The organism is Pedobacter jeongneungensis (assembly GCF_000633455.1).
GTDB lineage: Bacteria > Bacteroidota > Bacteroidia > Sphingobacteriales > Sphingobacteriaceae > Pedobacter > Pedobacter jeongneungensis_A.
In genome coordinates, this window is the sequence record NZ_AYMG01000021.1 from 1 (window position 1) to 57,671 (window position 57,671).

Sequence of the window (57,671 nt, forward strand, 5' to 3'; positions counted from 1 at the left end):
AAAACAAATCTAAAGGACGACTTTTTTATAGGAACCTGTCTAAACACTACAGCAAAATATGCCAAAAGCATTAATTTTTGTTACAATTTCTTTCAATAAAAAAATTAAAATTAACTTTCGACGTTTAATACAAAAATAAATAAATGAATAAGAGTAGAATTTTCGGAACGCTTTTAAGTTTGGCGCTCGTAAGTGCAGTGCCAACTTTAGTTAATGCACAAAAAGCCAATTGGCAAAATCTTGATCTTAAAAGTGACAGTACATTCGGTATCAGTACCGAAAAAGCATATAAAGAACTTTTAAAGGGTAAAAAATCGGTTAAAGTAATCGTTGCTGTTAACGATGGCGGTGTTGAAGCTACACATGAAGACTTAAAACGCATTATGTGGGTAAATACCAAAGAGATTGCCGGTAATGGTAAAGACGATGATAAAAATGGTTATATCGATGATATTAACGGCTGGAACTTTATTGGCGGGCCAAAAGAATCGGTCAACTTTGAAACATTAGAATTAACACGTTTGGTACGCCGCGATCAGGAACGTTTTGCCAGTACTACAGATGCAAACGTTGCAGAAAAGGATAAAAAAGATTTTGAAACTTTTAAAGCAGAACGCGCAGATTTAGAAAAACAATTGGCAGAAGCTAAAGAAAATTTAGCTGGTATTACCGGTTTTAAAAATGCTTTAGATGCAGTGGTAAAAAAAATCGGAAAAGAAAATCCAACGGTAGAGGATTTCAAAAACTTCAAACCTTCTACCCCAATTGAAGGCAGGATACAAAATGTGTTGAGTCAGCAGCTGGAAAAAGGAAGTTTTAAAGATTTTTACGAAGATCAGATTGTTGAAGGCTTAGATTATTATACCCGTCAGGCCAATTATAATTTAAACCTTGATTATGATCCCCGCTCGATTGTTGGAGATGATCCAAACAATGTAACCGAAAAATTTTATGGCAATAACGATGTAGCTGGTCCGGATGCAATGCACGGAACACACGTTGCTGGTATTATTGCTGCTGACAGAACCAACAAACTGGGTATTTTAGGTGTGGCAGATAATGTTGCCATTATGGGTGTGCGTTGTACTCCAAATGGTGATGAAAGGGATAAAGATGTTGCTAACGCCATTCGCTATGCAGTTGATAATGGCGCAAAAGTAATCAACATGAGTTTTGGTAAGGCTTACAGCTGGAACAAGGCCATTGTTAACGAAGCCATGAAATATGCAGCATCTAAAGATGTATTGATTGTACAGGCAGCAGGTAACGAAAACAAAAATATTGATGTAGAAAACAATTTCCCTAACCATAAAGATTTAGATGCAAAAACCATTGCTTCATGGATTACAGTTGGTGCTTCGGGACCTAAAGATGATGAAACGCTTAAAGCAAGTTTCTCTAACTTTGGTAAAGAGCAGGTAGATGTTTTTGCTCCTGGTGTACAAATTTACTCTACTGTACCAGGTTCTAAATATAAAAATTTAGATGGCACCAGTATGGCCTCTCCTGTTGTAGCTGGTTTAGCCGGATTAATCCGTTCATATTATCCAAAATTAACCGCTGCCCAGGTAAAAGAAATTATAGTTAAATCGGTTACAAAGGTTAATCACAATGTAGAATATGCTAAAAGTGAAGAACCAGGTGCTGAAAAAGTTTCTGTTCCTTTCTCTGATCTTTGTATCAGTGGTGGCGTTGTAAATACTTACAATGCATTAAAATTAGCAGCAACTTATTAGGCTAATTGCATTAAGGTTCCCGCCTGTGCGGGAATGACGACTATTCTGAGGGAATTTGTCACTGCATAAAAAAGCGAACCATAAGGTTCGCTTTTTTATTTTATATCATTCTGAAAAGTATTTTTTCCTATTTCGCCTGCACTAAAATATCAGGATAATCAGAAATAATTCCATCCACATTTAATGCTTTTAATTTTTGGATATCAGCTAAAGTATTGGCTGTCCATGGGATGATTTTTACGCCATCTGCATGTGCCTTTTTAACGAATTCATCATTCACCATTTGCCATACCGGACTTAAAATAAACGGTTTGTATCCCAAATCGGCAATATTTTCTTCGTAAGTTTTTTTATTGGCTACCAAAAAAGAAGTTTTTATTTTTGGATACTTTTCGTGAATAATCTGAATCGTACGTTTATCGAAAGATTGGATCACGACAAAATCAGCGATCTTTTTTTTGATAATTACCTCCATCAAAAGCCTGACAAATTCTTCCGGTTTAGGATTGGTAACGCCATCACCGCTTTCGCTGCACTTTGTTTCGATGTTATAAAAAAACTGTTTGCGTTTATTGGTTTTGATATCACGCTGAACGGCATCGATCAGATCAGCAAGTAAGGGCAAATGCGTTTTTTCCTTTTTTTGCTGAGGAAAAAGATCGTAATATTTAGTTCCTAAATCAAACTGTTCAATTTCGTTGTAATTCATACCAAAAATGGGGTATTTTTTGGCATCCGTCGCCGGAATTTCTTTTCCATCAGGCGTAAGCATAAAAGCCGGGCTCAGGTAATCATCATGCGTTACCACTACTTTGCCATCTTTGGAAATGTGCGTATCCATTTCCAGTGTAGTAATGCCATCAATCTTCATCGCATTTAACATGGCTTGAATGGTATTTTCAGGCATTAAACCTCGCCCGCCACGGTGTGCCTCAGCACTAAATGCCGGGAATTTAACTTCCTGGCCATTCGATTTTACCGCAAATGCAGATAAAAGAATCAAAATTGTTGTTTTTTTAAGTTTCATATCTAGAAGGGTTCTATAGTGAGGTCGGATGTTGCCATCCGACCCTGTTAATTAGTCGACAAGATAGAAGTAACACCTGTTACCAACTAACGCGATTAATTAAATCTATATTAAATTTCTAATAATTGCCATTTATTCTATTAACTGTCAGATGGTAACATCTGACAGCACGTTAAGCATCTACTTCTGCTTCAAATTTTTCTCCGAAACGATCAGTAGCAATTACTTTTACTTTTTTAACGCCTGGTTCAAAATGTGCCAAAAATAAATGATCTGTAGAGATGGGTTCAACAAATGGTCTTGGGTTTGGCAATTTATCTCCTTTATATAATTTAACTGATAAAGGATCAAATCCATCTTGCTGTGCTAAAGTGCCCATCGCTTTTCCATCTAAAAAATATTCAACTTTCCATTCAGGGTCATAATTCCAAACATTGGCGATCAATCTTTTCTGATTCGTTAAGGTATCCACATAAATGCTTAACTGTTTTTTGCGGTCTTCGCCTGTCGATTTATAATACCATTTTAAATCTGTTCCGTTTACTTCATAAACGCCATAACCGCGTGGTGTTCCATCGCCACAGATTGGCCCTGTCCACCAGCCACCACAAACGGTACCGTGGTTATGCTCGTAAATGCCGTTTTTAATCACGTTTTTGTTAAAATGCGTATGACCTGACATAATATGCACGTTTTTGAAATCCTTTAATACGGCATAAAAATCATCATTGTTTTTTACTGAATTATGTACGGGAATATGCAAGCAAATAATTAACAAAGCATCTTTCGGCACCAATTGTAAATCTTTGACCAACCACTCCAATTGCGTTGGGGTAATGTAACCATCGTAGGTTCTTTCTACGCCTAAATAGCGAACATCATCTAAAACCACATAGTGGGCTTTGCCCCTATTGAATGAATAATATGTTGGGCCGTAATGCGCCTGAAAGGTACGATCGGAAGTATCATCGCCACCCTGCCTGTAATCCTGATCGTGATTTCCTAAAGCCTGGAAAAATGGAATTCCTATATTGGCAATGGCCTCGTCGTAAGCTGGAAAAAGATCGAAGTTATCCCAAACCAAGTCGCCTACACCGATACCATGCACCAAGGTTTTCCCCATGCTTTTTACCACTTCACGGGTGTCGGGCACAGAGGTTTCCATCATCTGCTGTACATCTTTTTTGTTTTTAACCTGCGGATCAGCCCAGATTATAAAATTATGTTTGTTATCGTTCTGTTTTAAAGGTTTCAGGTCGAAATTTAATTTACCGGCGGTATCTGGTTTATAATAATGGCGCGCGATGCTGCTTTCGGTTTTAAATTCGTAACCAGAAGGTGTACTGATCCAAACGAAACGTGCAAGTTCATGCAGTTTTATTTGATAATTTCCGGTTTTATCAGTTTGTACTACGCTGTAACCATCAGAAATGACAACACCAGCTACAGCTTTACCCTTACTGGTTACGGTTCCATTCACTACTCCATCTACGGAGAATAATGATGAAGGAAAGGATTTTAAGCTAACAAATAAGGTTGTGGTTAATAAAGTTGATTTTTGTATAAATGATCTTCTGTTCATGGTTTTTATTAATACCCGGTTATAGGGTTTAAATTGCTATTATAACAAGAAGACCAGTTTGTACTGATCTTCTTGTTTGAACTGATATTCTTAATGTTTTTTTATTTATCGATCAAGGTTGTAACACCTCCTGTTTCTATATCGCTGAGTACCGAGGTATTGCTTAATACAATGCTGGTCATGGTTCTCACCGATTCCCATCCACCTTTGGTTGCTTTGTAAATACCGCCTAACTTTGCAAAACTTACAGCTGTTGGAAAACCTGCAAAACGCTTAGAAATATCATTGGTTCCTTTTCCATAATATTCTTGTGGAACTTTTCCGGCATAGGTAGCAAATTTGTCGGTAATGGTAACCCTCAATCCATATTCAGGTGGCCCGGCAGTATAAAAACTTCCACCAGCCCCGCCATAAAAAATCACATCTAATGGTATTGTGCTTGGCGTAACATTTGTTCCTTCAAAGATGGCGATACCCGCAACATTGCCACTGTTGGCCAACAGGTTACCCGTTACATCACCCACACCGTTTGCACCTGGCACTTTCGTATAATCCACAGGTGATATCCATTTTGAGGCTGCAATAACTGTTGATGCAGAACCATTAATCCGCTGTCCGGCACCACCAACATAGAAAAACTCTCCTTTTTTAACTGATCCCGAGGTAAGATTAAATTTATAGGTCCTCAGTGCACCAGTGTTCCAGCCTAATGTAGGAAAAGCAGTTGCACCTGCATTATTGTTGGTATAAACTGAAAATGGTGTGGCTGCGAAATCAATATCCTTAGTGGCCAAAAACTGGATGTATTCATAATTTCCATCTGTACTGCTCGGATCAACTAAAAATCCGGAGATGATGGCAGGCGAAAGTTTAGGCATCGGAACGTAGAAAAAGTCATCTGCTGTCCGCATTCTGTATTCAATCTTTTTGGAGTTTCCGCTACCGGTAACATACACTATGCCTGTAAAATTACCCGATGGCTGTATCGCCGTATTGGTAAAGGTAGCATTGGCACTGGTACGCAGGGTTGCCACACCAAAACCATCGTTCAATATCTTATCGCCCGAATATACGGTACCACTTGTAGGTTCCGGATCGTACACTGCATTGTTGATGGCTACCAATGTACTTTCATAGCGATCCGGGTTGGCTAAAATGGTGTTTGTATTTGCTGCCTGCAATTTAATGGTTCTTCCTGAGGCTACTTTGGTTATGGCCGAACTTGTTAAACCAGTGATTTGTAAAATCCCATCAACCCTTTTTAACACGCCTCCATCAAGTTTGATGTGCAACGAATCGCCGGGTACAAAATTTGAAGCAGCTGTGCCGATATTGAATGAAATTCCCCTTAGCGAATCTGCTGTACCATTGATACGGCTATTCTGCAAAGCAATCAGTCCCGCAACCGAATTGCCCGATCTAAAATCAGATACCACTACTCCCCTGATGCTGGTAGCACCACCTATAGACTCTGGATTGAGCGGAAGATCTGCATTTTTATAGTACCTTCTTAAATCGAAGTTGGAAATGAAACCACTTTCCGAAAATTTATAGCGATAGTCGTCTTCCCGTTTACAGCTGGCATAAATTGCTACAACAACTGTTAACAAAAGAAAATATTTTAATTTATTTTTCATCATTAATCGTATTTAAGGTTTTTGCCACCACATTAGTGTATTCACGTCATCTGGTCCTTGTGCGGCCAGCACATTTTTATAATTTGTTGGATTTGTTGATTGGGCAAGTATTGGATAATATAAACGCACCGGCATTTTTCCACCATTTAATAAACTAAATCCTTTTGGAAGCAAGGGGTGACCAGTTCTTCTGTACTCAAACCACTGTTGAAAATCGACCAAAAACAAGGCATAATATTTCTGCAGATGGATTTGCTCCATTTTGCTGTTTGCGCCAACTACTTTACTATCCAAAGGCAAAGCATTGTTCCATGCAAAATCACCTTTAAAAGCGTAATCTCTTACGGCGGCATCATTACCATTTGGATACAAACTTGGGATCCAATAGTTAATCCCGTCTGCTATACCTTTATAGTAATAATTCTCGCCAGTTCCATTGATCCATCCTTTGGCAGCTGCTTCGGCCAAGATGAAATCAACTTCGGCAACATCCATGATCACCCCTGTTGAAGCATCAGTTTGCAAACTTGCCGGATTACCCGATTGTGCGTCAGAATAAAAATATGCCTGTTTTATTGGCGCTCCACTTCCGATCGGATAAGCACTCTGTACACCAACATATCCCGCTGGCCCTGCAGCAATGCCCCATCTGTTTATTCCATTCTTCCCATAGGCTGGGTTTATCCTTGGATCGTTCCAGCTGGTAAGGTTATTGATAAAAAAGTCGACAATGGCTGAGGCCCTGAAATCAGCTGGCCTAACGTTTACCATAAATGGCGAAGAATATACGGCCGTACTGCTGTTTGTACCGTTCCAGAGAATTTTAGCGGTATGGGTATTATCCATCATAATAGGATATTTGGCGGGATTGGTATCCACAATCTCTTTAATTTTGGCTATTGCCTGCACGCTTACCTCTGCCTTACCAGCAATACGTAATAACAACCTTAAATACAATGAATTTCCAAATCTGCGCCATTTATCAATATCGCCATTATAAACCGGATCGCTATTGGCTACAATTTTCTTTCCGGCAGTAAGAAGCGTATTGGCTTCTTCCAGCTTGCTCAGCAGCGACATGTAAATGTCTTTCTGCTTATCAAAAGCGGGTTCAAGAACACCAAATTTGCCCTGGTTTGCCTGTGTATAAGGTACATCGCCATAGGTATCAGTAAGCAGTTGCATGGTCCATGCTTCTGCAATTTTTGAGATCGCCTGATAAGAAGTATTAACCGAATCTGGTCCGCTGGCGATGGTATTGATATCCTTGATATTGGTAAGTTCCGAATACCACGAATTCCACATGGCATCAGATAACTGCCGCCTGATATCGTATCTGTAAATCCTACCTTCCAGCACTTCATCAAGCGTAGAAACGGTAACTTGCATCAACTCGTTATTAATGCTCCTGTTACGGATCAGGTTTGCCGCCAGAACATTTGTTAAAGTAGGTGCCAGCAATTTATCAGCTGTTACTTTGGGTACACCTATCGGATCGGTATTAATTTTATCGAAATCTTTCTTACAGGAGAAAAAAGAGGTCCCCAGTACCAGTAAGAAAGCATAACCTGTAATATTTTTAATCTTTTTCATTTTCTTATTAGTTTATGCCCACTACTAAACGTGCTCCAAAAGTTCTGGTTGATGGCAGCTGCCCTACTTCAAAACCTGTTACAATATCGCTACCGGATAATGTACCAAACTCAGGATCGAAAGCTGGCCATGGCGACCAGGTGTAGAGGTTACGTCCGTACACACCGATGGTGATGCGGCTCAATCCTAAACTGGAAACCAATCTCTTCGAGAAGGTATAATTGATGTTGGCCTCTCTGAATTTCAGGTAATCGGTTCTGAAAGTACTTCCTTCTGCATTGGTAGAACCATACATGGCTTCGTAAAACGCGCCGATATCGGTAGCAACGGTTGTATTTGGACTGTAAGTAACACCATCAGGGTTCAACATTACACCCTCTCCAATCAAACCTCCATATCTTCCGGGCAAGGTTAGTTTTAGTTTACCCAAACCTGCCATCCTCGCAAATGTTAACGAGTGAGCTACAGCACCCAATTGTGCATCAAATAACACATTGGCGGCAAACCCTTTATAAGTTACACCTGTACCAAAGCTGAATCTGAATTTAGGCATGGTATTTCCGAGGTATTTCAACTGGGTTTGATCGGGAATGGCTTTACCTGTATTATCGAATATCACCTGCCCATCAGGCGAACGTTTCAATCCAAAACCGTACATATCGCCCAAACTACCTCCAACATTCGCTACTATTTGTGTACCTCCAAGCGGTCCGGTACGCAATATCACCGAGCTATCGGCAAGTTCTTTAATGGTATTTCTATTTGCCGAAAAAGTTCCGTTAACGGTCCACTTGAATGAACGGGTTTGTAGAGGTATTGCATTTACCGACATCTCCAAACCTTTGTTATCTACACGGCCGGCATTGAAAACTGCAATGGAATAACCTGTAGCCCTATCAATGGAACGGCTCAGGATCTGATTTTTAGTATTTCCGGTGTATGCTGCAAAATCGAAATTCAATCTGTTTTTAAATAATTTCAATTCTGCACCTACCTCAACTGTGGTTGTAGAAAGTGGCTTTAAGTTAACGTTCGGCAAAATGCTTGGGTTGGTCATTGCACCACCCGGATAAATCCCGTTTGAAGCCAAAGTATAGTTATACGCGGTGCGGTATGGTGTTGTACCACCGCTACCCACCTGGGCAATTGATCCGCGCAATTTAAAATAACTGATCGCCGAAGGCATTTTCCAAACATCAGAAGCAATAAAAGATAAACTCGCAGATGGATAGAAAAAGCCAACATTATCGGTACGGAGTGGTGAGGCTAAAGTACTGTTCCAATCCTGCCTTCCTGTTAAATCCAGATACAGGTAACTTTTTAGCGATAGCGACATGGTACCGTACAAACTATTAATGTTATAGCGGGCAGTATCTGGCACAGAAATAAGCGGGTTCTGATTGTTATCCAGGCTGTAATATCCCGGAATAACCAATCCATCGGCACGCAGTTCTGATTTGTAGTAACGGTTTCTTAACTGGCTACCTCCCACCGATGCCGAAAGTTTTAAATCTCTTGATAAATCCTTATTATACCTTAATAAGAAATCGGCATTAACTTCGTACGAATTTATATTCTGAACGCGAAAAGATCCCTGTGCAAATTTTGCGCCGGCGGCATCCCAAGGGCGACTTGTTTCGCGGATATCGTGATTATAATCAATGGATGAACGTACCAGCAAAGTTAAATCGTTGGTAAACTTATAAGTAGCCTGAATATTCCCAAGAATACCGTTTCTTCTTTGTCCGTTCAGGTATTGTTCGGAAATGGCATAAGGGCCTTCGGGAAAACTGGAAGTTAAGTCGATAAATTTCCGTTGCTCCTGTCCGGCCACCCAATAATTTTTAAACCAATCCAGATTCATATTTGGATGTGCAAACATAAACCAGTACATCAACGATTGATTACCATAACCTGTGGCAGGTAAGTTATCACTGTGCCTGTTATTATAACTGGCTTTAAAAACAATGCTCAGTTTTTTGGTTACATTGCTATTGCCTGATAAAGCAACCGATGTACGTTCTAAACTTGTATTCGGAACAATCCAGTCGTTATTACCGTGGCTTGCCGTAAAACGTAAACCCACTTTTCCGGCATTGCCATCTAAACTTACCGAATTGGTGGTTTCGACCCCTGTTTTGAAAAATGCATCAAGTGCATTTGGGTATGCCACCCAGGGTGTGCGTACAGTTCCTCCTTTTTGTGTAGTTGGATCATATTGAAAAAACATACTCGTACCATCAAACCTTGGTCCGTAAGTAGAACTGGTTGCATGTGTATCTGCACCATCAGCATTTGTTCCGAAACTGTAATAACTGGCACCGCCAACACCTGCACCATACTCTTGCTGAATATCCGGCCCTCTGTTAATCTGCTCAAAAGCTGTATTGGAAGTATAGGTGATGTTGAATTTTCTCTTTTTGCTACCGGCCGATTTAGTGGTTATTACTATGGCTCCGTTGGCACCACGCTGACCGTAAAGGGCTGATGCAGCCGGGCCTTTCAATACCGTAACATTCTCAATATCCTCCGAATTTAAGTCGTTAAGCGCACTTCCGAAGTCGGTTGGCAAAATATCGCCTGATGTACCATAAACACCACCACCCGTTCCGGCTGTACGTTTTGCGCTGCTACTGGCCACAACTCCATCAATAACTATCAGTGCTTCATTATCGCCGGTTAAATTATTTTCTCCACGGAGGATGATTTTGTTTGATCCGGCCAAACCACTGTTACGCACCAGGTTCAAACCTGCAACTTTTCCTGATAATGCATCTGTCCAGTTGGTTGCAACTGCGTTGGTAAATGCAGAACTATCTAAAGATGTAATGGCATAGCCCAAAGCTCGTTCCGAACGTTTGATCCCTAAAGCCGTAACCACAACATCATCCAACGAGTTATCAGATGATTTAAGTTTAATGGTTCCTACTTTGGTTATGTTATTGTTGGTTACTGTTAAATTCTGAACCCTGTTAGTTTGGTAAGTAATAAAGCTCGCCTCAACAGTGTATGTTCCGGGCATTACAGAAATGCTAAAATTACCCTCATTATCGGTTTGTGTAACGCGGCTGAGCTCAACAACTTTAATCGTAGCTGCCGGGATCGGCTGGTTATTTTCATCCACCACCTTACCACTAAGCTTACCAACATTTGTATTTTTTGCTGTAATCAGGATGTTACCCGCCCCACCTGACTTATAAGTAAGTGGCAAGCCTTTTAAAAGCAAATCGAGCACTTCATTTACCGACCTTAGTCCGCGCGAAACATATACCCTTTTCTGATCGTCAAGTTGATTGTTATTATAGGCAATATGATTGCCGCTAAGCTTTTCTAAAGTTTCAAAAGCTTTTTTTAATGTCATACCATCAGCTTCAAATAAAATTTTCTTGTCGCTTTGGGCGTGGGCAAATGGTGAGAAAGAGAGCATATTCAACATGATTATGGCGATAATCACCATAATTTTTGAGGGATACTGACAGACGTTTTCCATCCATCGGGTATTAATTTTCATATCTTTACTAAGTTTTACTTTGTCAAATGAGTTTAAACAGTTTTCAGGGCTTGAAATGTGTCCAGCATTTCGAGCCATTTTTCGGTTTTAGTAATTTTATATCATATCTATCTTTATAGTTTATCGTTAATAAATGATTACTTTATTTTCATAGATTTTGTATTTTGAGTCCGATAGCTTAGCAATTACGTCTATAATCTGCTTTGCCGAACATTTGTCAAATTTTGCGGTAAGCTTTACCTCTTTTAAAGCTTCGGTTTTAATTTCAATATCGAGGTCATACTCACGGGCAATTACCTCTGCTATTTCTTTTAAGGGTTTATCGTAAAAAAAGATTTTGTACTCCCTCCAGCTATCAAAATCGATCGCAATTACCTGCTTTTTTGCAAATTGTCCGTTGTTTTTGTTAATGGTAAGCTGTTCGTTAGGCAAGAGGAAGTGAACAGGAGTAGTTTTACCTTTATTTTTAAATAACACCCCTACTTTTCCTGTTTGAACGGTGATGGTGATGTCTTTTAATGATGGATAAGCATTGATATTAAATGAAGTACCCAGAACGGTAGTACTTATTTTCCCGGTGTACACTACAAAAGGCTGTTTGCTCCGGTGCTGCACATCAAAAAAAGCTTCGCCATCTAAATAAACAATCCGTTTGCTGGTGGTATTAAAATTAAGTGCGTAACGGATTTTAGTATCACCATTCAGATAGATATTAGAACCATCAGGCATGGTAACCAATCTTTTTTGTCCGCGTGGATTGTAAATTTCATTGTAAGCCACAACTTCTGCCTTTTTTGGCTGAAAGGTATTAAAATAAAACACTGGTAATAATGCGATAACCACTATCGCGGCAGCTATAGTAAAATACTTACGGTAATTGATCTTCTTTACAATTGGTGATTGCTCAGCACTATTTTCAATATGCTGCTGAATAGCCAACCAGCTTTTCTGTTGATTTACGGGTTTGTTTAGCCAATAATCTGCGGCCTCAAAGGCCTGTAAAGTTTCTCTGAAAATCTGCTGATTCTGCTGGCTGCTTCCAACCCACATCAGTAAATCAGTTAAATCTTCACTGCTAATGGTTTTCTTGCTGTAATTTTCTATTAATCTGTAATAACGTTCGTCCATTTAGTAATGCTGTTCTGGATGTAAGACAGATTAATCGACGCCGATACGTAGCGAAAAAGATCAAGTTATTGTTAACAAATCGTTAAGCATAAAGAACTACTTCTCATCTAAAGGATTGTTTCATCAGGGAAAAATATAAATGCTTTTGATTTGGAAATGAGAGGTCAGTGTTTCAGCCCCGCCATTTGCTCCATCCCGATTGAAAAAATCGGGATCCGCTGCTGTCGGGTTTAGGTACAACAGCCTGTTACAAAATCAAATCGTCCTGATTTCCCGGTGCAAATGAATTAGGTCTCTGAGCACCTGCCTGGGTTAAATAAACCCGATCCGATAGCTATCGGATGCCGGGAAGATCTTCCGATCCTTCATCGGAACTCGTACCAAAAAGCGGGACTGAAAAACCCTATGGAATACCTGAACCTGCCTTTTCCAAAAACTAATGCAAATAATATTTAGATAAATAATCTTTTTAGGACGTTTGGGATTCAATCGTGTGCACTTTACAGGAAAAAGGAAATAGATTTAGATCTCCGATCGGTCAGTTGTGAGCGATCTAAAATTTTTCACGGCCTGATATAGCAAGGTTTCTACGGTTCTAACCGAAATACCCAATAAATCGGCAATGATACTTTTTTCCAGCAAATCGATGCGACTCATTAGCAAAACTTCCCGCTGCCGATCAGGTAACAGATTAATCAAACCCATAATTTCGGAATAGGATTCCCTGCTGGTCAGTTGTTCGTGAGGATTTAAATAAGTATCCGGGTAATCGAGTGTATCTTCGCGATCGTTAATACTTAAAATATGAAGCTTTACACGCTGAATTTCATTAAAAGCTAAATTCTTTGCAGCAGTAAACAGGTATTTCTTGATTGATTTGATCTGAAGCTCATTCCGTTTATCCCAAAGCTTCATAAACAGATCAGCTATGAGTTCTTCCGCTTTATTGTAATCCTTGATGTAAATTGAGGTAAATTTACACAAGGCAGGGTAATACCTGTTAAAAAGGGTTTCGAGTGCAAGGCTGTCTTGGTTTACCAATAAAGACATTAAATCTTCATCACTTTTGCTTAAATATACATCCTTCATCTTGTCAGCAAAAGTAGCCTGCCAACGTTACCATAATATTAAGCAAACTTTGCCTTTAGGTTACCTATGTATTAATTGTGTTGGATTGATAGTTAAGAAAGTACTTATTATACAGACTATTCAATGAAAAATTACGTTCGAGAATAATCAATCCTACAACAGGGAATATCAAAAGTTCGATAATGTTAAAACTATAGAAGAAATAACCAAATACCAATATCAACCTGAAACATTCAAGGTAATAAATCCACTTACGCTGCTCTAACAAGGCACCGATATTGATGAGGGTAACCAGGATAAAAATCGCTATAGCTACTTTATGTACTAAAGTTAGCGATTCGTAAAACATGGTGGTACCGGTAAGCATCGCCACCACCATAATCAGCTGGATATTTAAATAGATTTTAAATTTAGGTTTTGGTTTAGCTTCGTACTGTATCTTATTTTGATAATAACGTTCCTCTAAAATTGGCCGAATATTCTGGTCCATTAAAGCCGGACTGCCAAAAACAGCATTCCATTTTGCTTTAAACCCATCTGCACGCCTGTAGGCCTCCCCGATTTCCAGATAATAATGAAAATGCTGCCATAAAAAGCTATAGCTTTTTATGGGGTGTGTTAATCCATATTTTGGAGCCTCTTCTTCTTTTTGGAAAGTGCCAAACAATTTATCCCAGAAAACAAAAACATCGCCATAGTTTTTATCTAGGTATTTCTCATCTGACGCATGGTGAACGCCATGTAAAGATGGGGTAATGAATATGTTTTCAAGCCAGCCTAAATTGCCGATTAACTGTGTATGCGTAAAAAACGAATAAGCTCCGTGCGCCAAAAGTATGGTAATAATCATATTGGGATGAAAACCAACCAATGGCAGGATGCACCAGAATACATTACGGAATATGGCCTGTATGGTGGTAATCCGGGCGGCTGCCGATAAATTAAACTCTTCGCTCTGGTGATGAACAATATGTGCCGCCCATAAAAAATTAATCTCATGCCCTAACCTGTGATACCAGTACCAAACCAGGTCGGTAGAGAGTAACAAAAGTACCCATACATACCATTTGGTGGAAATATCAAAAATGGCATAGTTTGCATAAACCCATTTGTATACCTGATAAAAACTGGCAGCGATAAACAAGTTCAACAACCTTTCCGCAATACCTACACTAAAATTTGCAACCGTACTCTCATATTTGAATATTTTCGCTTTTTTTTGATGTTGCGCGATCTTAAACTCAATAAATACAAAAATAAAAAATGCTGGTATAGCAAATGCAAGGTAATTCAACGTCATAAATTGTGGTCTTTTCTATGTTAACGCAACAAACATAATTATATTCTATTAAATACATAGATTTTATAGATAATATTATTACACATAAATTACTTCCTTATTCATTTAATGTTTGTTGTTTTAATTTATTTGTAGAACTTCGAAATTATAAATACATCATTATGGCTACACAGAAAAAAGCTGAAAACAACAATATATTATCGATCGATATTGGCGGTACCAGTATAAAAACCGTTCTTTTGGATGAAAGCGGAAATATGATTACCGAATATTTAAAAAGCAAAACCCCCGCAGAGGCTACGCCAAAAGATATTGTAACCGGTATTGTAGATTTAATTAAGCCTTTTCCTGATAATTATAACCGTGTATCAATCGGATTTCCCGGCTATGTTAAAAACGGTATTGTGAAAACTGCCCCTAACCTGGCAAAAAATAAATGGGCTGATGTAGATCTTGCCCAACGTGTGGCCAACGAGCTTGGTAAACCCGTGCGTTTGGTAAATGATGCCGATCAACAGGGTTTAGGCGTGGTTGATGGTAAAGGCTTTGAAATTGTTTTTACCGTGGGTACAGGCTTTGGTACAGCATTGTTATTTGATGGGGAGTTGCTTCCGCATTTAGAACTGGCGCATTTCCCGATCAATAAAGAAGAAGATTACGATGATTATATCGGTAATAAAGCTTTCGAAAAAATCGGCACCGAGCGCTGGAACAAGAGATTAAAAAAGGTAATCGAAATCTATAAAACAGTTTTCAATTACGATACCTTATATATAGGTGGCGGAAATTCGAAACAGATCGATTTTAAGCTCGAAGATAATATTAAAATAGTAACCAACAGAGATGGCATTAAAGGTGGTGCAAAGCTTTGGAAGCTGGCCGATAAATACAATATCTTTACCGTTAAACCGGAAAAATAATTGACCTTTATTACAATCTTTTAACAACAAAATCTACAATATTAATTTGTAAACCCTAATTTTGGGTGCATTCTAAAAAATAAAAAATGGCAAATAACGATTCGAAAAAATATAAATTGGGAATGATCGGTTTGGGTACCATGGGCCGCAACCTATTATTAAACATGGCTGATAAGGGCTTCTCTGTAACAGGCTATGATAAAGACCAAAAAATGATCTCGAAGCTTGAAGAAGAAGGCAAAGCACATCACTTAGAGGGATTTGATGACATTGAAAACTTTATTTCGAGCTTACAAACGCCCCGTACATTAATTTTATTAGTACCTGCCGGACCAATTGTAGATAGTGTTATTGCAGAATTAAAACCGCTTTTAAGCAAAGGCGATATCATTATCGACAGCGGTAACTCACACTTTACCGATACCAACCGCCGTGTAGATGAACTGGAAAAAGATGGTCTTCATTTCTTTGGAATGGGAATTTCTGGTGGCGAAGAAGGTGCACGTTTTGGTCCAAGTATGATGCCAGGTGGCGATAAACAAGCTTATAACGTAGTAAAAGATGTTTTCGACGCTGTAGCTGCAAAAGTAGGAACCGATCCTTGTGTAACTTACATTGGCCCGGGTGCTTCCGGCCACTTTGTTAAAATGGTCCATAATGGTATCGAATATGCCATCATGGAGCTAATTGCAGAAGTATACGGCATCCTTAAAAATGGCTTAGGATACTCAAATGACGAGATTTATAAAGTATTCAAAAAATGGAATGAAGGCAGGTTGCAGTCGTTCTTATTGGAAATCACTGCAGAAATCTTCTTATTTAAAGATACCGAAACACAGAACGATCTTTTAGATCAGATTAAAGATGAAGCCCGCTCAAAAGGTACCGGAAAGTGGACATCAGAGGTTTCAATGGAACTTCAGTTGCCAATACCAACAATTAATGAAGCTGTTTCTAACCGCGATTTATCGAAATTTAAAGCCTTAAGGGTTTCTTTAGAAGAAGCCTTTGGTAAAAAAGACACTAAAATCGAAGTTACGGTTGAAGAACTGGAAGATGCATTTTACTTCTCCATGATTAGTGCTTATGCACAGGGCATGCATTTATTGGTTCAGGCTTCTAAAGAATATAAATACGACCTGCAATTGCAGGAAATCGCGAAAATCTGGCGTGGCGGTTGTATCATCAGGGCTAAATTTTTAGAAGATATTTATCAGGCCTATGATAAAAACAATACTTTAGAACACTTATTTGGTGATGCTGGTATTCAAAACATCATTAAAGGTACTTTATCTGGCACACGCAAAACCATTGGTGCCTGTATTAGTTCAGGTCTGGGTATCCCTGCATTTGCATCTACCTTAACCTATTTTGATACCATTACTACTGGCAGAATGCCTTCTAATTTAATCCAGGCACAAAGGGATTTCTTTGGTGCGCACACTTTTGAGCGTATTGATAAAGAAGGTGTTTTCCATGCCGACTGGAATAAATTGTCATAACCCATTTGATTCACGAACAACAATATAAAATGAAAACCAAAACCGCATTAAACCCTACCATTTTTGTAATATTTGGTGGAACAGGTGATTTAAACAAAAGAAAATTAGCACCTGCCCTATATAACTTATTTATAGAGGGTTACATGCCAGATAAGTTTGCCATTATTGGTACAGGCAGAACTGAATTCACCGACGACAGTTACAAAACTGCCTTAGAAGACGCTGTAAACCAGTTTAGCCGCAGTGGAAAGGTAAAAAAAGAAAAATGGGAAAATTTTGGAAACACCATCCACTACTGTCCTACTGATTTTGCCCAGCCAAAAACATTCGAAAACCTTAAAGAGGCCGTAGAAAAATATCAAAAAGAATATGGTGCTGGTACACAGGTAATTTTCTACCTGGCAGTTGCGCCTAACTTCTTCCCTATTATTGCAGAATGTTTACAGAAATATAAACTTACACAGGATGAAGATAACAGCCGTATTGTTATTGAGAAACCTTTTGGTCACGATTTAGAGTCGGCAAAAGAATTGAATACTTTATTGGCTACTATTTTTACCGAAAAACAGATCTATCGTATCGATCATTACTTAGGTAAAGAGACTGTTCAGAATATGATGGCCTTCCGTTTTGCAAATGCTTTATTCGAGCCATTATGGAACAGGTCATACATCGATCACGTACAGATTTCGGTTACCGAACAATTGGGTGTTGCCGATCGTGGTGGTTATTACGAAGGTTCTGGTGCATTGAGGGATATGATTCAAAATCACCTGTTGCAATTACTTTGTTTGATTGGCATGGAAGCACCGATTAATTTTGATGCTGATGAAATCAGAAACCGTAAGGTGGAGGTTTTAAAAGCCATGCGTCCTTTTTCTGCCGAAGATATCCGTTTCCACACCGTTCGTGGTCAGTACAGCAAAGGCTGGGTTGAAGGTAAAGAAGTACCGGGTTACCGCCAGGAAAAAGGTGTAGATCCTCATTCTAACACAGAAACTTTTGCAGCCGTTAAATTCCATATCGATAACTGGAGATGGCAAGGTATTCCTTTCTATTTAAGAACAGGAAAACGTTTAAATCAAACTTCATCATTGATTACCATCCAGTTTAGGGATGTGCCGCATCAGATTTTCTCTTCAGGCGTAACCGAAAACTGGCAACAGAACAGGTTGGTGATCAGTATTCAACCAGAAATGAGTATCCGCATGCAGGTACAGGCTAAAAGACCTGGCTTAGATATGGTGTTGAACCCTGTTGATATGGTTTTCGATTACAAGGGAACTTACGAGGGCGATACCCCGGAAGCTTACGAAACATTGTTGTTGGATGCCATGATGGGCGACCAAACCTTGTTTATGCGTGGCGATCAGGTAGAAGCCGCATGGGAATTGGTCATGCCGATCTTAAATACCTGGGAAAGCAAAAAATCAATCAATTTCCCTAATTACCCTGCCGATAGCTGGGGACCAGAAGAAGCCGAAGCATTAATTGCAAGAGACGGTTTCCACTGGTTTAACCTGCCATTGAAGAATAAAGAATAATTATGTTGATGGTTCATGACCCAATAGTTTCATAGCCATGAACCATCAACTATAAACCAAAATAAAATGAATCTACTCATATACAAAACATTAGAAGAACTTAACCAGGATCTGGCAGATTATGTAATTAAAATTGCAGAAATGTCTATCGAAGAAAACGACCGTTTCAATTTCGTTTTAACTGGCGGAAGTTCTCCTAAAGCACTTTATCATTTCCTGGCAACTGAAGGTCAGCACCGCATTGATTGGGAAAAGGTATATTTTTTCTTTGGCGACGAGCGAAATGTTCCTGCCAATGATGATAATTACAATGGATTAATGGCTAAAAAAACGATTTTAGATCCACTGGGCATTAAAGAAGATCATATTTTTTACGTTGATACTACTTTAGATCCAGAAAAAGCCGCGATTGAATACAAAAAAGCTATTGATAAACATTTCAAGGGTGAAGATGTTATTTTCGATCTGATCCTTTTAGGCATGGGCGATGATGCACATACCGCTTCCATCTTCCCACATACCACTTTGGTTAAAGATGAAGAAGTAAACGTGGCTTCGGTTTATGTGGAAAAACTGGATACTTACCGCATTAGTTTTACAGCACCGTTAATCAACAAAGCTGATAACGTAGCATTTTTGGTTTTTGGAGAAAACAAAGCAGAAGCTTTAAAACATGTAATCGGCGATACAGAAAAAAATGTCGACTTATATCCTTCTCAGTTAATTGACCCAATTGATGGTAAATTAACCTGGTTTACTGATGAGGCTGCGACAAAATTATTAGAAGATTAAAAAAGATGATGTCTGAAGAAAAACATTTATCAGACTTTTTAAACGGGAAAACGGAATATACCTTAGGGTTGTTCCGTTTTTTTATTGACCAATTGGCAGAACTGAGTGAAATTAATCTCCGTCCAACAAAATCAATGATTGCCATCGAATCTAAAACCGCTTTTGCGTACCTCACACAATTGGGCAAAAATTTTATACATGTAGTTATTCCCTTCAATCAGGCTTACGAAGATAATCTTTGCTTCACTAAAATTGCCCAGGTACCCGGTACCAAGCAGTTTAACCACCATTTAAGGATTTTCTATAAAGAAGATATTAATGATGAAGTAAAAACCTTTTTAAAAATGGCAATAGCACAAGTCCAATATCGTTAAGTTAATTACGGTGTTATCAGTCTTAGCTTGTCGAAGACCCTTAAATAGTTAAAAAAACCACCAGTTCTTCGCCAGGCTCAGGATGACAAACATCATAGTTTATAGCAACTGTTAACTGAGAATTGCTAATTGAAAACTGAACTAGCTTCTAATCGCCTCCACCGGATCCAGTCTTGAGGCTGAATAAGCTGGCCAAAAACCTGAAATCGTTCCGATAATAATTGATATCCCGATACCCAATGCAATATTGTTCAAACCAAGTATGATATGGAAATCTGTTGCCGCTCCAATAGCTAAAGCGAGCAGAAAGACGAGCAGCAAACCCAGCAATCCCCCCAAAATACAAAGCGATATCGATTCGAATATAAATTGTAATAATATGAAGTAGTTTTTTGCACCCAATGATTTTTGAATACCGATAATATTGGTACGTTCCTTAACCGATACAAACATGATATTGGCAATACTAAAGCCACCAACCAGGATAGAGAATCCACCGATTACCCAACCTGCAATGTTTACCATTTTAAACATCGAATCCAACTGGTTAGAAATAATAGTAGTTTTATTCAGTGCGAAATCTTCTTCCTGTCCGGGTCTGATTCTATGTATAGAGCGCATTAAACCTTTCAACTCACTCTCTACTTCTTCTAAACTCACATTATCTTTACCACGAACGGTAATCTGCGGACCGTAACGCTCGTTCTGGATATCTAAAACACCTTTAGCAAAGCTGATCGGAATATTAACGTTTTTATCCAGCGAAGTGCCCAACATATCTTCTCCTTCTTTTTTGAAAACACCAACCACTGTTAGCCTACGGCCTAAAATTTGTACTTGTTTGCCAACAGGTTCATCTCCGTCAAAAAGCCCTGCAGCTACGTCCGAGCCTAAAATACATACCGGTGTTCCGTTTTTACTTTCATTTTCTGTAAAATAACGACCATCCTGAAGCTCAAAATTCCATGTTTTATTAAAATCATGAGAGGCCGCCCAAACAGAAATCCCTTCAACTGAGCTGCTTCTGTATTTTATTGTTCTATCGCTTGTTGAAATTTCGAAGGTAACACCCTGTGCATTTTCAATCCTTTCTCTTAAAGCCTCAAAATCACGAAGTGAGGGCTGAGGACGATTCATGTATTTCCACCAGGGATAATTATCGCCGAAGCTCCAAGGCCATTTTTGAACGTAAATGGTATTAGAACCCAGTTTATCTACACTCGACTGTAGTTTACCACGGAAAGTATCAACTGCAGAGAATACAGCAATAATGGTAAAAATACCGATTGTTATAGCCAAAAGCGATAACATGGTGCGTAATTTATTTTGGCGCAACGCATCAAATGCAAAACGGAAACTCTCGCCTATTAGCCTAAAGATTATCATAATTAAAGGTTAGATGCAAAGCCATTGAAAAGGTTACAGCTTATCTTCAAAACTAACTAATTTTATGTGTACAATGCATTTAAACTCCGTATTATTTGTTTTAAAATGAGGTAAAACATAATATACCATAAATGCGTTTGATAAAATACGGAAAAGAAAAATTAAATTCGTATTTTTGCACCTCAAAAAATTCATCAAGAATGAAATTATCACAATTCAAATTCAACTTACCAGAATCATTAGTAGCCAATAATCCGGCAGAACAACGCGACGAAGCCCGCCTAATGGTATTGCATAAAGACAGCGGTAAAATTGAACATAAAATTTTCAAAGACGTTTTAGGTTATTTCGATGACAAGGACGTAATGATATTAAATAACACTAAAGTTTTTCCTGCCCGTTTATATGGCAATAAAGAGAAAACCGGTGCTACTATCGAAGTTTTCTTATTGCGTGAATTAAACAAGGAATTACGTTTATGGGATGTATTGGTAGATCCTGCCCGTAAAATCCGCGTAGGTAACAAATTATACTTTGGCGATGATGACCTTTTGGTAGCTGAGGTGGTAGATAACACTACATCACGTGGCCGTACCATTCGTTTCTTATTTGAGGGTACCGACGAAGAGTTTAGAAAAAACGTTGAAATTTTAGGTGAAACCCCACTTCCTAAATATATCAAACGTAAGGCTACGGCTGAAGATAAAGAACGCTATCAAACTATTTTTGCCAAGCACGAAGGTGCTGTAGCTGCGCCAACTGCAGGTTTGCACTTCAGCCGCGAGCTGATGAAACGTTTAGAACTTAAAGGTATTGAGTTTGCAGAAGTAACTTTACACGTTGGTTTGGGAACTTTCAGAACCGTTGAGGTTGAGGATTTAACCAAACACAAAATGGATTCTGAGCAATTTATTATCGAGCAAAAAGATGCTGCAATTGTAAATAAAGCGATAGAAGATAAAAGAAAAATCTGTGCAGTTGGAACTACTTCAATGCGTGCAATCGAATCGGCTGTTTCTGCTAACAGAACATTAAAAGCAGCAAACGACTGGACGAGCAAATTTATCTTCCCTCCATACGATTTTAGTATTGCAAACTCAATGATTACCAATTTCCACACACCAGAATCTACTTTATTGATGATGGTAAGTGCATTTGGTGGTTACGAAAACGTAATGAATGCTTACGAAGTTGCAGTAAAAGAAAAATATAAATTTTACAGTTATGGCGATGCCATGCTAATCATATAGATTTGAGTAATGAGATATGAGATTTGAGTTAATCAGGTCTCATATCTCAAATCTATAATCTCATCTCTTGAAATATGAAATACTACGCTATAATTGTAGCAGGCGGTTCTGGCAATCGGATGCAAACAGAAACCCCAAAACAATTTCTACTGCTCAAAAATCTCCCGGTTTTAATGCATACCATTAAAGCTTTTGCGCAAAGCGATACACAACCCAAAATTTTATTGGTATTGAGTAAAGATCAGCAAAGTTATTGGACACGCCTATGCGAAGAATTTAATTTTCATATTCCACATGAGGTTATTGATGGTGGTAAGGAACGTTTTCATTCGGTTAAAAACGCGATCCAGACCATCGAAGAAGATAGTTTTGTTGCCATACACGATGCCGTTCGGCCACTGGTCTCAAAATCTCTTATCGACAACAGTTTTAAAGCAGCTGAGGCTCAGGGAAGCGTCATTGCAGCGGTACAATCGAGCGACAGTGTCCGGATACTTAGAAACGAAAAATCATCCGCTTTAAAGCGCGATGAGATCTATCTGGTACAAACTCCACAAACATTTAGTCTTAGTGTTCTTAAAGAAGCTTATCATCAGGATTTCGCAGATCATTTTACCGATGATGCGAGTGTGGTAGAGTCAATTGGTTATGGGATCAATATTATAGAAGGCGAAAGGGGAAATATAAAAATCACCTACCCTATCGATCTCGAACTTGCAGAATTGTTGCTAAAGAACTAAAAAATACAAAGGAGCCTTAATAAAAATTAAAGCTCCTTTTTTTTATCTGTTTTCAGCGATGCCAAATCCGATAAATGTCCGCCATGATATATTTTATGCGGCCCTGCCAATAACTTTAAGCAGGATTGCAATAACTGCGATTACCAATAAAACGTGGATTATGCTACCAACGTCGCCGAAGCCGTGAAATACAAATCCGATCACCCATAGTATTACCAATACTACTGCTACTAAATACAATAAATTTCCCATAGTGTTAATTTTTTAAGCAATGTTATATAATTGATCTATTAACATCCGTCTTTTAAGTTTTGTTTAAAAAATGTAACTTTTATTTACGAAAGACATTAAAAATATACCTCTAAGATGGATAAGAATAGAGGATTGACAGATTGGTATTTAGCTTTTCACTACAATGATAGATTTTATCAGAAGGATAATCTTTCCAGCACAGACGGGAATTTTAAAACGCTTGTTGCATTTCGATTCCTGACCTGGTTACCCAAGAGGGATTTAGAAAATCGGTCATCATTTCGATCCGATAGGTATCGGATGAAGCGCAGTCCCGAACTTTCGGGAGAGAAATTTTTAAACCATGTTAAAAGATTTCTCCACTGAGGTCGAAATGACGACCTCTCTTGTATAACGAAAAAAGGCAATTTCCTTTTGGGAAATTGCCTTTTTTATTTTCTATACAACTAATTGTTAATATTCGTCTTCGTTAAAGAAGAAATCTTCTTTAGTAGGGTAATCTGGCCAGATTTCCTCAATCGTTTCGTAAGGCTCGCCATCATCTTCCAATGCCTGTAGGTTTTCAATTACTTCAACAGGGGCACCAGAACGGATACCATAATCAATTAATTCGTCTTTAGTTGCAGGCCATGGTGCGTCTTCCAAGTGCGATGCTAATTCTAATGTCCAATACATATCTTCAATTCTATTAAATTCTTATTCTTATTAAGCGCAAAGTATATTAAAATTTTTGAGCAAAACAAACTTATTTTTCCACTATTAAACACGTGGTATCCAAATGTTTTCTTCTGCTTTAAAATAGGCGCTCAGTTTTCGTGCCAAAACAAACAAATAATCGCTCAAACGGTTTAAATAAATCGTTATGCGCTCATCTACAAAGCTATTTTCTGCAAGCTCAACTGTCAGTCGTTCCGCCCTTCTGCAAACACACCGTGCAATATGGCAGTAAGAAACAACAGTGTTTCCACCAGGCAGCACAAAATGTTTTAAAGCGGGCAGTGTTTCGTTCATTAAATCCATCTCATTTTCTAACAAGGTGATGTCAGTTTCATGCAGATCGGGGATTTTCATTTTAGACTTTTCCGGATCTGCAGCAAGCGATGCACCAATGGTAAATAACCTATCCTGGATTTCTTTTAGCAGCTGTTGATCATGTAACTCGATATCCTGACACATGATTAAACCGATATACGAATTTAACTCGTCAACAGTACCATACGTTTCTATACGTAAATGATATTTAGGCACCCGGGTGCCACCAATTAATGATGTTTGTCCCTTATCGCCGGTTTTAGTGTAGATTTTCATGCTGTTATGGTTTAAGGCGAGAGGTTTAGGGTTTTCAAAGCCTTATGCCCTATACCTTTAACCTTAATTAATTTTCTCCCAGTCGCTGCCATTATCTTTTAAGGCCTGCAAACGCGGAGATACATTTTTGATATCGGTATTCAGGTAATCGTTTTCGATCAATCCATCACGCATCCGTACAATGCGGTGTGCATGTTGTGCGATATCTTCTTCGTGTGTTACCAGAATAATGGTATTACCTTTACTGTGGATCTCTTCCAGCAAACCCATAATCTCTATCGAAGTTTTGGTATCCAAATTACCGGTAGGCTCATCTGCCAAAATAATTGATGGGTTATTAATTAACGCTCTGGCTACCGCTACACGCTGGCGCTGACCGCCAGAAAGTTCGTTTGGTTTGTGGTCCATACGGTTACCCAAACCTACATTTTCTAATGCTTTGGCAGCCCTTGCATCCCTGTCTTTTTTGCTGGTTCCGGCATAAATTAATGGCAATGCCACATTATCCAAAGAAGTAGAACGTGGCAATAAGTTAAAGGTTTGGAAAACGAAGCCGATTTCCTGGTTACGTACTTCTGCAAGCGCGTCATCAGTCATGTGGCTCACATTTGTACCATTTAAAATATAAGTTCCGCTTGAAGGTGTATCTAAACAGCCTAAAATATTCATCAGGGTTGATTTACCAGAACCAGATGGCCCCATCAATGCTACGAATTCGCCTTTATTGATATCTAACGAAACTGATTTTAGCGCATGAATAACTTCAGATCCAATAACATATTTACGGCCAATTTCTTTTATAGTAATGAGTGGTTTCTCCATGTTTTTTCTTTTTTAGACAAGCGTAAAGGGCAAGATGTTACAAGCTGATTAAAAATTAAACACAAATGTGAATCTTAGTGGTACTGATCAATTATTTTTCAATAATCTTTGGAACCATAAAAAACTGATCTGTATGTTTTGCAGCATTTTTCAATCCATTGGCTGTAGAAATTTCTTGTTTTACTATATCTTCACGCCAAACATTTACCGATTCGTTCATGTAAACCAATGGTTTTACATTTGAAGTATCTAATTCGTTAAGTTTTTCCATGAAAGATAAAATTTTGTTCATTTCAGGGATCAGCGTATCAACTTCTTTTTCATCAATATGAATTCTGGCCAGGTCGGCTATTTTATGGATGGTTTTTGCGTCTAAATTCATATTATACTAACTTACTGTCAATCAATTTAAAAACCTTTTCTTTTAAACCATCAGCGTCAACATCGGCCAAAACTGAAGTATTTATAGGTTTGTGGACGTAAATATCGCAAATTCCGGGCTTACTTCCATACTTAGCACCATCATCCCAGTTAATTTTCCAGACATTGGTAATACTAACAGGTACCAATGGGATATTTTTATCAATCGCCAGGCGGAATGGGCCGTTTTTAAATTCGCCCAGTTTGGGTGGATAATGATCATCAATTTTTCCTTCAGGAAAAATAACCAGGCTCATTCCCTTTTCTAAATTCTCACCAGCTTTTTTAAATGCTTTAAAGGCAGATATTTTACTATCGCGATTTACCGAAATATCGATCGTTCTAAAAAAAACACCTAGTACCGGGTTATTTAGGAGTTCGTCCTTACCCATAAAATGGAATTTACCATGCCCCATGATGCAGAAAATCATGATATCCAAATTAGAAGTATGGTTGGCACAATAGATATAAGTTTGTTCAAGATTGAGTTTTTCTTCGTAATGGTAGCGAAAAAAAACACCAGAAAACAGGCTGCATAAAAAACTATTGGCTTTACGACAAAAGTTTAAAATACCGTAATATTTTTCATTACGTGAAGTAATGTAGTAAAAGGGATAAAAGAGGGCGAAAAAAAACAGTATCCAGAATAAAAACCAAACCCGGTGTACCTGCCTTAGAAAGTGGATCATAGATGTATCAAAAATATAAAATTGTTTGATATTTCAAACTAAGGATTAATATTGTGGAGAAGACCATCACGGAAACCTGACATGCAGATCTCTCCACTTCGCTGCACTACGATCGAGACGACGACCGCTGGATGAGTGCTCTAAATTAGATGACCCTACCGGATTAAACGGTTCCACCCTTGCATAAACCTTTGTTTATAAACCTTATTGAAGTGAAAAGCCCGCAATCCCGATTTTCATCGGGAGAGGACTTGCAACGGAAAGAAGGACTGATACCTCCGATAAAATGCTGGCTTTCATTTTCAAATCTATTAAATACTCTTTTTGTGGTCGGTGAGACATTGGCTTCCGGAAAAAATTTCTACAGATAGATCTCTCCGCTGCGTTGCACTCCGGTCGAGAGGACGATCGCATAATAAGCGATCAGGCTGAGATAACGATCGGTTAAAAATTCTTACTATGAAAATTAAGGTGATTTGCGGATTGCTTACATTTTATTTTTAATTTCGTGGCATTATGAAAGAAACAGTGGTGAGCGGCATCCGCTCAACAGGAAAATTACATTTAGGCAATTACTATGGCGCGGTTAAAAACTTCGTGCAAATGCAGAACGATTACAATTGCTATTTTTTTATTGCCGATTTACATTCTTTAACAACGCACCCTACCCCAGCCGATTTACATGGCAATATTAAACATGTATTGGTTGAATATTTGGCGAGTGGAATTGACCCTGAGAACAGTACCATTTATATACAAAGTGATGTTCCGGAAATTGCGGAACTTTATTTATACCTGAACATGAACGCTTATATGGGCGAGCTTGAACGTAGCACTTCTTTTAAAGATAAGGTACGTGCTAACCCTGATAATGTTAATGCAGGTTTATTAACCTACCCGGTATTGATGGCGGCTGATATTTTAATCCATAAGGCGACTAAAGTACCTGTTGGAAAAGACCAGGAACAGCATTTAGAAATGGCCCGTACTTTCGGCAACCGTTTTAACAGGTTATACAATACCGAATATTTTCCGGAGCCCTATGCATTTAGCTATTCTGATAAACTGGTAAAAGTACCTGGTTTAGATGGCAAAGGTAAAATGGGTAAATCAGAAGGCGAAGCCAATGCAGTTTATTTATCAGATGATCCTGAAACGATCCGCAAGAAAGTGATGAGAGCAGTGAGTGATGGCGGTCCGACAGAAGAAAACCAGCCAAAACCCGAGCCGATCCAGAATCTTTTCGATTTAATGAAGGTGGTTTCGAGCATTGATACACATGCTCATTTTGAAGATTTGTATAACAAAATGCAGATCCGTTACGGCGATTTCAAAAAACAACTGGCAGAAGATATGATTATTGCTACCGCACCAATGCGTGAGCGTATTCAGGATATTGCCAAAGATGATTCTTATTTAAGACAGGTTGCCAAGCATGGTGCATTAAAAGCCCGGGAAAGTGCACAAAAAACCATCAGAGAAGTTCGCAGTTTAATCGGGTTTAAAAGTTTTTAATAATTTTAATAGATTTGAGAAGCTAGATTTGAGATGTGAGACATTAGATTTGAAATAGATTAATTCTTTCAAATCACAGATCTTACATCTCACATCACATATCTCATATCTCCAATCTAAAGAAGATGCACATAGCAATTGTAGGAAATATTGGCGCTGGTAAAACCACTTTAACAGGTTTATTGGCCAAGAACTATGGATGGGAAGCTTTATACGAAGCAGTGGATAACAACCCATATCTGGAAGATTTTTATAGCGACATGAAACGCTGGAGCTTTAATCTTCAGATTTATTTCCTAAACAGTCGTTTTCAGCAGATTACGGACATAGAAGTAAATAAACGTAACGTGATCCAGGATAGGACCATTTATGAGGATGCGCATATTTTTGCCGAAAACCTGCACGATATGGCCTTAATGACCACCCGGGATCATGATAACTACCGTGCTATTTTTGACAACATCACATCATTTATCAAACCGCCGGATTTGTTGGTTTATTTACGCGCTTCGGTACCAACATTGGTAAACAATATCCAACGCCGTGGCCGTGAGTACGAAGCGGGCATCCGTATTGATTACCTTTCTAAATTAAATGAAAAATACGAAGCCTGGATAAAAGGGTATAACCTGGGTAAATTATTGATTTTAGATAAAGACAAATTGGATTTCACCAATAATCCTGAAGATTTAGGGACGGTGATCCAATCAATTGAAGCTGAGATTAACGGTTTATTTTAGCCCCCATCCCCTAAAAGGAAGTTGAATCATAATAAATGGTTTAAATATTTAATGCGATGAATATGGAAAAAGATTTCGAGCACGACAAACCAGAAAACTGGAAATGGGGCACTTTTTATTTTAATAAAAAGGACTCCAGATTAATTGTTCCTAAGCGTGTAAAATTGCTGGGCTGGACATTTAACTTTGCGCATCCTATATCTTATATCGTTATCGCAATGATCTTCCTTTTTGTTTTTTATCAATTTTATAAGCATAATATATGAGCGATGAAAAATCACATTCATCCTTAAGCGATTCAAAAATCATTGGAATTATCCCTGCACGGTATGCTTCTACCCGCTTTCCGGGCAAACCTTTGGTTGATATTGCCGGAAAAAGCATGATCCAGAGGGTTTATGAGCAGGCATCGAAAGCAAAAAGTTTATCAAAAGTGGTTGTGGCTACAGATGATGAACGCATTGCGGACGAAGTGAAAAGGTTTGGTGGAGAGTTTATCTTCACCTCTTCCGATCATCAAAGTGGAACCGATAGATGTGCTGAGGTAATTGAACAATTGCCTGGATACGATATTGTAATCAATATTCAGGGCGACGAACCTTTTATCGAACCCGCACAGATCGAATTATTGACCAGCTGTTTTACCGAAGAAAAAGTACAGTTGGCTACTTTGATCAAATCTATTCATAGTCAGGAGAGTGTGTACAATCCGAATAGTCCGAAGGTTGTGATCGATGTAAACGGTCGCGCCATGTATTTCAGCCGTAGTCCGATTCCTTTTATCAGAAATGGCGAACCAGGAGTATGGGCAGAAAAACACCAGTTTTACAAGCACATCGGTATATATGGTTATCGCACAGAATCTCTAAAAGCCATTACCAAACTTCCTCCATCCTCTTTAGAGATTGCAGAAAGTTTGGAACAGCTACGCTGGATTGAAAATGGTTTTTATATCCAAACCAAAGTTACCGACCTGGAAACGGTTGCTATTGATACCCCTGAAGATTTATTGAAGTTAAATAATCTATTGGAGGCGTTGAAACTGGAATAAAGTTCATTTGTGGTTAATCGGTTAACTGTTTAAAGCGGTTAATCGACTAGGGACTCCAGACTGCTGACTTTGGACTATTTAACGACCAGTTCCATCTGAATATTACATCTTGTATAAGGCGTTGGTTTGCCCGCTACCTTCTGGAAGCCCAGTTTATGGTAAAGGTTGATGGCTGGTTTTAAAATGGTATTACTTTCCAGGTATATTTTCGAAGCACCCAACGACTTCGCTTTTTCAACAATTGCATTGGCCAATAAAAAACCTACATTTTTTCCCTGTGCCTTTGGAGATACGGCCATTTTGGCGAGTTCAAAATCATATTCGCCATCATTCATTTTAATCAATGCACAAACCCCCATTGGCTCCCCCTCATATAAAGCAACCAGTATATAACCACCTTTATCTAAAATATAGCCTTGTGGATTATCCAATGCTTTATAATCAGATTCTTCCATGGTAAAATAATGCGAAATCCATTCTACATTTAATGCCCTGAAAGCTTCCTGATACTTAGCCTGGTAATCTACAATTTCGACCTTTAAACTATCTCTCTCCTTTTTCTTTTCCATCACCCTTCTTAATAAGGTTTTCTGTTCTAATAAAAATTCCCACTCACCTATAGCTTCCCAAAGTTTGTTCTGTGATTGAGCCGATATCTCTTCAACAGCTGCGTTAACATCGATCAGTTGATCTTCTATTTCTTTAGAAATCGCTATTCCTTTTTTAGAAAGGCTTACCAGGTTCCGCCTGCCGTCAGTTTTATCTTTGCTTTCTTTTACATAACCTTTTTTCAGCATTTCACTTATTATTTTACTCACTGAAGGGTGCGAATGCCCTATATCTTTGGCCAATTCAGTGATTGTTTTCTCTTCCCCTTGCGCCAGCGAGTAAAAAACCGGGAACCATTTTGGCTGCATATCTATATTGTACAGTTTATAAATTTGAGCCGCATCTTCTGTAACCTTATCGGTTAACATTCTCAACCTGCTTCCTATAGCAACTTTACCTGTTTGTTCGAAAAAATTCATAACAATAATTAATTACGTAATCAGTTACGCAAATATAAGAAAAAAAAATAATTATGGTTATATGTCGGGTAAAATATTTAATTTAATCAAAATGAAAAAACTCATCTATACGCTCTCTTTTATCTTGTTGATAACGGTTACCCGTGCACAAGAGCCGATAGGAATTGAGGTTAAAAGTAATCTGCTTAATTTAGTTGCAAAACGGCCCTCCTTCTCCATCGAAAAAACCTTTTCTAATAAATACGGTATCGAACTTTCATATACATCAGGGGAGCTTAATATTGGAAGATATTATAAATATGATGGCTTTTTATTAAGAGCAAAAAAATATGCTGACGAAATTAAACCCGGCAACCTTATCCCCTTTTATGGTTTATACCTTGGCAACTTAAATAAAACAATCAGTAAGGATGGTTATGTGGATCGTACAGGTTTTATCAGTGTTGCGAGCCGGAATTTTATGGCTAATTCTGTACGTGCCGGCGGAAATATCGGCTTTCTGTTTATCCCTAAAAAACGCTTTTTATTAGAAACGACAGGCGGTTTAGGTTACGGAAAGTATTTTAACGTAACCAATTATGCTTCTAACCCTAATCCAAAGGGTTACCTCGATTTTCAATTTTGGCTTTCAGCAGGCTATATTTTTTAAATTTGGATAGTTGTTTAAATTAGAATTTGTAGTTTTGATTATGAAGAAATTATTACTTTTCGTTGCCTTTAGTGTTATTTTATTTGCCGCGTGCAAATCGGGTGGAGAAAAAAAAGCTGATGCCATTGAGTTTAAAAATGTAAACCAAACTATAGCCAAATCTTTTTCGGATTTAAAAAAATTAGACACTTTTAAAATCGAACTAACCGGAAGGAAACCTGAAGAAATGGTATTGAATTTTACCATTAAAAACGCTGAGGGAAAAGAGATTTACAATGCTAAAATCAAGGGAACCGAATTGGTGAGCAATACCGACCCCAATGTTGACCTTTCAAAAGAGAAAGACCAGGTTATTTTCTTAAAAACCATAGCAGACGACTTTTTCAGCGATGATAATTTTCTTGAACCTGCAGTAATGCCTGACGATAAGGCTGATAAATACACGCCAGATAAAGCACTTTACGAAGAGCTAAAAAAATCAGGATTAAATGGCTTTAAATACCGTTTGGGTAAAGAAAATAACATTTACATTGCCTGGAGTGAAAAAGAGCAAAAGGTGAAGATTTATTATAATTGCTGTTAAGCCATTGTCCTAATCATAAAATTAATTACTATATTTATTTGAAAGCATAACAATATATAGTTGCGCTAAAATCCATTCCTTTTTTCTGTTTAGTTCGATAATGTTTTGTCCATAAACTAAACATCATATCTTGATGCTAATTAAGCACCAGAATAACATCCCATGAAAAATATAAAAAAAATAATATGGGAGATATTAGTCGCGAAATTATTTTTGAAAATTTAAAGTCAAAAAAGATTGACTTACTTTCAACGCATACCAAACTTTCGATACCGGTAATTAATCGGATGTATAGAAAGATGATTAACGGGATTAAATTTGATGACATTAAGGTATGTGATAACTTTATAATTGATGGTCACCACCGTTATATTAGTTCGTTATTAGCAGATATTGAACTGGGCAGGATACCATCATGTAAAACCAGCGCAACAAATGTTTGTGAATGGCACAAAGTAGAATTTGTTGATGAAGAATGGGATACTGAATTAAAGATCAAGAGAATGAATGAGTTAGATGCCAAATTCAATAATATATCTTTAGAAAAAATATTCGAAATAACAAAATAAAGCGTAAATTCGTATTATGTTTTTATTATTAGACATAGACGGCGTAATGGTACCTGCTAACTCATGGAGAAAACCAGAGATTTTAGCAGATGGCTTTGCTGAGTTTAATCCTAAAGCAGTTAAAGCACTAAATAAAATTCTTCATCATCATAATTTTGAAATTGTTCTTACCACTTCGCATAAGTTTAAGTACAGTTTAAATCAATGGCTTGATATTTTTAAAACAAGAGATATCATTTTAAGCAAAATTGACCGTCTTCCAGATAACATCGATCTAGTTAACAGAAAGAGTGAGATCCTAAACTGGTTTAACTCACAAGACAATAATGATGATTTTATTATCCTTGACGACGATAAATCGCTTAATGATTTGCCTCCATCTTTAAAACAACGATTGGTTCAAACCAGTGCATCCGTTGGTTTAACTGATGATCTGGCAGATGAGGTACTCGAACTGGCTGAAAAAAGTCATCGCGAATTCGCTTAGGGGCTCTCTTTCATGAAAAAATCTGATTTTATTGCAAATCGTTTAAGAGAGATTTTTTTAAATGGTTATTGGATAGCCAATACCAATTATAAAGATCAGTTAGAAAGCATCAATTGGGAACAGGCCGTCTATCAGGTAGGAAATTTAAAGACCATTGCGGCCCTAACCTATCATATCAATTATTATTTAGCCGGAATTTTAACAGTTTTTAATGGTGGTCTGCTAGAAATCAAAGATCAATATAGTTTCGATCTTCCACCTATACATTCGGAAGCTGATTGGAATAAATTAGCTTCCGAATTATTTGATAATGCTTCAGTTTTTGCTATCGCAGTGGAAAAAATGCCGGAAGAAAAATTTGATGAAATGTTTGTAAACGAAAAATATGGCACTTACCTACGTAATATAGAAGCTGTAATTGAACATAGTTATTATCATTTAGGGCAGATTGTGCTGATTAAAAAATTGATATTAGCTACTCAATAATATAATCTGTTACTAAACGATAATTTCATACATAAAATTAAGGATTTGGCAGATATGACATAGATCTTCACCATATAATAATCTAAAATAGTCGTTTCATACTTCAAAAAACGGATACTTATCCCCCTCATTAAGCTATTTTACTGAATCACATCGCTTTATCATATTTAAAATATCTTCTTTTTTCATGCTCGGAAACAAGGAATTTTCTTACCTTTGTATCCCGTACAAAAAGCGGCAATAATTACATTTTGCCGTAAAAAATCACAAACATGACTAAGTATATTTTTGTTACGGGCGGTGTTACTTCCTCTTTGGGTAAGGGCATCATTTCCGCATCTTTAGCTAAACTTTTACAGGCACGTGGCTACCGTGTAACCATCCAAAAATTCGATCCGTACATCAATATCGATCCGGGAACTTTAAATCCATACGAACATGGCGAATGCTTTGTAACCGAAGATGGAGCTGAAACCGACCTGGATCTTGGTCATTATGAGCGTTTCCTTAACGTTCCAACTTCACAGGCAAATAACATTACTACTGGTCGTATTTACCAGAATGTGATTAACAAAGAGCGTAAAGGTGAATATTTAGGTAAAACCGTTCAGGTTGTGCCACACATTACAGATGAGATTAAACGCAACATGCGCATTTTGGGCGATAGCGGCGATTATGATATCGTAATTACCGAACTTGGCGGAACTGTAGGTGATATTGAATCTTTACCTTTTATTGAAGCCGTACGTCAGTTTAAATGGGAAGAAGGCAGCACTAACGCCATCGTAATTCACTTAACCCTGGTACCTTATTTAGCTGCTGCAGGTGAGTTAAAAACAAAACCAACACAACACTCGGTTAAGGCTTTATTGGAATATGGTATCCAGCCAGATATTTTGGTTTGCCGTACCGAGCACCACATTAGTCCAGAGATCAGAAAAAAAATTGCCTTATTCTGTAACGTTAACATCAACGCGGTAGTCGAATCGATGGATGCATCAACTATTTATGATGTGCCATTGTTGATGTTAAAAGAGCAATTAGACAAAACTGTATTAGCTAAATTAAAGCTGCCTACTAAAAGCGATCCGGATATGGAAAGCTGGAAAGATTTCCTTGGCCGTTTAAAAAATCCAACGGCTGAAGTAAAAATCGGTTTGATTGGTAAATATGTAGAATTACCTGATGCTTATAAATCAATTATCGAATCTTTTGTACATGCAGGTTCGAAAAATGAATGCAAAGTAAAGGTAGAATATATCCACTCTGAAGGTCTTTTCCCTGATAACGTAAAAGAAAAATTAGGTCATTTACAAGGTGTTTTAGTAGCTCCTGGTTTTGGTAGCCGTGGTATCGAAGGTAAAATTGATGCCATTAAATATGTTCGCGAAAACAATATTCCTTTCTTTGGAATCTGTTTGGGTATGCAATGTGCGGTTATCGAATTTGGCCGTAATGTTTTGGGCTTAAAAGATGCGCACACTACAGAAATTGAAGAAAATGCTGCTAATCCGGTAATTAACATGATGGAAGAGCAGAAAAAAATAACCAATAAAGGTGGAACGATGCGTTTGGGTTCTTATCCTTGCGACATTAAAAAAGGAACAAAAGCTTTTTCTATTTATGGAAAATCGCATATCAACGAGCGTCACCGCCACCGTTACGAATTTAATAATGCTTATTTAAAGCAATATGAAGATGCCGGTATGATTGCATCTGGTATTAATCCGGAGAGTAATTTGGTTGAAATTGTAGAGCTTAAAAATCATCCTTTTTTCGTTGGCGGACAGTTTCACCCAGAATTAAAATCAACAGTTGCTAATCCTCACCCACTTTTTGTTAAATTTGTCGCCGCTGCGATGGAGTTTGCGAAAAAGAAAACGAATTAAAAGCAGTATTAAACATAAATAATGGATAGAAATACCTTCACAGGACTGTTCCTGATCATGATCATTTTGGCAGGATCGTTCTACTTTTTTAGGCCGAGTGAGGCTGAAATGAAAAAAGCCAAAGAAACAGAGCGTCTGGATTCTTTGAAAAAAGCTGGTGTAACACCAGTACAAAAAGACACCACTAAAACTGCTGCAATTGCTAACCCAGCTGTAGATTCTTTAGCATTAAAAGGTCCTTTTGGCACTGCTTTGACGGGTACTGAAGCAAATACCACTTTAGAAAATGAGAATTTGTTAATTACCTTAAGCAATAAAGGTGGTAAAATTGCATCAGTTGAAGTTAAAGGTCAGAAAACCTTTACAGGGAAACCACTTATTTTATTTGCAGGAAGCGAGAACAAATTTGGTTTAAACCTTAATGCAGCCGGTAAAGTAATCAATACTAACGATTTATATTTTACGCCAAGCAAAACAGGCAATACGGTTACGATGCGCGCCAATTATGGCGCTAATGCTTATGTAGAATATGTATATGATTTAAAAGCATTGAGTAATAAAGTTGCTTTCAATGTTAATCTTGTTGGTTTGCAACAGGTAATTGCAGGTAACAACATTGGCTTAAACTGGCAGGCAACCCTATTACAGCAAGAAAAATCGATCGAAAGTGAGCATCGTTACTCAGCACCTTACTATAAGTATTTAGATGGTGATGTTAATCACTTAAGTGTTTCGAAAGATGAAAAGGAAGATTTATCAAAAGGTAAAATTCAGTGGTTCTCTTTCAAACAACACTTTTTCTCGGCTTCTTTGATCTCGAAACAAGCTTTCGAAAAAGGAAGTTTAGAAGTTAAAATACCAACTGCTCCTGGTCAGGTAAAGTTTTATGATGCTAATATGCAATTGCCATATGCACATACTGCTAACCAAACTTATGAAATGGAATTCTATTTCGGCACAAACAAATTCTCTGCTCTAAAAGCACAGGGTTACGATTTAGAGCAACAGGTTGATATGGGTTACTGGCCATTAAAATATATTAACCGTTTTATTGTTTTACCTGTATTTAATTTCTTAAATAGTTTCGGTTGGAACTACGGTTTAATTATCCTGGTATTAACCATCTTATTAAAACTTGCTTTATCGCCACTTACTTATAAGTCATATTTATCAATGGCTAAAATGAGGGTTTTAAAACCAGAAATGGACGAAATTAAAGCTAAAGTAGGTGAAGATAACCCAACCTTGGTTCAACAGGAATACTTAAAGTTATATAAGAAAGCTGGGGTAAACCCACTGGGCGGATGTTTGCCAATGGTATTACAGTTGCCTCTGGTGATGGCCTTCTTCTTCTTCTTCCCTAACTTATTTGAGTTACGTGGTGAGAGTTTCCTTTGGATGAAAGATTTATCAACTTATGATGAGTTTATCAAGTTTGGTGTAAAAATTCCATTTATTGGCGATCACTTAAGTTTAATGTGTGTATTGATGACGATCTCTACATTGATTATGACTTACTTTAACAACCAGGTTTCTGGTGCTACAGGTCAGATGAAGTACATTGGCTACATTATGCCAATCATTTTCTTAGGCGTGTTAAACAGCTACCCTGCGGGATTAAACTATTACTATTTCTTAGCCAACTTAATGACTTTCGGACAGCAGTTCTTAATCCGTAAAATGGTTGATGACGATAAAATCCACGCTTTGATCCAGCAAAATAAAGCCAGACCAGCTGATGAGAAAAAGAAAAAATCTAAATTCCAACAGCGTTTAGACGATTATATGCGTCAGCAGCAACAAGCTAAAAAGTAATTTTGCTTTTATATGATATGGAATCCCCGATTACTTAAAGTGATCGGGGATTTTGTTTTGTGCATGGCGTTAAGCGTTAATTCAAGACAGCATTAATTTCGGTACTCCAACCCCAGGCTTCCGACTAATTCCATCATCCATCTTACATTTTACCTCACCAATTCCCTTTTTAATTGTAATATTTGACATACAAGTTTCCGAATAAGCCAAAAAATTCCAATTTTAGGAGATTAAATCTGAACCAACAAATTACTTAACATTTCAAAATGCAAAAGAGACTAACAATTATTCTGTTTTTCGTTGTCAGCTTTGCCTACGCACAAAAGAAACCTTTAAATCATACGGTGTATGATACCTGGGAATCGGTAGGTACAAAGCAATTATCCAATAATGGCGTATGGGCCATGTATAGCATCTTACAACAAGAAGGCGATGCGCAACTTTACCTCAACAATATCAAAACCAATGCAAAACTAAACATCCCAAGAGGGATGAATTCGCAGTTCAGCAACGATTCTAAATTTGCGGCATTTAACATCCGTCCTTTAAATAAAGATTTACGTCAAGCTAAAATAAAAAAGAAAAAAGCCGATGAATTACCAAAAGATTCATTAGGTATTGCCAACCTCACTACCAGTGCGATTACAAAGGTAGCAAGGGTAAAGTCTTTTAAATTTCCTGAAGAAGGTTCTGGTGTGATGGCTTATTTAACCGAAAAGCCTGATACTGCAAAGAAAGCCATAAAACCTGCCGAGAAAAAAGATGGTGAAATGGATTTTGCTGATGATGAGCCTGCTGCAAAAGGTAAAACTGAAGAAGGAACTGATTTAGTAGTTAAAAATTTATTAACCGGCGCAGATAAAACCTATAAATTTGTTACCGATTATTATTTCAGCAAAGATGGTAAACAACTGGTTTTTGCTTGTAGCGGATCTAAAAAGGACAAAACAGCCCCACAAGGTGTATTTTTATTAAATACAGAAAAGGGCACGCTAAAAACCTTAATCAAGGGTAAAGGAAGTTTCAAAAACTTTACTTTTGATGAGGAAAGTGAGCATGTTGCTTTTGTTGGAGAGCAAAGTCCTGAGAAACAGGAAATAAAAGACTATAATGTTTATTATAACTCTTTAACGCTTGATACTGCGCAGATATTGGTTGATTTTGATATGCCAGGCCTACCAGAGAAATGGTCGGTTAATGGCGACGGAAAAATCACTTTTAGTAAAGACGGCAAGAAATTATTTTTCGGAATCTCCCCTATTAAAAAGCCAAAAGATACCACTATTGTAGACTTCGAAATGGCCAAAGTTGATGTTTGGAACTACAAAGATGATTATCTACAGCCTATGCAACTTAAAAATGCAGACAGAGATAGCAAAAAAAGCTATTTATCCGTTATCGATGTATATAGTAGCGACCCTAAAGTAATTCCGTTAACAGATTTAAAATTGCCTGATGCGAATATGATAGCCGAAGGCGATGCCAATATGGTTTTAGCATCTACCGACTATGGCCGTAGAATTGAATCGCAATGGAGCGGATCTACTTCAAAAGATTATTATCTAGTTGATACTAAAAATGGCCAGAAAAAGAAAATCATTGATAATTTAAGTGGTTATGCCATGGCTTCTTCTGGCGGAAACTATGTTTTATATTTTGATAGAAAAGCAGGTAGCTGGAATACTTACAGTATAGCCAGCGGAAAAGTAACTGTACTAACTGCAGGATTATCTGAAAAATTTGTTGATGAAGAAAATGATGTACCTGATTTACCTTCTGCTTATGGTTTAGCTACCTGGACTGAAGGTGATAAAGCCGTATTAATTTACGATAAATATGACATCTGGTCGTTCTCTCCAGATGGAAAAACGGCTCCAAAAAATATTACCGCAGGTTTTGGAAGGGCCAACAACCTTACTTTCCGTTACGAAAGGGTACAACCTGAAAACAGATTTGAGCGCAATGCGGATAGTAAATTTGTAAAAGCAAATGAGTTGGTTTGGTTAGATGGTTTCAATAACGTAACTAAAGAAAACGGTTTTTACCGTACCAATGTAGGTTCAGCTAAAGCGCCAGAATTGGTGGTAATGGCTAAATTTAAATATTCGAACCTGGTAAAAGCTAAGGATGCTGATGTTTACATTTATGATAAAGCCAATTATGTAGAATCGCCTAATGTATATGTAACCACCGATTTTAAAACTGAAACTAAACTAAGCAACACCAACCCACAACAACAAAGTTATAATTGGGGTACTGCTGAGCTCGTAAAATGGACTACTCCAAAAGGTTATAAAGCAGAAGGGATTTTATACAAACCAGAAAATTTCGATCCGAACAAAAAATACCCGATGATTGCTTATTTTTATGAGAAACTTACCGATGGTTTATATACTTACCAGGCACCTGCTCCTACTCCATCACGTTTAAATATCTCATATTTTGTAAGTAATGGTTATTTGGTATTCGCACCGGATATTAGCTATGAAACTGGTCACCCGGGTAAATCTGCAGTTGAGTTTATCAATTCAGGTGTAGAAAATTTGAAGAAAAACAGTTGGGTTGACGGTACCAAAATCGGTATCCAGGGTCAAAGCTGGGGTGGTTATCAGGTGGCTTATTTAATTACTCAAAATAATATGTACGCAGCTGCATGGGCTGGTGCGCCTGTTGCCAATATGACTTCTGCTTATGGCGGTATCCGTTGGGAAACCGGTATGAATCGTCAGTTCCAGTACGAAAAAACACAAAGCCGTATTGGTGCAACCCTTTGGGAAAAACCAGAATTATACATCGAGAACTCTCCATTATTTATGTTCCCGAAAGTAAATACACCAGTGGTAGTAATGGCAAATGATGCCGACGGTGCTGTGCCTTGGTACCAGGGAATTGAGATGTTTACCGGCCTACGCCGCTTAGGTAAACCAGTTTGGATGTTAAACTATAACGGCGAGGCACACAATTTGGTTCAACGCCAAAACCGTAAAGATATACAGATACGCGAACAACAGTTTTTCGATTATTATTTAAAGGGCGCAAAAGCACCAGTTTGGATGACAAATGGAATCCCTGCAACTGAAAAAGGAAAAACCTGGGGTTTTGAATTAACCGATGAGAAACCTTAGGTAGTCTCAAGTCGAGAGTCTGAAGTCTTTAGTCCATAGTTTGATAGTTTAGTACTATTGACTATGGACTTTTTTATTTCTTTTGGTTGATGCCCTTATAGTTTATAGGCGTATTGTTTAAAAATCATGGCTATCAACCGTCAAACTATTAACCATCAACAGTAATGATATTCTTCAATCCAACTCCAAACTCTCTTCTATGATCTTTCGGTTAAAAAAGCTATTTTCACGCATCAAAAAAACAAAACAAACTAAATGGCATTAAGCAGGATTTGGTCGGGATTTATTATTGTAGCTATTCTTGTAGCTTGTATTAAATGCTTTTTCTTTGGGCAAAGCGACATTTTTAACTGGATGGTAATCGGAAAGGCTGATGATCCGGCAAATCCGCTTAAATTAGATGGTATTATTCAAACCTGTTCTATTGCTGTAAAACTTTGCATCGAGCTGGTAGGTACTTTGGCTTTGTTTATGGGCTTTATGGCTATTGCAGAAAAAGCAGGTGGTATCCGTTTATTATCAAGGATTATTAGTCCGTTTTTTTCTAAACTTTTTCCTGAAGTACCAAAAGGTCATCCATCAATGGGCCATATGATCATGAACTTTTCGGCAAATTTATTAGGCTTAGACAATGCAGCTACTCCATTCGGGATTAAAGCCATGGAAAGTTTACAGGAGTTAAATCCGAATAAGGATGTGGCCAGCAATTCGCAGATTATGTTTTTATGCTTACATGCTGCAGGTTTATGTTTAATCCCGGTAAGTGTAATTGCGATCCGTTCTACCCAAAATGCACAAGATCCTACTGATATATTTATTCCCTGCATGATTGTAACCTTTGTAGGTACAATGGCTGCGATGTTGATTGTGTCTTTCAAGCAGAAAATTAATATTTTACAACCAGTTATCTTAACATGGGTTTTAGGTATCTCGGCCGTAATAGCAGCCATCGTGTGGTATGTTAGTCGTTTAAATGCAGCAAGCGTTACTTCTTTCTCTGGTTTGCTTAGCGGTGGGCTTATTTTATTAATTTTTTTATTGATTGTTCTTGGCGCACTTTATAAAAAGATCGACATTTTTGATTCTTTTGTTGAGGGTGCCAAAGGTGGGTTTGAAACGGCCATCAAAATTATTCCTTATTTAGTTGGGATTTTAGTTGCGGTATGCATGCTCAGAACCAGTGGAACTTTTGACGTGATCATGAATGGGATTAAACACGCATTTATCTTTGTAGGTGCGGATACCCGCTTTGTTGATGCCCTGCCTACCGCTTTAATCAGGCCATTAAGTGGTGGAGCTGCAAGGGGCATGATGGTAAGCACGATGATTGCCAATGGACCAGATTCGTTTGCCAGCAGATTATCGGGTGTATTTCAGGGTGCATCAGACACCACATTTTATGTAGTAGCCGTTTATTTCGGTGCTGTTGGTATCAGGAATACCCGTTATGCAATTGGTTCGATGTTATTGGCCGATTTAGTAGGCGTAATTACTGCGATAACCATGGCCTACCTATTTTGGCCAGGATTAAAATAATAGCATAAAAAATCTCCATCTGACAAAAGCCAAATGGAGATTTTTTTTTATGAGCATTAGGTTAAATGTGTGCTAAACTACGAAACCGGAAAGGAAATTCTACTGATGATCTCATCAATAGCATCCGGATCAATCGCTGCATTTTTTGAAGCACACCATTTTTCACTTTTGTTATCCAACCAGATACAAAAAGAATGGTAGCCATCTAAAACAACAGCATAGGTTTCATGAAAATCATCTTGGATACGCATGCAAAATCCCTTAAAAATTTTGCCTCTCACAATGAATTGCAGGGTGGAATAATTTTCTAACATGGCTCATTATATTTTTGGTTAATTTACAACAAATTATAACTGAGAATGTTTCGTTAATTTAAAGGAATTAATAATTAATTCTTAACCTACTTAACAAGACTTAACCTATGTTTAACATGTTGGAGTAGCCCTTTGCTATTAAACGCTTTTTTGAAGGTAAAAATATCTCACATTGCAGGTTTAATATGGTACGTCCCCTTTTTACTATCGACGTTTCGGCAATTACTTCATCGCCTTCGCTGGCTGGGGCAAAATAATCAATGTAATTGCTAACTGTAGTATAACGATCGTTCAATCCCATGGTAAAAACCGTTGCACCAATTAAATCATCAATAATGCCGGCGGTTACACCACCGTGCAAAATCTGATAAGTATTGGTCATTTCTTTACGGATAGTGTACTGGCAAACTAAAATACCATTTTCGGCCTTGATGAGCACAGGTGCTAACCAGTTCATGAAATTAGATGGTGAATCGGTAATTACCTTTCCGATTGATTGCCTTAAAAAATTCAGACGCTGCTCGCTTAAAGATGACTCCATGGAAATGTAAAATGTTATGATGTAAAAGTAGGGAAAATGGATGATGGTTCATAGTTCATAGTTCATAGTTCATAGTTCATAAAGCGGAATGCTTGGCAGAAAAAGGTTTAATCGTAAAAAAGAAAATGGAAGATATAAATACCTCCCATTTTCTAAAACGAAACATTTAACGCTAAAACATGATTACCAAATCCTGCTATAGTTCTTTAATTCCTAAATTGGAAAGTTTTTTTGGTTCATCGTCTTTTAGTTGATGGTTCATGGCAATTATTCTATAAAACCATCGACCATCAAATATGAACCTCTATGACGAGCAACCATTCTAAATCGGCACAATCACTTTAAAACTAAAATTTCTGCCCATATTGTAAATTCCTGATCTGCCATTTGGCGATTGATTATAATACTCGAAATACTTCAATCGATTTAAATTTGATTGATAAGCCACATTGAAAATATTATCTGCCTGAATAAAAATATCACAAAACGTTTTTCCTTTTTTTGATTTTAATGTTGATCCAATCCCACCGTTGATCAAGGTATAACCTGCAGTAAAGGTTTCTGTATTATCTAAAGCGTAAAATTTATCCTGGTCTCCAAAAAAAGCAGCATCGATTTTGATATATGGCTTGTCAAAAATGCCAATAGGTTTCTGCGCAGTTGCCTTAATTTCTGTTCTTACCTGCAAAGGTGGAATAAATGGCAGGTATTTAGCTTCACGGCCATGTTTGCTCAATAATTCCTGGTTTTGATTCAAACCAACAATATAGGCTAAACTGTTGTTGAAACTTAACCACTTCATTGCCATTGGATGCAAATTAACTGATACTTCTGCACCATATAACCTCGCTTTTGACTGTTGATATTGATAGGTCAGATTACCAGGCACAATAACTACCGGGTTTCCATCTGCATCGGTTAAACGCGATTGATAAATATAATTCTCAATATTATTGTTAAACAACTCCATACTGATATCGGCATCTTTTAAATAAGCAATAATGCCAATATCCTCCTGCAGATTAAACTCAGGTTTAAAAGTCCGGTTACCCAGATATACAATATGCGCGCCCGGATCCAGTCCGTTAGAGCCAATTTCAGTAATGTTCGGTGCGCGGTATCCTCTGGCAATATTTGCTTTAACCAATAGTTTTTCAGAAATGTTATAGGTAAAGCCCAAACTTCCTGATAAACCGTAATAATTTTTATTAAAAGAAGGGAATTGTAGTTTTCCAGTGGCATCTGTAGCACTTACCTGCTTACCAAAACCTGTTTGGACATCAGTACCTACATAAAATTCGTTCCAGTTAATATTTCTCCTGTCTAACCGGATTCCTCCGGAAATATCAACCTTGCCCATTGATTTCTTAGCAAAATAGAAAGCGCCAATATCAAAAAGATCATAATCAGGAATGGGAAAATCGGTGGCGGCCTTGCTCCTGTTCCCCTGGTACATGCCATTTACACCTAGAGTGCTTTCTATGCCCGCAAAATCGGGAAGATTGTATTTGAGATCGTAATTAAAGGTATTAAGTACTACGTAAAGTCCTGCCTGACTGGGTACAGTTGGGTGGTTATATTCCCGTCTCACACTCTGCTGACCGCCAATTAATATATTCAAATCACTTGCACCAAATTTAAACTGGCTGGTATTGTAAAAACGGTAATGTTGAATGTGCTGGTGTAAAGGGTTAATTGAATAGCTGTTCAAATCACTTTCAAGCACAATGGGTCTATTTTTGATGTCGTCACCATTATCCAACACTTGTCGTGTAAACTTTCTGGATAACGAATCCCGGCTCCCATCGGGTATTTCCATTAAATTATCATAATAAGTAATAGCCGTTTTAGAAAATCCCCATGTTTTATCTACCCTTGCACTGGCCGACAAATTATATTCCCTGAAACCAGTTCCATAAACCAATCCATCTATTTTATTTTCATAATTATGGGCCGTTTTTCCAGTTGCCCTAAAGGTATATTTCCAATCGTTTTTAATGTAGGCTAACCCAATCGACGAACCGATCATACCATTGTTGCTTTGATAGTTTGCGGTAAAATCGCCTTTTAGCTTTCCATTTTCAAAATTCGGGGTATAAGGAATCATGTTGATTACTCCAGCCAAGGCATCAGAGCCATAAGTTAAACTGGCAGGGCCTTTTACCACCTCGACTCTTGTAATGCCGTATTCGTCAACTTCGATTCCGTGCTCATCGCCCCATTGCTGTCCTTCCTGCCTTAAACCATCATACAGGGTTAAAACACGGTTATAGCCTAAACCACGGATAAAGGGTTTAGAAACATTGGGCCCCGTAGTAACCGCTGTAACACCAGGAACACCTTTAACAATGGCTTCGATTAAGTTGGTATTTACATTCTGATCCATCGATTTTCGGGAGATGACGGCTATAGGCACAGGGCTTTTGCGCAGCTGCGTAGCCCGGTTAACGCCCGTGATAACCACATCGTTTAAATTTGATGACAGGCTTAACAGATCGGCATTAACAAGTGCTGTATCTCCTTTTAATAACACTTTAATTCTTTTCGACTGGTAACCGATCCCGGAAAAAATAAGGTCATAATTTCCGGAAGCCAGATTATTGAATTGATAATTTCCAGCGGTATTTGATTTGGTAGAACCATTGGAACCTAAAATTTTAACGGTGACATTTTCAACAGGTTCATTTTGAGAGGTAACCAAACCTTTAAGGATTACTTTTTGCGCCAGGACATTAAGCGATATAAAAAAACAGAAAAAATATAGTAAAAGGGATTTCATGATTAAAATGATTTATCTAAATATAATTTTAGACAAATCTAAATTTTAATTTAAATATATCAAATTAAATATTTAGATAGATTTCAAATAATCAAAATATAGTCTTGTCGGCCAGCGTAGAGCATAAAAAAAATTAGTTAAGAGTTAAAAGATTTTCCGATAGGTATATGAGAAAGCTATAGCATAATGTTTGCCGCTGATTTCGCGGATCAACGCAGAGGTGATTCTTCGACTACATTCAGGACGAAGGGGTTAACAGGGAGCATAATAAAAAGATCCTTCGATTGCGCTCAGGATGACACATCGGAAGTGATGAATCCAATTCGACTGAACAAACCTTTGACTAAGGACTCTGGACTTCAGACTAAAGGACTAAAGACTACCTCTCTTTTTCCAATTCAGTAATCGCCTGAAGAAACCAGGCAGCATGTGGCAACCATTGCTCCGTCCAGCGCCATTCGTTACCGCTGGCTTCCTTTTTAAAATCAATACCAGCGCCATCAGGTGCACCGTCTTTGCCTGTAATGCCGTTAGAAATGCCGCCTTTTTGACAGCCATGTCCATAATTTGAAGCCATATAAGGTACATTTTCTTCACCAAAGCCGTACATGAAACACATGTTATATGGATTTAAGCCTAAAATCCAATTCACCTGATTAATTGCGAAGTTTTTATTAGCCGGTTGATTACCTTTGGTAAAAGCTGCTGCAGCAAGTGAGGCCAGTCTTGCGTTTTCGCCCTGCCACCACCAACCCGTTTCATTTTCGTGAGGAATGAAAAAAGTATCCTTCACTCCTGCCTGAGATTTAAAGGTTTGCCTGGCATAACCAAAAGGATTTTCAACTGCTGTAGTAACTTTTAACTGATAAGCTAAATTTGTATCAAAGATCTGCCGGGCATCATTAATTAAAGTTTTATCTGTTTCTACTTCCATATAACGGTTTAAAGCTATTAACGGTAAACCAGCATCAGATGCATGAAAATATGGCCGGTCAGCATCATTTGAAATGAAATAACCCTTAATATTTAAGCGTTTTTGTAAATTTTGCACCCTAATTCTGGCTTGTTTTAAGAAATATTCCTTTCTTGTAGCCTGATAAAGTTCTGAAGCAGCCATTAGCGCACAATAATCATCGATAATGTTTTCTTTTCCATCATCGCAATATTTTAAATTATTTGTTTTTAAGTGCTCATAGGCACGCTGCGCGGCATCAATATATCCGTTTCTTTTGATGGGATCTAAGTTCTGCCAGGTAGAAATTTTGGCTAATGCCGCAATAGCCATTCCACCGCCTTCCCTAAATGCACACTGATATTCGTTTGTAGTTACACTATTGGCATGTAAACCCACCACACGCCTGGCTTTTGGATCTTTATTGAAGTAGCTAAAAACGATCATGTAAAAATAACCTTCCTCACTTAGCGATTTCACCAAATAATCAGCACCGTAAACGGCTTCATCTTTTATAGAATCAGTCAGTTTTAAGCTTTTAAGCAATTTTGGCATTTTATCAGCAGCGTCTATCAAGGTATAGGTTACCAGCGGAATCTGCTGTGGCGACATAAAATTGGCATAAGCCAGGTGCGAAAAATATTTACTTACATCACCCGATGCATCGCACCAGCCACCGGCTAAATCAACCGTTTTCGAAGAACCAAACAACTGTACATGTTTATCGTTTTCGAGTTCTATATTGGTATTTGCCCTTTGATTCCTAAAATAATGGAGTAAAGCAGGTAGGGTTGATTTTGCCAATAAATTTTCGCCGATTTTAAACTTTGGCGAATGAACCTTTGTAACGCCCTTTAATTGAATAATATATTCTCCGCTGGTTCTAAAACCAGAAAAATCAAGATTATAATAATATTTATCTCCCCACTCTTTAAATGAGGCATCGGGCTTCAAAAAGCCTTCAAATAACGTTTTTTGATTGGCTACACTGACAATCTCGAATGCTTTTATATCATTTTGCTGAGCATCTGCGACAAGAATAGCCCTTTTAGAGGCATTGGCATCATATCCGATCTGGTTGACTAAAATCTGCTGTGCTTTTACAAAAGTGGTTTGGCTAAACAAAAGCAGGCAAATTATACTTAGAACGTTTTTCATGATGGTTTAGCTTTATTTTAGATAGGGTTTACTTGCCCAGAAAATGGCATTTTGAAAGAGTTTTTGATAGGTTTTATCCTGAAAAAGTTCAGAACCATGGCCCATAAAAATATAGATGTTTCTGGCTTTCATTTTTTCGTTCGTCCAGATTACGGGGTGATCACCCATCTTTGGAACATCACTTGGCTGATAGGTGTTTTCATCAACGCTGGCTAGTACGTTTACATGTTCCCTCGGACTTTTATTATAGGTATACCATTCTTCTTTTTTGATCAGGAATTTCTTTGGAATACCTTTAAATACGGGATGATTTGTTTTTTCGACCACTACTCCTCCCTGGGCAAAATCGGGAATATACGTTTTAAAGGTGATGTTACCCATAAACCCACTAAACCAGGGCCACATTTTATAACCATCGAAATCGCCTAATAATGTTGCGTGGTGAAAACCGATCCAACCACCCTTTCCTTTTTCAATATAATCTTTAAAAGCTTGCTTTTCATTGTCTTTCCAGGCGTAGGGGGGATAATCCAATTGGATAATCAATTGATATGCAGTTAAAAATTCAGGGTTAAATTTTCTGGTATCATTAACATAATCAACCTCAAAATTTTCTTTTTTGGCTAAACTATCCAGCCAAACACGCGCCACTTTAGAATAGGGTAAATGATTACCGCCATTCTCGTAAATTGCAAGGGCTTTAAAAAGTGGCTTTGCCTGAACAATACCACTAAGCCCTAGCAACAATATAACTGTAGATAATATTTTTTTCATTGATTTCATTAGAAAATCCGGGTTAGCATACCCAAAAATTAAAAATAACAAAAAAGTGCTATTTAAAACTGCATTAAGATGTGTTTAAGCCAAAATATTGGCGCATTTTGGTTTACAACGTTTGAAATAATCAATGATGCTGAACTTTAACATTAGCCTGCATTTTTCACAAAACCAAAACAGCTGAATATTAATACATTAACCGAATGGCTAAATAATGGTGAAAAATCTTTTAAACATTTTTATACGTATACTGTTAAAGGCACAGTTATTATGATTATAATTGGGAACAGAAGAGTGAACCCGACCCTATCCCTGAAGGAGGTGCTGTAACCTAAAGGACTTGTTAAACAGTGCTAAACCGATAAAAGAATTATATGTTGGTGATCAACAATTTTGAAGAGTATCAATCACACCTTGGTAAAGAACTAGGTGTTTCACAATGGCATACCATAGACCAGGAGCAGATCAATAAATTTGCTGATGCAACTTTAGACCATCAATGGATACATACTGATCCGGAAAGAGCCCAAAACGAAGGACCGTTTAAGGCCACCATTGCGCATGGATACCTTACATTATCATTGATTCCTTATTTGTGGAAACAGATTGCAGATGTACGCAACATCAAAATGGAAATCAATTACGGTATTGAAAGTTTTAGGTTTGGACAGGCTGTTTTAGTAAATAACGAAGTACAATTAAAAGCTAAATTAAACTGTATTACGAACTTAAGGGGAATTACCAAGGTTACCATCCAGGCTACGTTGGTGATCAAAGACCAACCAAAACCAGCTTATGTTGGTGATGTGGTGTTTCTTTATCATTTTATATAATTCTGCGGTGATCTGTGATATCTGCGGGAGATAAACATGTAAATCATTGCTCATCCCGCTGATTTAAATGATTGACGCATAGGCTTTTTTGGCAATTTTTAAAACCCTCTGGAAACAATTAGGCCTGATTTACGTTAAAACTATATCTAAAAGATCATTAAATTTGAGATATGGAAAACATCATCACCCCTGGCCAGCTAATCATCAACCACGCTAATAATGGTAACAAAGCAACTTTAAAAGTTGGCAGTAAATTTCAATGGGACCAACGATATGCTTCAAAAGAGGCTCCGTCATTAGATTCATTTATAAGTGAAATCGATAATTTTTACAATTATAAATTGGTTTCCGGATACGAAGGAGCTGTTGGACAAAACATCTATATGGTAACTGAAGTGAAGTAGAAGTACAATCAGGTTTAGAATAAGAGTTGAATTAACAGATCTGGTTCTCTAAAATCTGCTTTTTTAATTCTTTTAACTGCCACTGCCGTTCCTCCTTAATCCTATTTAAATCATTAGGAAAAGTTAAGTCGATCGTTTTAACGGCATAATCTGAGCATACCATGGCATGATCTCTCATGTGGCCTACCGCCACAGCTTGTCCGGCGGTTCTGATGGCATGTTTACCTATTGAGGTTTTACATCCTCTGGCAACTGCATGGATTTTAAATCCCGCATGGCGTACCTCATAAACGGTTGACTTTCCAGCCTGCCATTGTTTATTGATTTTAAAACCATCTTCAATAACCGAAAAATCAATATTTTCATTTTTAGCCAATGGCAAAATATGTTTAGCACAGCCAATGGCCCATTTTGCCAATGTTACCTGATCGGCATTATCATAAAGTTTATCTATTTCAATACGCAGATCAGGGTAATCTGAAAATTTAATCTTTGGCTGTGTTGGCATGGATGTCAATTAGAAATAATAAAAAAAGCATGCAAAAAATTAGCCAGCATTTGCGTGCCGGCTAATGATAATGTTTAATTTATGCTTCCAATCTGTGTTCCTTCCGGGAAATCGCTTTGACTACAGCCATCACTACCCGTAATGCCGGCATTGCCACTGCAAGAAGAGAAACTCCAATAGGCCCTGTAACGGTATAATGGTCCTTTGCCAATACGTCCAAAATTCCCATTGAAGCTGAACTGGGCAATATTACAGTTAACTTCAATCAAGCTGTTATTCCAGGTAATCACCTCATCAGCACTTCCGTTCGGATTTCTATAATCTCCATAATAAGTACAATCGTATCCAGGAAAAGAGACGCTGTTTCCGAAATGGTAAGAGCCATGCGCTTTTTTGCCCACAAAAACCGGCGGACGAGTTCCGGCAGCTATATTTCTATAATCTTTGGTATACCAACCACTGTGCTGGAAATACGTAACGGTAACAATGCGGTTGGTTTGCGTATTTACCTGTACAACTGTGTGCTCCCAATCATAATCATGTCCACCGAGATTAGCAAAACAGGTTGATTGGGTTTTGTAAGTCCACCAGAAATCGATAAATACTTTATTAGGATCGTTAGGATGCTGCTGAACCTCGTAATAAGTGGGGAAAGTTTTACTTCTTGGCGCGGTACGGTTTACCATAACCAAAGTGCCATTGCAAACAATGCTGTTTGGATCGGTACTTGCCCAAATGTCTTCTACAGTTGTGGGGTAATCGGGTGCTGCACGATCGAACTTCAGGATTGGAGAGAATGTCCAGGCGAGATTAAAAGCGGTGTTTCCGGTAATTTTAGTACTGCTTTCCTGGCAATCGGCACACATAAACCGGGCTCCGGTCCGGTTGGCCTCTACCATACTGGTAGTTGTTGGCTTTTTTAGGGAAGTTGCTTCGGTGTGCTCATCTTTCTTACATTGGCTCAAGGCAATAGCTAGCGCTACCATTGCGATTAATGGGATTTTTGTTTTCATAATTTTTGGTTAGAATGTGATTATTTTAATAAAGATTATGAAAAAATCAAAAAAATCCGATAGACAATAAAGTCAAAATGATGGATAATACCTGCTTTCTATTTCAAAAGCATCACTAAGCTGGATTATATTATCAAAAAGAATAAGATGAATGGAAATTAAAGTTAACAGGCACTGCATTAAACGTTAAAAAAAACCTTTCGGGCTGTAACATCGTAGCCACAATCCGAAAGATTCTCTTAATTGAAATTTTAGAATAATTTAAAGCCAACTGACAGGTTAAATAGACCTGTTTTTTCGTTAAGGGCTTTATTTATTTTGGTAAGTCCTCTGCTGTATCTTGCATCGATGGTGATATTGCCTATATCAACGCCGGCATTAATTACACCACCAAAATTAAACTTTTTATAGTCGAAACCAGCCGGCCCTTTAGCATCATTAAGGGTATAATTCACATCCGGACCCGCAGAAACCCTAAAATTCAATGATTCTGTGTTGATGATTTTATACCCAACCATCAATGGTAAATTTACCTGATGAAATTTAGGAGTATAGGTATTTGTAGCATACACATATGAACTTTTAAAGCTTACATAATTTAACTCTGGTTGAAAATAAACGGCTTCACCTACCCTGGCAAACGCCCCAAAGTTATAACCCACTTTTCCTTTTTTATCGGTAATGCTTTTTAAACTTGTAGGTAAAGTAGCGTAGTTTATACCTGCCTTTACACCGAAGGTAATGTCAGACTCCTGCGCTTTTACTGCTCCTGCCGTGATCACCATAATTGCAACCAATAAATAAAACCTGATCGTTTTCATAATTTTTGTTTTGAATGATTAATATTGTTTTTGTGTTTTGATAGTATGACAGCAACATCTGGCTTTACCCCTACGTGGGAGAAAAATATTTTAACCAATCAAAAAAAATCATTATTTTGATCTCAATCATCATATTAACCACTACCTAAAACATCCTCATATGAAAACTTTATTTATTTTATTTTTTGTATCCATTGGCATTCATGCGTATGCCCAAAATAAATCTGGTTTAGATCAGCGATTGATAGGGAAATGGAAGACTATATCTAAAATTGAAACCGATAAAACCAACGGAGCCGTTACTGAAAGTGATAAAGAATTGTATAAAGCAGGTGAAAAAACATACGAATTTACCAAAAAGAACACCGTAATTATTACACAGGGATTTGGTAAACACCGGGAAGAGCTGCCTGCTGTAAGTGATGGCAACAAACTTTTTATTGGCAAACCAAACAAGAATAAAACGCCATACCTGATTACTTTTCAACAGAATAAAATCAGTTTACTTAAAACCGAAACCAAAACAAAAAAAGGCAAAACAATTGTAGAAACTGAGGAAGTTCTATTACAGCGATAGCTTTGTTTTATTGTGATGGTCTGCTGTTACATCCAACTGAGGGATGTAACCAGCCCTGAACATATTTACAATTGATTTCGGAGTTAAAACATTAATCAAATTCACATCAGGTAATGGAACAGATTTTTCGTAACCGGCAGGTGTCCACAAATGCAGTTGACTATCTTTTATCAAATAAGGCAGATCTTGAATAAGGATAAACGTGCCGTCAGGAAGATTAATTAATTTTTCTTCGTAAGTAACTTTGGTTTTATTAGCAGCAACCCTTTCTTGGTGAAGAATATTATCTATTTCAGCAACAGGAGTTTTCATATTAAATCCAAATTCCGGATTGCCCTTTAACCAATAAGTTTTAAAGCGTTGATGATCTTCATAGCGGCATTGGAAGCAAGGACGATGTCCGGCAGAAAATGCAGTGGCTTCATCTAAGAAGAATAACTCAGTCCAACGATTAGGCTGCATTACTTCACGATGTCTGCCCCTGAATGATAATACACAGGTAATCCAGGCTTTGATTTTATAAGGACGGATAATTTGCTGCTGCTCATTATGCAAAACACCGCGGTTGCCAAGCCATGCACCACGATGAGGTGTTATGATGATTTCTCCGGATGGGTTTACCCTGTTTTGAAGCATGAGCATATTTGTTAATAATTAAAATCATTATTTCAAGCGCAGCTGAAAAGTAAAGACCCACTAATGAAATAAATTAAAAATTACATCTTGTTATTTTAGTACCCATTATCATTAAATGAGCCCTAATCATGGTGCCCAAAAGGTTCGATATGGATTAAAATATTGCCAAGTTCGGGAATATCGTGATGCAGGGTATCCTGAAGTTTATGTGCCAGCTCGTGTCCGTCCCTTACCGAAAGATTACCATCAACCAGTGCATGAAGATCTACGTGATATTTCATTCCGGATTTACGGATAAAACATTTTTCAGTACCCGAAATGCCCTGCACGGTGATTGCAACCTTTCTGATTTCCTCAATAATATCTTCGTACATGTTTTCGTCCATAATTTCGCCTAACGCCGGTCTGAAAATATGGTAACAGTTGTAGAGAATAAAACCCGCTGCAAATAATGCCGACCAATCATCGGCAGATTCATAACCTTTGCCCATAATCAGGGCTACCGAAATCCCGATAAATGCAGCAACAGAAGTAATGGCATCGCTCCTATGGTGCCAGGCATCTGCTTTTAAAGATGAACTATTAGTTTCTTTACTTCTTTTCATCACCAGGCGAAAGGATATTTCTTTCCAGATAATGATGGCGCCAAGAATGAACAAGGTAAAGGGCTTTGGCAAACTATGTGGTGTTTCTATATTTTTGATGCTTTCGTAAGCAATGATGGTTGCCGAAGTGATCAAAAAGCCTACCACCAAAAAGGTAATCAACGGTTCTGCCCTACCGTGGCCATAAGGATGATTTTCATCAGCAGGACGATTGGAATATTTGATCCCGAAAAGCACCAGTACAGAAGAAAAAATATCTGCTGTTGATTCGATAGCATCTGCAATGAGCGCATAAGAATTACCAAAAACGCCAGCAGCACCCTTGATAAAAGCTAGTGAGGTATTACCAATAATACTGAAATAAGTTGCCTTTATTGCTACCTGCTCGTTTGTTGCTTCCGCCATAGAATGCAAAAGTATAAATTATAAAGCGCTAGTGTGTGGATAAGGCACAAAAAAAGGCAAACATTTGCATGTTCGCCCTTTCCTTTGCTTAAAGTCATCACAAGTTAAACAAATCCTACTTACATGAACGGACAGACAATCAAATTCATGTGCAACAAAATTAATACTATCCTTTAATAGTAGTTAATCTCAAATGGTGATTGTAATTGACATTAGTCAAAAAAATACCCCCAATAAGTGTATTAAATTTTCGATTGGTATTTTTCAATTACCAGTTTTAAGTACCATAGTTGAAAGTTTCAGTTTAAAGTTACCAGTAACGAAAATAACCAGTGCATTAACAAACAACAATAGTGCAGTAGTATATTGCAAATAATGCAATAACAGAAAGGATGTCCAGTGCATCACACTGTTCCTTTATAAACAAAAAAAGCCCCCGGCTAATGCCAGAAGCTTTATATGCTAAAATGCGGTTAATTATTTTGCAGTATTTTTCTTATCAGTAACTTCAGCTCTGATTTCTTGAGCCAGTACTTTTAAATCTTGCATCGCTTTACGTACACGTGTACCTGCTGCAGCATTACCACCATCATAAAATTTAGCTACATCAGCTTCAACTGAAGCAATCACTTCCTGTACTTGTTTAAATTTGTCCATAATTGTTTTTAATTGGGATCTTTTACGATCCAGGTTATACTTTGTTTTCTTTCCGTAAGCAATATACGGGCCGCAAAACTAAACATTTCTATTAAAAAACAACATTTAGATGCAAAAGAAAGGTATTTTCACCTTTTTTCGATAAATATCTATTATTATGGTAATAGAACAAAACAGTTACTTTAGATTTTACGGTTTGTTTAAATGCTTCTGCCATAAATTTCTGTCTGCTTTTTAAGCCAGTTTCTCAGTTCAACGGTTAACTTTTCAGGTTGCAAACGCCATAACCAATTATTTGCCATACTTCCTGGCGTGTTCATCCGCGAATCTTCACCCAAACCTAAAATATCCTGAATAGGCAGGATTGCTGTTTTAGCGATAGAAGCGTAAACCATCCTCGCAATTACCTCATTTACATTTTTTTCATTGATCTTAATACCTGTATAGAGCGCCAATCTATTTTTAGCATTAGCATCCAGCTCATTTTTAAACCAGCCTTTAATGGTATTATTATCGTGTGTACCACTATACACAATGCTGTTAACAGAATTGAAATTATGGGGAATGTGCGGAGAAGCCAACAGATCCTCTCCAAAAGAAAACTGCAAAACTTTCATACCAGGAAAATGAAAGCCATTTCGTAAAACTTCAACATCATCAGAAATTTCACCCAAATCTTCAGCAATAAATGGCAGAACACCTAATTCCTTTCTTACGATTTTAAAAAAACCGTTTCCCGGTCCTTCAACCCATTTCCCACCTGTGGCATCCGTATCTCCTGCCGGAATTTCCCAATAGGAAGAAAAAGCCCTGAAATGATCAAGACGGATTAAATCGAAAAGTTCTATATTTTTCTTTAAACGTTTCACCCACCAGCTGTATTCCTCGGCTTTCATATTATCCCAGTTAAAAATCGGCATACCCCAAAGCTGGCCTTTCTCATTAAAATAATCAGGAGGAACACCGGCAACTTTTTCGGGATTAAGATCAGCGTCGAGTTGAAAAAGTTCCGGATGAGCCCATACTTCAACTGAATCGCGATCTACATAAAATGGAAGGTCGCCGATGATCTGTACTCCGTTTTGATTTGCATATTGTTTTAACTGCGCCCATTGTTTGTAAAAGATAAATTGTTGCCATTTGATTTCGTCAATCTCCTGTGCGTTGGTTTGGGTAAAGGTTTCGATAGTTTTGTGTTCATTTTTTTTATATGTATCTGGCCAATGGTACCATTCTAAATGTTGGTGATGTTCTTTTACCGCTACATAAATGGCAAAATCTCCCAACCAATCTTTCTCACTGTTACAGAAATCCTGATACTGGTTCTGCAGTGCTTTATGCTCCGTTTTTAAAAACCTTTTATACGCTTGGCGCAGTAATTTAGATTTCGATTTTTCGACTGCTTTAAAATCTACCTGATCCTTAAATGGAAGCTTAGCATTTTCCAGTTCACTCTCGGTGAGAAGTCCTTCCTCTTTCAAATATTCGGGACTAATCAGCAATACATTGCCTGCCATAGCCGAATTGCTTGAATAAGGCGAATGTCCGTTTTCTGCCTTAGTTGGATTAAGTGGCAAAATCTGCCAGTAATGTTGCTTAGAAGCAGACAGAAAATCGACAAATTGTTTAGCATCAGCTCCCAGATCTCCAATCCCAAATGATGAAGGTAAAGAAGTAATGTGCATTAGGACACCTGCTGATCGCTCAGGCGTTTTTTGTTTGAGTGCTATTATGGCCAAAGGAATTTCAGTAAACAATTGATTAACCTGAATCCCTCGGTTTAAGAAATCTTTCGCAGCAAACTGCTTTGACAACAAATCTTCCCAGGCCGTTGGCGCATTTTCAGGGAGTAAAATCTCTGTATCGAGCCAGTCAAAAGGTTTATCTGTAATGGTTTTGGTTAATGAAGCCATTCCTAACGGAACTGCAACAATGATCCATTTTTGATCTTGCTTCCGGGCAAAAGCGAAAATATTTTTGAAGTATTTCCCTTGAACTGTTAAAGGTATATAATCTCCGTTTTCGAAAAGCTCATGATGTTCCTTTCTAATATTGAATAAGGTTTTGGTGAGCCAAAGCTTTATTTTGCCTGAGTAACGTTCTTGCCAAAGGGTTTTAGACGTCGAATTTTCCAGATCTGCCATAAAACCGGCTCTTTTCTGGTAATCTACCGGCCTGCGGTTATCGGGATCAACCAGGCTTAAATCCCAAAGTTCTGTTCCCTGATAAATATCAGGAATACCCGGACAGGTAAATTTTAAAAGTAATTGCGACAAACTGTTTACAATCGCGAAATCTGCAATCTCCTTTAAAAAAACCGACAATATATTATATCCTCCACTTTGGGGACTAATTAACAATTGGGCAAAATCTTTTAAGCTGTTTTCGTAATCTTCATCGGGTTCAGCCCAATCCGACCGCTTTTTGGCTTCCCGTAAGGCCTTTTCTATATATTGGCTTAAACGATCATTCATATCATCTTCCTCTTCACCAGGCATAGTGAGCGCACCTAAAATGGTTTGGAGGATAAGGTAAATATCGTTTTGGTGCAGCCATTTAAAGGAAGGTATTTTTTGCTGCAACGAGGCCGTTAGCTTTAATAATTCATGAACTACT

The 57,671-nt window shown here is 37.8% G+C and carries 52 protein-coding genes (1 of these 52 running past the window's edge); 24 read left to right on the forward strand and 28 right to left on the reverse strand.

Going from position 1 to position 57,671, the window contains the following annotated elements; all coding sequences use genetic code 11:
- Positions 1 to 143 precede the first annotated feature (143 nt).
- Entirely contained in the window at positions 144 to 1,736 is a 1,593-nt protein-coding gene (locus U859_RS0119295; RefSeq protein WP_025144961.1) for a S8 family peptidase, read from the forward strand.
- Positions 1,737 to 1,863: 127 nt separating this feature from the next.
- Here U859_RS0119295 and U859_RS0119300 read toward each other — a convergent pair whose 3' ends face one another.
- From U859_RS0119300 to U859_RS0119335, 8 genes are all read right to left on the reverse strand, one after another.
- Positions 1,864 to 2,763, reverse strand: coding sequence for a glycerophosphodiester phosphodiesterase family protein (locus tag U859_RS0119300; protein WP_025144962.1), 900 nt, complete (start codon positions 2,761 to 2,763; stop codon positions 1,864 to 1,866).
- A gap of 172 nt (positions 2,764 to 2,935) precedes the next feature.
- Positions 2,936 to 4,345 carry a calcineurin-like phosphoesterase C-terminal domain-containing protein gene (locus U859_RS0119305; protein WP_025144963.1) on the reverse strand — a complete coding sequence of 470 codons (1,410 nt, stop codon included), beginning with the start codon at positions 4,343 to 4,345 and terminating at the stop codon, positions 2,936 to 2,938.
- Between the two features lie 101 nt (positions 4,346 to 4,446).
- Positions 4,447 to 5,985 carry a DUF5689 domain-containing protein gene (locus U859_RS0119310; RefSeq protein WP_240183075.1) on the reverse strand — a complete coding sequence of 513 codons (1,539 nt, stop codon included), beginning with the start codon at positions 5,983 to 5,985 and terminating at the stop codon, positions 4,447 to 4,449.
- 9 nt (positions 5,986 to 5,994) lie between these two features.
- Entirely contained in the window at positions 5,995 to 7,575 is a 1,581-nt protein-coding gene (locus U859_RS0119315; RefSeq protein ID WP_025144965.1) for a SusD/RagB family nutrient-binding outer membrane lipoprotein, read from the reverse strand.
- A 7-nt stretch (positions 7,576 to 7,582) separates the two neighbouring features.
- Positions 7,583 to 11,065, reverse strand: coding sequence for a SusC/RagA family TonB-linked outer membrane protein (locus U859_RS0119320; RefSeq protein ID WP_240183076.1), 3,483 nt, complete (start codon positions 11,063 to 11,065; stop codon positions 7,583 to 7,585).
- A 147-nt stretch (positions 11,066 to 11,212) separates the two neighbouring features.
- A complete protein-coding gene (locus U859_RS0119325) occupies positions 11,213 to 12,214 on the reverse strand; it encodes a FecR family protein (protein ID WP_025144967.1) in 1,002 nt (333 codons plus the stop codon).
- A gap of 522 nt (positions 12,215 to 12,736) precedes the next feature.
- Positions 12,737 to 13,303 (reverse strand): RNA polymerase sigma factor, encoded by a 567-nt coding sequence (locus U859_RS0119330; protein ID WP_025144968.1) that lies wholly within the window; start codon positions 13,301 to 13,303, stop codon positions 12,737 to 12,739.
- A 64-nt stretch (positions 13,304 to 13,367) separates the two neighbouring features.
- The gene (locus U859_RS0119335; RefSeq protein WP_025144969.1) at positions 13,368 to 14,603 is read right to left on the reverse strand and encodes a sterol desaturase family protein; all 1,236 of its coding nucleotides are present in this window, start codon (positions 14,601 to 14,603) and stop codon (positions 13,368 to 13,370) included.
- A gap of 161 nt (positions 14,604 to 14,764) precedes the next feature.
- On the opposite strand from U859_RS0119335, the gene U859_RS0119340 reads away from it, so the two are divergent.
- The 5 genes from U859_RS0119340 to U859_RS0119360 all read left to right on the forward strand — a co-directional run bounded on the left by U859_RS0119340 (position 14,765) and on the right by U859_RS0119360 (position 19,735).
- Positions 14,765 to 15,523, forward strand: coding sequence for an ROK family protein (locus tag U859_RS0119340; protein ID WP_025144970.1), 759 nt, complete (start codon positions 14,765 to 14,767; stop codon positions 15,521 to 15,523).
- 86 nt (positions 15,524 to 15,609) lie between these two features.
- Positions 15,610 to 17,025 carry an NADP-dependent phosphogluconate dehydrogenase gene (gene gndA, locus U859_RS0119345; RefSeq protein WP_025144971.1) on the forward strand — a complete coding sequence of 472 codons (1,416 nt, stop codon included), beginning with the start codon at positions 15,610 to 15,612 and terminating at the stop codon, positions 17,023 to 17,025.
- 29 nt (positions 17,026 to 17,054) lie between these two features.
- The gene (gene zwf, locus U859_RS0119350) at positions 17,055 to 18,569 is read left to right on the forward strand and encodes a glucose-6-phosphate dehydrogenase (protein WP_025144972.1); all 1,515 of its coding nucleotides are present in this window, start codon (positions 17,055 to 17,057) and stop codon (positions 18,567 to 18,569) included.
- Between the two features lie 66 nt (positions 18,570 to 18,635).
- On the forward strand, positions 18,636 to 19,361 hold the full coding sequence (gene pgl / locus U859_RS0119355) for a 6-phosphogluconolactonase (RefSeq protein ID WP_025144973.1): 726 nt from the start codon (positions 18,636 to 18,638) through the stop codon (positions 19,359 to 19,361).
- A gap of 5 nt (positions 19,362 to 19,366) precedes the next feature.
- Entirely contained in the window at positions 19,367 to 19,735 is a 369-nt protein-coding gene (locus U859_RS0119360; RefSeq protein WP_240183077.1) for a DUF5655 domain-containing protein, read from the forward strand.
- 141 nt (positions 19,736 to 19,876) lie between these two features.
- On the opposite strand, the gene U859_RS0119365 is transcribed toward U859_RS0119360, so the two are convergent.
- Positions 19,877 to 21,121 (reverse strand): ABC transporter permease, encoded by a 1,245-nt coding sequence (locus tag U859_RS0119365; RefSeq protein WP_025144975.1) that lies wholly within the window; start codon positions 21,119 to 21,121, stop codon positions 19,877 to 19,879.
- 200 nt (positions 21,122 to 21,321) lie between these two features.
- Between U859_RS0119365 and queA the strand changes: the two genes are divergently transcribed.
- Together queA and U859_RS0119375 are read left to right on the forward strand one after the other, a co-directional pair.
- Entirely contained in the window at positions 21,322 to 22,371 is a 1,050-nt protein-coding gene (gene queA, locus U859_RS0119370) for a tRNA preQ1(34) S-adenosylmethionine ribosyltransferase-isomerase QueA (RefSeq protein ID WP_025144976.1), read from the forward strand.
- 74 nt (positions 22,372 to 22,445) lie between these two features.
- A complete protein-coding gene (locus U859_RS0119375; RefSeq protein ID WP_025144977.1) occupies positions 22,446 to 23,111 on the forward strand; it encodes a 2-C-methyl-D-erythritol 4-phosphate cytidylyltransferase in 666 nt (221 codons plus the stop codon).
- A gap of 93 nt (positions 23,112 to 23,204) precedes the next feature.
- On the opposite strand, the gene U859_RS31820 is transcribed toward U859_RS0119375, so the two are convergent.
- The 6 genes from U859_RS31820 to U859_RS0119410 form a co-directional block, all read right to left on the reverse strand.
- Entirely contained in the window at positions 23,205 to 23,363 is a 159-nt protein-coding gene (locus tag U859_RS31820; RefSeq protein ID WP_115684169.1) for a lmo0937 family membrane protein, read from the reverse strand.
- A gap of 453 nt (positions 23,364 to 23,816) precedes the next feature.
- A complete protein-coding gene (locus tag U859_RS0119390) occupies positions 23,817 to 24,038 on the reverse strand; it encodes a DUF2795 domain-containing protein (RefSeq protein ID WP_010603503.1) in 222 nt (73 codons plus the stop codon).
- Between the two features lie 84 nt (positions 24,039 to 24,122).
- A complete protein-coding gene (locus tag U859_RS0119395; RefSeq protein ID WP_025144979.1) occupies positions 24,123 to 24,671 on the reverse strand; it encodes a cob(I)yrinic acid a,c-diamide adenosyltransferase in 549 nt (182 codons plus the stop codon).
- A gap of 63 nt (positions 24,672 to 24,734) precedes the next feature.
- A complete protein-coding gene (locus U859_RS0119400) occupies positions 24,735 to 25,493 on the reverse strand; it encodes an ABC transporter ATP-binding protein (RefSeq protein ID WP_025144980.1) in 759 nt (252 codons plus the stop codon).
- A gap of 91 nt (positions 25,494 to 25,584) precedes the next feature.
- Entirely contained in the window at positions 25,585 to 25,875 is a 291-nt protein-coding gene (gene gatC, locus U859_RS0119405) for an Asp-tRNA(Asn)/Glu-tRNA(Gln) amidotransferase subunit GatC (RefSeq protein WP_025144981.1), read from the reverse strand.
- Position 25,876: 1 nt separating this feature from the next.
- On the reverse strand, positions 25,877 to 26,602 hold the full coding sequence (locus tag U859_RS0119410) for a lysophospholipid acyltransferase family protein (RefSeq protein WP_025144982.1): 726 nt from the start codon (positions 26,600 to 26,602) through the stop codon (positions 25,877 to 25,879).
- 516 nt (positions 26,603 to 27,118) lie between these two features.
- Here U859_RS0119410 and trpS point away from each other — a divergent pair.
- The 4 genes from trpS to kdsB all read left to right on the forward strand — a co-directional run bounded on the left by trpS (position 27,119) and on the right by kdsB (position 29,908).
- Positions 27,119 to 28,117 carry a tryptophan--tRNA ligase gene (gene trpS / locus U859_RS0119415; protein WP_025144983.1) on the forward strand — a complete coding sequence of 333 codons (999 nt, stop codon included), beginning with the start codon at positions 27,119 to 27,121 and terminating at the stop codon, positions 28,115 to 28,117.
- Positions 28,118 to 28,242: 125 nt separating this feature from the next.
- Positions 28,243 to 28,857 (forward strand): deoxynucleoside kinase, encoded by a 615-nt coding sequence (locus U859_RS0119420; protein ID WP_025144984.1) that lies wholly within the window; start codon positions 28,243 to 28,245, stop codon positions 28,855 to 28,857.
- Positions 28,858 to 28,919: 62 nt separating this feature from the next.
- Complete coding sequence (locus U859_RS32400) at positions 28,920 to 29,123, forward strand: DUF5808 domain-containing protein (protein WP_025144985.1); 204 nt, start codon at positions 28,920 to 28,922, stop codon at positions 29,121 to 29,123.
- On the forward strand, positions 29,120 to 29,908 hold the full coding sequence (gene kdsB / locus U859_RS0119430; protein ID WP_025144986.1) for a 3-deoxy-manno-octulosonate cytidylyltransferase: 789 nt from the start codon (positions 29,120 to 29,122) through the stop codon (positions 29,906 to 29,908). The genes U859_RS32400 and kdsB overlap by 4 nt, the downstream gene beginning before the upstream one ends.
- Positions 29,909 to 29,982: 74 nt before the next feature.
- On the opposite strand, the gene U859_RS0119435 is transcribed toward kdsB, so the two are convergent.
- The gene (locus U859_RS0119435; protein ID WP_025144987.1) at positions 29,983 to 30,936 is read right to left on the reverse strand and encodes a GNAT family N-acetyltransferase; all 954 of its coding nucleotides are present in this window, start codon (positions 30,934 to 30,936) and stop codon (positions 29,983 to 29,985) included.
- A gap of 91 nt (positions 30,937 to 31,027) precedes the next feature.
- On the opposite strand from U859_RS0119435, the gene U859_RS0119440 reads away from it, so the two are divergent.
- The 9 genes from U859_RS0119440 (at position 31,028) to U859_RS0119485 (ending at position 42,075) form a co-directional block, all read left to right on the forward strand.
- Positions 31,028 to 31,585 carry a DUF3575 domain-containing protein gene (locus U859_RS0119440; protein ID WP_162800001.1) on the forward strand — a complete coding sequence of 186 codons (558 nt, stop codon included), beginning with the start codon at positions 31,028 to 31,030 and terminating at the stop codon, positions 31,583 to 31,585.
- Positions 31,586 to 31,625: 40 nt separating this feature from the next.
- The gene (locus U859_RS0119445) at positions 31,626 to 32,168 is read left to right on the forward strand and encodes a hypothetical protein (protein ID WP_025144989.1); all 543 of its coding nucleotides are present in this window, start codon (positions 31,626 to 31,628) and stop codon (positions 32,166 to 32,168) included.
- Between the two features lie 185 nt (positions 32,169 to 32,353).
- Positions 32,354 to 32,737: a hypothetical protein gene (locus U859_RS0119450; protein WP_025144990.1), complete on the forward strand. Its 384-nt coding sequence runs from the start codon at positions 32,354 to 32,356 to the stop codon at positions 32,735 to 32,737.
- Between the two features lie 16 nt (positions 32,738 to 32,753).
- Positions 32,754 to 33,224, forward strand: coding sequence for an HAD domain-containing protein (locus tag U859_RS0119455; RefSeq protein WP_025144991.1), 471 nt, complete (start codon positions 32,754 to 32,756; stop codon positions 33,222 to 33,224).
- Between the two features lie 12 nt (positions 33,225 to 33,236).
- A complete protein-coding gene (locus tag U859_RS0119460; protein ID WP_025144992.1) occupies positions 33,237 to 33,710 on the forward strand; it encodes a hypothetical protein in 474 nt (157 codons plus the stop codon).
- Positions 33,711 to 33,982: 272 nt separating this feature from the next.
- Positions 33,983 to 35,599, forward strand: a complete 1,617-nt coding sequence (locus tag U859_RS0119465) for a CTP synthase (protein WP_025144993.1) — start codon at positions 33,983 to 33,985, stop codon at positions 35,597 to 35,599.
- A gap of 21 nt (positions 35,600 to 35,620) precedes the next feature.
- Complete coding sequence (gene yidC / locus U859_RS0119470; protein ID WP_025144994.1) at positions 35,621 to 37,414, forward strand: membrane protein insertase YidC; 1,794 nt, start codon at positions 35,621 to 35,623, stop codon at positions 37,412 to 37,414.
- Positions 37,415 to 37,680: 266 nt separating this feature from the next.
- On the forward strand, positions 37,681 to 40,539 hold the full coding sequence (locus U859_RS0119480; RefSeq protein ID WP_025144995.1) for an alpha/beta hydrolase family protein: 2,859 nt from the start codon (positions 37,681 to 37,683) through the stop codon (positions 40,537 to 40,539).
- A gap of 255 nt (positions 40,540 to 40,794) precedes the next feature.
- Positions 40,795 to 42,075: a nucleoside recognition domain-containing protein gene (locus U859_RS0119485; RefSeq protein WP_025144996.1), complete on the forward strand. Its 1,281-nt coding sequence runs from the start codon at positions 40,795 to 40,797 to the stop codon at positions 42,073 to 42,075.
- Positions 42,076 to 42,152: 77 nt separating this feature from the next.
- On the opposite strand, the gene U859_RS0119490 is transcribed toward U859_RS0119485, so the two are convergent.
- The 5 genes from U859_RS0119490 to U859_RS0119515 form a co-directional block, all read right to left on the reverse strand.
- Positions 42,153 to 42,389 carry a hypothetical protein gene (locus U859_RS0119490; RefSeq protein WP_025144997.1) on the reverse strand — a complete coding sequence of 79 codons (237 nt, stop codon included), beginning with the start codon at positions 42,387 to 42,389 and terminating at the stop codon, positions 42,153 to 42,155.
- Between the two features lie 100 nt (positions 42,390 to 42,489).
- A complete protein-coding gene (locus U859_RS0119495; RefSeq protein WP_025144998.1) occupies positions 42,490 to 42,930 on the reverse strand; it encodes a PaaI family thioesterase in 441 nt (146 codons plus the stop codon).
- Positions 42,931 to 43,252: 322 nt separating this feature from the next.
- Positions 43,253 to 45,709, reverse strand: coding sequence for a TonB-dependent receptor (locus U859_RS0119500; protein WP_025144999.1), 2,457 nt, complete (start codon positions 45,707 to 45,709; stop codon positions 43,253 to 43,255).
- Between the two features lie 379 nt (positions 45,710 to 46,088).
- A complete protein-coding gene (locus U859_RS0119510; RefSeq protein ID WP_051584738.1) occupies positions 46,089 to 47,819 on the reverse strand; it encodes a glycoside hydrolase family 9 protein in 1,731 nt (576 codons plus the stop codon).
- Between the two features lie 12 nt (positions 47,820 to 47,831).
- Positions 47,832 to 48,593 (reverse strand): ThuA domain-containing protein, encoded by a 762-nt coding sequence (locus U859_RS0119515; RefSeq protein ID WP_025145002.1) that lies wholly within the window; start codon positions 48,591 to 48,593, stop codon positions 47,832 to 47,834.
- A gap of 377 nt (positions 48,594 to 48,970) precedes the next feature.
- Here U859_RS0119515 and U859_RS0119520 point away from each other — a divergent pair, with 377 nt between their 5' ends.
- Both U859_RS0119520 and U859_RS0119525 read left to right on the forward strand, forming a co-directional pair.
- Positions 48,971 to 49,429, forward strand: a complete 459-nt coding sequence (locus tag U859_RS0119520; protein WP_025145003.1) for a MaoC family dehydratase — start codon at positions 48,971 to 48,973, stop codon at positions 49,427 to 49,429.
- Positions 49,430 to 49,599: 170 nt separating this feature from the next.
- Entirely contained in the window at positions 49,600 to 49,833 is a 234-nt protein-coding gene (locus U859_RS0119525; RefSeq protein WP_025145004.1) for a hypothetical protein, read from the forward strand.
- Between the two features lie 31 nt (positions 49,834 to 49,864).
- Here the strand turns inward: U859_RS0119525 and U859_RS0119530 are convergent, their stop codons facing one another.
- The 3 genes from U859_RS0119530 to U859_RS0119540 form a co-directional block, all read right to left on the reverse strand.
- Positions 49,865 to 50,341: a putative immunity protein gene (locus U859_RS0119530; protein WP_025145005.1), complete on the reverse strand. Its 477-nt coding sequence runs from the start codon at positions 50,339 to 50,341 to the stop codon at positions 49,865 to 49,867.
- 74 nt (positions 50,342 to 50,415) lie between these two features.
- Positions 50,416 to 51,354: an NPP1 family protein gene (locus U859_RS0119535; RefSeq protein WP_115684170.1), complete on the reverse strand. Its 939-nt coding sequence runs from the start codon at positions 51,352 to 51,354 to the stop codon at positions 50,416 to 50,418.
- Between the two features lie 251 nt (positions 51,355 to 51,605).
- Entirely contained in the window at positions 51,606 to 52,175 is a 570-nt protein-coding gene (locus U859_RS0119540; protein ID WP_025145007.1) for a porin family protein, read from the reverse strand.
- 160 nt (positions 52,176 to 52,335) lie between these two features.
- On the opposite strand from U859_RS0119540, the gene U859_RS0119545 reads away from it, so the two are divergent.
- Positions 52,336 to 52,752: a hypothetical protein gene (locus tag U859_RS0119545; protein ID WP_025145008.1), complete on the forward strand. Its 417-nt coding sequence runs from the start codon at positions 52,336 to 52,338 to the stop codon at positions 52,750 to 52,752.
- On the opposite strand, the gene U859_RS0119550 is transcribed toward U859_RS0119545, so the two are convergent.
- From U859_RS0119550 to treY, 4 genes are all read right to left on the reverse strand, one after another.
- Positions 52,741 to 53,388, reverse strand: a complete 648-nt coding sequence (locus tag U859_RS0119550) for a hypothetical protein (protein ID WP_025145009.1) — start codon at positions 53,386 to 53,388, stop codon at positions 52,741 to 52,743. The genes U859_RS0119545 and U859_RS0119550 overlap by 12 nt on opposite strands.
- Before the next feature lie 122 nt (positions 53,389 to 53,510).
- The gene (locus U859_RS0119555; protein WP_025145010.1) at positions 53,511 to 54,398 is read right to left on the reverse strand and encodes a cation diffusion facilitator family transporter; all 888 of its coding nucleotides are present in this window, start codon (positions 54,396 to 54,398) and stop codon (positions 53,511 to 53,513) included.
- A 477-nt stretch (positions 54,399 to 54,875) separates the two neighbouring features.
- Positions 54,876 to 55,055: a hypothetical protein gene (locus U859_RS0119565; RefSeq protein ID WP_025145012.1), complete on the reverse strand. Its 180-nt coding sequence runs from the start codon at positions 55,053 to 55,055 to the stop codon at positions 54,876 to 54,878.
- Between the two features lie 200 nt (positions 55,056 to 55,255).
- Positions 55,256 to 57,671, reverse strand: the 3' portion of a protein-coding gene (treY, locus tag U859_RS0119570; RefSeq protein WP_025145013.1) for a malto-oligosyltrehalose synthase. The gene runs 1,634 nt beyond the window's last position; 2,416 of the gene's 4,050 nt are visible here — the last part of the coding sequence; the start codon falls outside the window, past its right edge; the stop codon is at positions 55,256 to 55,258.

What these genes read in the sequence shown, in the direction of transcription:
- U859_RS0119565 (WP_025145012.1), bottom strand. Translation starts at nt 55,055, where the DNA reads ATGGACAAATTTAAACAAGTACAGGAAGTGATTGCTTCAGTTGAAGCT.
- U859_RS0119325 (WP_025144967.1), bottom strand. Translation starts at nt 12,214, where the DNA reads ATGGACGAACGTTATTACAGATTAATAGAAAATTACAGCAAGAAAACC.
- U859_RS0119320 (WP_240183076.1), bottom strand. Translation starts at nt 11,065, where the DNA reads ATGGAAAACGTCTGTCAGTATCCCTCAAAAATTATGGTGATTATCGCC.
- U859_RS0119490 (WP_025144997.1), bottom strand. Translation starts at nt 42,389, where the DNA reads ATGTTAGAAAATTATTCCACCCTGCAATTCATTGTGAGAGGCAAAATT.
- U859_RS0119555 (WP_025145010.1), bottom strand. Translation starts at nt 54,398, where the DNA reads ATGGCGGAAGCAACAAACGAGCAGGTAGCAATAAAGGCAACTTATTTC.
- U859_RS0119295 (WP_025144961.1), top strand. Translation starts at nt 144, where the DNA reads ATGAATAAGAGTAGAATTTTCGGAACGCTTTTAAGTTTGGCGCTCGTA.
- U859_RS0119465 (WP_025144993.1), top strand. Translation starts at nt 33,983, where the DNA reads ATGACTAAGTATATTTTTGTTACGGGCGGTGTTACTTCCTCTTTGGGT.
- U859_RS0119340 (WP_025144970.1), top strand. Translation starts at nt 14,765, where the DNA reads ATGGCTACACAGAAAAAAGCTGAAAACAACAATATATTATCGATCGAT.
- U859_RS0119535 (WP_115684170.1), bottom strand. Translation starts at nt 51,354, where the DNA reads ATGAAAACAAAAATCCCATTAATCGCAATGGTAGCGCTAGCTATTGCC.
- U859_RS0119530 (WP_025145005.1), bottom strand. Translation starts at nt 50,341, where the DNA reads ATGCCAACACAGCCAAAGATTAAATTTTCAGATTACCCTGATCTGCGT.
- U859_RS0119375 (WP_025144977.1), top strand. Translation starts at nt 22,446, where the DNA reads ATGAAATACTACGCTATAATTGTAGCAGGCGGTTCTGGCAATCGGATG.
- U859_RS0119480 (WP_025144995.1), top strand. Translation starts at nt 37,681, where the DNA reads ATGCAAAAGAGACTAACAATTATTCTGTTTTTCGTTGTCAGCTTTGCC.
- U859_RS0119400 (WP_025144980.1), bottom strand. Translation starts at nt 25,493, where the DNA reads ATGGAGAAACCACTCATTACTATAAAAGAAATTGGCCGTAAATATGTT.
- U859_RS0119540 (WP_025145007.1), bottom strand. Translation starts at nt 52,175, where the DNA reads ATGAAAACGATCAGGTTTTATTTATTGGTTGCAATTATGGTGATCACG.
- trpS (WP_025144983.1), top strand. Translation starts at nt 27,119, where the DNA reads ATGAAAGAAACAGTGGTGAGCGGCATCCGCTCAACAGGAAAATTACAT.
- gndA (WP_025144971.1), top strand. Translation starts at nt 15,610, where the DNA reads ATGGCAAATAACGATTCGAAAAAATATAAATTGGGAATGATCGGTTTG.
- zwf (WP_025144972.1), top strand. Translation starts at nt 17,055, where the DNA reads ATGAAAACCAAAACCGCATTAAACCCTACCATTTTTGTAATATTTGGT.
- U859_RS0119545 (WP_025145008.1), top strand. Translation starts at nt 52,336, where the DNA reads ATGAAAACTTTATTTATTTTATTTTTTGTATCCATTGGCATTCATGCG.
- U859_RS0119300 (WP_025144962.1), bottom strand. Translation starts at nt 2,763, where the DNA reads ATGAAACTTAAAAAAACAACAATTTTGATTCTTTTATCTGCATTTGCG.
- pgl (WP_025144973.1), top strand. Translation starts at nt 18,636, where the DNA reads ATGAATCTACTCATATACAAAACATTAGAAGAACTTAACCAGGATCTG.
- U859_RS0119510 (WP_051584738.1), bottom strand. Translation starts at nt 47,819, where the DNA reads ATGAAAAACGTTCTAAGTATAATTTGCCTGCTTTTGTTTAGCCAAACC.
- U859_RS0119395 (WP_025144979.1), bottom strand. Translation starts at nt 24,671, where the DNA reads ATGAAAATCTACACTAAAACCGGCGATAAGGGACAAACATCATTAATT.
- U859_RS0119445 (WP_025144989.1), top strand. Translation starts at nt 31,626, where the DNA reads ATGAAGAAATTATTACTTTTCGTTGCCTTTAGTGTTATTTTATTTGCC.
- U859_RS0119330 (WP_025144968.1), bottom strand. Translation starts at nt 13,303, where the DNA reads ATGAAGGATGTATATTTAAGCAAAAGTGATGAAGATTTAATGTCTTTA.
- U859_RS0119550 (WP_025145009.1), bottom strand. Translation starts at nt 53,388, where the DNA reads ATGCTTCAAAACAGGGTAAACCCATCCGGAGAAATCATCATAACACCT.
- U859_RS0119365 (WP_025144975.1), bottom strand. Translation starts at nt 21,121, where the DNA reads ATGATAATCTTTAGGCTAATAGGCGAGAGTTTCCGTTTTGCATTTGAT.
- U859_RS0119440 (WP_162800001.1), top strand. Translation starts at nt 31,028, where the DNA reads ATGAAAAAACTCATCTATACGCTCTCTTTTATCTTGTTGATAACGGTT.
- U859_RS0119515 (WP_025145002.1), bottom strand. Translation starts at nt 48,593, where the DNA reads ATGAAAAAAATATTATCTACAGTTATATTGTTGCTAGGGCTTAGTGGT.
- U859_RS0119420 (WP_025144984.1), top strand. Translation starts at nt 28,243, where the DNA reads ATGCACATAGCAATTGTAGGAAATATTGGCGCTGGTAAAACCACTTTA.
- U859_RS0119450 (WP_025144990.1), top strand. Translation starts at nt 32,354, where the DNA reads ATGGGAGATATTAGTCGCGAAATTATTTTTGAAAATTTAAAGTCAAAA.
- U859_RS0119525 (WP_025145004.1), top strand. Translation starts at nt 49,600, where the DNA reads ATGGAAAACATCATCACCCCTGGCCAGCTAATCATCAACCACGCTAAT.
- U859_RS0119360 (WP_240183077.1), top strand. Translation starts at nt 19,367, where the DNA reads ATGATGTCTGAAGAAAAACATTTATCAGACTTTTTAAACGGGAAAACG.
- U859_RS0119335 (WP_025144969.1), bottom strand. Translation starts at nt 14,603, where the DNA reads ATGACGTTGAATTACCTTGCATTTGCTATACCAGCATTTTTTATTTTT.
- U859_RS0119305 (WP_025144963.1), bottom strand. Translation starts at nt 4,345, where the DNA reads ATGAACAGAAGATCATTTATACAAAAATCAACTTTATTAACCACAACC.
- U859_RS0119485 (WP_025144996.1), top strand. Translation starts at nt 40,795, where the DNA reads ATGGCATTAAGCAGGATTTGGTCGGGATTTATTATTGTAGCTATTCTT.
- U859_RS0119500 (WP_025144999.1), bottom strand. Translation starts at nt 45,709, where the DNA reads ATGAAATCCCTTTTACTATATTTTTTCTGTTTTTTTATATCGCTTAAT.
- U859_RS0119495 (WP_025144998.1), bottom strand. Translation starts at nt 42,930, where the DNA reads ATGGAGTCATCTTTAAGCGAGCAGCGTCTGAATTTTTTAAGGCAATCA.
- U859_RS0119520 (WP_025145003.1), top strand. Translation starts at nt 48,971, where the DNA reads ATGTTGGTGATCAACAATTTTGAAGAGTATCAATCACACCTTGGTAAA.
- U859_RS0119410 (WP_025144982.1), bottom strand. Translation starts at nt 26,602, where the DNA reads ATGATCCACTTTCTAAGGCAGGTACACCGGGTTTGGTTTTTATTCTGG.
- U859_RS0119310 (WP_240183075.1), bottom strand. Translation starts at nt 5,985, where the DNA reads ATGATGAAAAATAAATTAAAATATTTTCTTTTGTTAACAGTTGTTGTA.
- gatC (WP_025144981.1), bottom strand. Translation starts at nt 25,875, where the DNA reads ATGAATTTAGACGCAAAAACCATCCATAAAATAGCCGACCTGGCCAGA.
- kdsB (WP_025144986.1), top strand. Translation starts at nt 29,120, where the DNA reads ATGAGCGATGAAAAATCACATTCATCCTTAAGCGATTCAAAAATCATT.
- yidC (WP_025144994.1), top strand. Translation starts at nt 35,621, where the DNA reads ATGGATAGAAATACCTTCACAGGACTGTTCCTGATCATGATCATTTTG.
- U859_RS0119390 (WP_010603503.1), bottom strand. Translation starts at nt 24,038, where the DNA reads ATGTATTGGACATTAGAATTAGCATCGCACTTGGAAGACGCACCATGG.
- U859_RS0119460 (WP_025144992.1), top strand. Translation starts at nt 33,237, where the DNA reads ATGAAAAAATCTGATTTTATTGCAAATCGTTTAAGAGAGATTTTTTTA.
- queA (WP_025144976.1), top strand. Translation starts at nt 21,322, where the DNA reads ATGAAATTATCACAATTCAAATTCAACTTACCAGAATCATTAGTAGCC.
- U859_RS0119435 (WP_025144987.1), bottom strand. Translation starts at nt 30,936, where the DNA reads ATGAATTTTTTCGAACAAACAGGTAAAGTTGCTATAGGAAGCAGGTTG.
- U859_RS0119455 (WP_025144991.1), top strand. Translation starts at nt 32,754, where the DNA reads ATGTTTTTATTATTAGACATAGACGGCGTAATGGTACCTGCTAACTCA.
- U859_RS31820 (WP_115684169.1), bottom strand. Translation starts at nt 23,363, where the DNA reads ATGGGAAATTTATTGTATTTAGTAGCAGTAGTATTGGTAATACTATGG.
- U859_RS32400 (WP_025144985.1), top strand. Translation starts at nt 28,920, where the DNA reads ATGGAAAAAGATTTCGAGCACGACAAACCAGAAAACTGGAAATGGGGC.
- U859_RS0119315 (WP_025144965.1), bottom strand. Translation starts at nt 7,575, where the DNA reads ATGAAAAAGATTAAAAATATTACAGGTTATGCTTTCTTACTGGTACTG.